This is a genomic window from Sphingomonas sp. GW821-FHT10F09, from assembly GCF_058809195.1.
In genome coordinates, this window is the sequence record NZ_JBXASI010000004.1 from 53658 (window position 1) to 109354 (window position 55697).

Annotated in this window: 54 protein-coding genes (1 of these 54 only partly in view); 29 read left to right on the forward strand and 25 right to left on the reverse strand. The window is 68.8% G+C overall.

All coding sequences use genetic code 11. The features are described 5' to 3' along the window. Positions 1-47: 47 nt before the first annotated feature. Positions 48-341, forward strand: coding sequence for a 4a-hydroxytetrahydrobiopterin dehydratase (locus AC1RTO_RS13055; RefSeq protein ID WP_493161269.1), 294 nt, complete (start codon positions 48-50; stop codon positions 339-341). 29 nt (positions 342-370) lie between these two features. Here the strand turns inward: AC1RTO_RS13055 and AC1RTO_RS13060 are convergent, their stop codons facing one another. Beyond that, entirely contained in the window at positions 371-1171 is an 801-nt protein-coding gene (locus tag AC1RTO_RS13060) for an SDR family oxidoreductase (RefSeq protein ID WP_493161270.1), read from the reverse strand. 62 nt (positions 1172-1233) lie between these two features. On the opposite strand from AC1RTO_RS13060, the gene AC1RTO_RS13065 reads away from it, so the two are divergent. Continuing rightward, positions 1234-1986, forward strand: a complete 753-nt coding sequence (locus AC1RTO_RS13065) for an ATP-binding cassette domain-containing protein (RefSeq protein ID WP_493161271.1) — start codon at positions 1234-1236, stop codon at positions 1984-1986. Next, a complete protein-coding gene (locus tag AC1RTO_RS13070; protein WP_493161272.1) occupies positions 1983-3521 on the forward strand; it encodes an ABC transporter permease/substrate-binding protein in 1539 nt (512 codons plus the stop codon). Before AC1RTO_RS13065 ends, AC1RTO_RS13070 begins: the two co-directional genes overlap by 4 nt. A gap of 30 nt (positions 3522-3551) precedes the next feature. Here the strand turns inward: AC1RTO_RS13070 and purH are convergent, their stop codons facing one another. The 4 genes from purH to AC1RTO_RS13090 form a co-directional block, all read right to left on the reverse strand. Further along, a complete protein-coding gene (purH, locus tag AC1RTO_RS13075; protein ID WP_493161273.1) occupies positions 3552-5114 on the reverse strand; it encodes a bifunctional phosphoribosylaminoimidazolecarboxamide formyltransferase/IMP cyclohydrolase in 1563 nt (520 codons plus the stop codon). A 59-nt stretch (positions 5115-5173) separates the two neighbouring features. Then, positions 5174-6907 (reverse strand): heparinase II/III family protein, encoded by a 1734-nt coding sequence (locus AC1RTO_RS13080; protein ID WP_493161274.1) that lies wholly within the window; start codon positions 6905-6907, stop codon positions 5174-5176. Next, the gene (gene rpe, locus AC1RTO_RS13085; protein ID WP_493161275.1) at positions 6904-7575 is read right to left on the reverse strand and encodes a ribulose-phosphate 3-epimerase; all 672 of its coding nucleotides are present in this window, start codon (positions 7573-7575) and stop codon (positions 6904-6906) included. Before rpe ends, AC1RTO_RS13080 begins: the two co-directional genes overlap by 4 nt. 64 nt (positions 7576-7639) lie before the next feature. Further along, the gene (locus tag AC1RTO_RS13090) at positions 7640-8950 is read right to left on the reverse strand and encodes an RsmB/NOP family class I SAM-dependent RNA methyltransferase (RefSeq protein ID WP_493161276.1); all 1311 of its coding nucleotides are present in this window, start codon (positions 8948-8950) and stop codon (positions 7640-7642) included. Between the two features lie 59 nt (positions 8951-9009). Here AC1RTO_RS13090 and AC1RTO_RS13095 point away from each other — a divergent pair, with 59 nt between their 5' ends. The 3 genes from AC1RTO_RS13095 (at position 9010) to AC1RTO_RS13105 (ending at position 11803) form a co-directional block, all read left to right on the forward strand. Further along, complete coding sequence (locus tag AC1RTO_RS13095) at positions 9010-9171, forward strand: DUF1674 domain-containing protein (protein ID WP_493161277.1); 162 nt, start codon at positions 9010-9012, stop codon at positions 9169-9171. 42 nt (positions 9172-9213) lie between these two features. Further along, on the forward strand, positions 9214-11067 hold the full coding sequence (locus tag AC1RTO_RS13100) for an AsmA family protein (RefSeq protein WP_493161278.1): 1854 nt from the start codon (positions 9214-9216) through the stop codon (positions 11065-11067). A 64-nt stretch (positions 11068-11131) separates the two neighbouring features. Then, entirely contained in the window at positions 11132-11803 is a 672-nt protein-coding gene (locus AC1RTO_RS13105; protein ID WP_493161279.1) for a helix-hairpin-helix domain-containing protein, read from the forward strand. Positions 11804-12200: 397 nt separating this feature from the next. Here the strand turns inward: AC1RTO_RS13105 and AC1RTO_RS13110 are convergent, their stop codons facing one another. Next, a complete protein-coding gene (locus AC1RTO_RS13110) occupies positions 12201-13502 on the reverse strand; it encodes a hemolysin family protein (RefSeq protein WP_493161280.1) in 1302 nt (433 codons plus the stop codon). Positions 13503-13666: 164 nt separating this feature from the next. Here AC1RTO_RS13110 and AC1RTO_RS13115 point away from each other — a divergent pair, with 164 nt between their 5' ends. Continuing rightward, positions 13667-14338 (forward strand): YiaD family glycine zipper/OmpA-like lipoprotein, encoded by a 672-nt coding sequence (locus AC1RTO_RS13115; protein ID WP_293874886.1) that lies wholly within the window; start codon positions 13667-13669, stop codon positions 14336-14338. Positions 14339-14386: 48 nt separating this feature from the next. Here AC1RTO_RS13115 and AC1RTO_RS13120 read toward each other — a convergent pair whose 3' ends face one another. Together AC1RTO_RS13120 and AC1RTO_RS13125 are read right to left on the reverse strand one after the other, a co-directional pair. After that, complete coding sequence (locus AC1RTO_RS13120; RefSeq protein ID WP_493161595.1) at positions 14387-14815, reverse strand: nucleoside deaminase; 429 nt, start codon at positions 14813-14815, stop codon at positions 14387-14389. Positions 14816-14875: 60 nt separating this feature from the next. Beyond that, complete coding sequence (locus AC1RTO_RS13125; protein ID WP_293874889.1) at positions 14876-15085, reverse strand: hypothetical protein; 210 nt, start codon at positions 15083-15085, stop codon at positions 14876-14878. Between the two features lie 170 nt (positions 15086-15255). Between AC1RTO_RS13125 and rpmB the strand changes: the two genes are divergently transcribed. Further along, a complete protein-coding gene (gene rpmB / locus AC1RTO_RS13130) occupies positions 15256-15555 on the forward strand; it encodes a 50S ribosomal protein L28 (protein WP_293874892.1) in 300 nt (99 codons plus the stop codon). Positions 15556-15645: 90 nt separating this feature from the next. Here rpmB and AC1RTO_RS13135 read toward each other — a convergent pair whose 3' ends face one another. Next, positions 15646-16656 (reverse strand): esterase-like activity of phytase family protein, encoded by a 1011-nt coding sequence (locus AC1RTO_RS13135; RefSeq protein WP_493161281.1) that lies wholly within the window; start codon positions 16654-16656, stop codon positions 15646-15648. 163 nt (positions 16657-16819) lie between these two features. Between AC1RTO_RS13135 and AC1RTO_RS13140 the strand changes: the two genes are divergently transcribed. Beyond that, positions 16820-17200, forward strand: a complete 381-nt coding sequence (locus AC1RTO_RS13140; RefSeq protein ID WP_493161282.1) for a glycine zipper 2TM domain-containing protein — start codon at positions 16820-16822, stop codon at positions 17198-17200. A 178-nt stretch (positions 17201-17378) separates the two neighbouring features. Here AC1RTO_RS13140 and phbB read toward each other — a convergent pair whose 3' ends face one another. The 4 genes from phbB to AC1RTO_RS13160 form a co-directional block, all read right to left on the reverse strand. Continuing rightward, positions 17379-18101 carry an acetoacetyl-CoA reductase gene (phbB, locus tag AC1RTO_RS13145; protein ID WP_493161283.1) on the reverse strand — a complete coding sequence of 241 codons (723 nt, stop codon included), beginning with the start codon at positions 18099-18101 and terminating at the stop codon, positions 17379-17381. 73 nt (positions 18102-18174) lie between these two features. Then, a complete protein-coding gene (hemH, locus tag AC1RTO_RS13150; RefSeq protein WP_493161284.1) occupies positions 18175-19200 on the reverse strand; it encodes a ferrochelatase in 1026 nt (341 codons plus the stop codon). Next, positions 19197-21401, reverse strand: coding sequence for a xanthine dehydrogenase family protein molybdopterin-binding subunit (locus tag AC1RTO_RS13155; protein ID WP_493161285.1), 2205 nt, complete (start codon positions 21399-21401; stop codon positions 19197-19199). Before AC1RTO_RS13155 ends, hemH begins: the two co-directional genes overlap by 4 nt. A 347-nt stretch (positions 21402-21748) precedes the next feature. Then, on the reverse strand, positions 21749-23449 hold the full coding sequence (locus tag AC1RTO_RS13160) for a class I adenylate-forming enzyme family protein (protein ID WP_493161286.1): 1701 nt from the start codon (positions 23447-23449) through the stop codon (positions 21749-21751). Positions 23450-23526: 77 nt separating this feature from the next. Here AC1RTO_RS13160 and lgt point away from each other — a divergent pair, with 77 nt between their 5' ends. The 7 genes from lgt (at position 23527) to AC1RTO_RS13195 (ending at position 30053) form a co-directional block, all read left to right on the forward strand. After that, entirely contained in the window at positions 23527-24435 is a 909-nt protein-coding gene (gene lgt, locus AC1RTO_RS13165) for a prolipoprotein diacylglyceryl transferase (RefSeq protein ID WP_493161596.1), read from the forward strand. A 127-nt stretch (positions 24436-24562) separates the two neighbouring features. Beyond that, complete coding sequence (locus AC1RTO_RS13170) at positions 24563-25564, forward strand: class I SAM-dependent methyltransferase (RefSeq protein WP_493161597.1); 1002 nt, start codon at positions 24563-24565, stop codon at positions 25562-25564. Beyond that, on the forward strand, positions 25561-26070 hold the full coding sequence (locus tag AC1RTO_RS13175; protein ID WP_493161287.1) for a GNAT family N-acetyltransferase: 510 nt from the start codon (positions 25561-25563) through the stop codon (positions 26068-26070). Before AC1RTO_RS13170 ends, AC1RTO_RS13175 begins: the two co-directional genes overlap by 4 nt. 11 nt (positions 26071-26081) lie before the next feature. Next, positions 26082-26858 carry a peptidoglycan editing factor PgeF gene (pgeF, locus tag AC1RTO_RS13180; protein ID WP_493161288.1) on the forward strand — a complete coding sequence of 259 codons (777 nt, stop codon included), beginning with the start codon at positions 26082-26084 and terminating at the stop codon, positions 26856-26858. Between the two features lie 265 nt (positions 26859-27123). After that, entirely contained in the window at positions 27124-28437 is a 1314-nt protein-coding gene (locus AC1RTO_RS13185; protein WP_493161289.1) for a cystathionine gamma-synthase family protein, read from the forward strand. Between the two features lie 87 nt (positions 28438-28524). Then, entirely contained in the window at positions 28525-29538 is a 1014-nt protein-coding gene (locus tag AC1RTO_RS13190) for an adenosine deaminase (RefSeq protein WP_493161290.1), read from the forward strand. Beyond that, positions 29538-30053: a phosphoribosyltransferase gene (locus AC1RTO_RS13195; protein ID WP_493161291.1), complete on the forward strand. Its 516-nt coding sequence runs from the start codon at positions 29538-29540 to the stop codon at positions 30051-30053. Before AC1RTO_RS13190 ends, AC1RTO_RS13195 begins: the two co-directional genes overlap by 1 nt. Positions 30054-30094: 41 nt before the next feature. On the opposite strand, the gene murA is transcribed toward AC1RTO_RS13195, so the two are convergent. Next, positions 30095-31378 (reverse strand): UDP-N-acetylglucosamine 1-carboxyvinyltransferase, encoded by a 1284-nt coding sequence (gene murA / locus AC1RTO_RS13200; protein ID WP_493161292.1) that lies wholly within the window; start codon positions 31376-31378, stop codon positions 30095-30097. A 129-nt stretch (positions 31379-31507) separates the two neighbouring features. Here murA and AC1RTO_RS13205 point away from each other — a divergent pair, with 129 nt between their 5' ends. Next, complete coding sequence (locus AC1RTO_RS13205; RefSeq protein WP_493161293.1) at positions 31508-32239, forward strand: Crp/Fnr family transcriptional regulator; 732 nt, start codon at positions 31508-31510, stop codon at positions 32237-32239. A gap of 19 nt (positions 32240-32258) precedes the next feature. On the opposite strand, the gene clpS is transcribed toward AC1RTO_RS13205, so the two are convergent. From clpS to AC1RTO_RS13220, 3 genes are all read right to left on the reverse strand, one after another. Further along, positions 32259-32588 (reverse strand): ATP-dependent Clp protease adapter ClpS, encoded by a 330-nt coding sequence (gene clpS / locus AC1RTO_RS13210; RefSeq protein WP_293875015.1) that lies wholly within the window; start codon positions 32586-32588, stop codon positions 32259-32261. A 140-nt stretch (positions 32589-32728) separates the two neighbouring features. Next, entirely contained in the window at positions 32729-33163 is a 435-nt protein-coding gene (locus AC1RTO_RS13215; protein ID WP_493161294.1) for a phasin family protein, read from the reverse strand. A gap of 363 nt (positions 33164-33526) precedes the next feature. Continuing rightward, entirely contained in the window at positions 33527-35281 is a 1755-nt protein-coding gene (locus tag AC1RTO_RS13220) for a PHA/PHB synthase family protein (protein WP_493161295.1), read from the reverse strand. A 155-nt stretch (positions 35282-35436) separates the two neighbouring features. Between AC1RTO_RS13220 and AC1RTO_RS13225 the strand changes: the two genes are divergently transcribed. Further along, complete coding sequence (locus AC1RTO_RS13225) at positions 35437-36651, forward strand: LL-diaminopimelate aminotransferase (RefSeq protein ID WP_493161296.1); 1215 nt, start codon at positions 35437-35439, stop codon at positions 36649-36651. A gap of 61 nt (positions 36652-36712) precedes the next feature. After that, positions 36713-37144 carry an acyl-CoA thioesterase gene (locus tag AC1RTO_RS13230; protein ID WP_493161297.1) on the forward strand — a complete coding sequence of 144 codons (432 nt, stop codon included), beginning with the start codon at positions 36713-36715 and terminating at the stop codon, positions 37142-37144. Between the two features lie 16 nt (positions 37145-37160). Here the strand turns inward: AC1RTO_RS13230 and AC1RTO_RS13235 are convergent, their stop codons facing one another. Continuing rightward, positions 37161-37637: a winged helix-turn-helix transcriptional regulator gene (locus tag AC1RTO_RS13235; protein ID WP_493161298.1), complete on the reverse strand. Its 477-nt coding sequence runs from the start codon at positions 37635-37637 to the stop codon at positions 37161-37163. 139 nt (positions 37638-37776) lie between these two features. On the opposite strand from AC1RTO_RS13235, the gene AC1RTO_RS13240 reads away from it, so the two are divergent. Together AC1RTO_RS13240 and AC1RTO_RS13245 are read left to right on the forward strand one after the other, a co-directional pair. Further along, positions 37777-38097, forward strand: coding sequence for a CC_3452 family protein (locus AC1RTO_RS13240; RefSeq protein ID WP_493161299.1), 321 nt, complete (start codon positions 37777-37779; stop codon positions 38095-38097). Between the two features lie 117 nt (positions 38098-38214). Beyond that, entirely contained in the window at positions 38215-40317 is a 2103-nt protein-coding gene (locus tag AC1RTO_RS13245) for a RelA/SpoT family protein (protein WP_493161598.1), read from the forward strand. Between the two features lie 1448 nt (positions 40318-41765). On the opposite strand, the gene AC1RTO_RS13250 is transcribed toward AC1RTO_RS13245, so the two are convergent. Both AC1RTO_RS13250 and ykgO read right to left on the reverse strand, forming a co-directional pair. Beyond that, positions 41766-42368: an HAD-IA family hydrolase gene (locus AC1RTO_RS13250; protein ID WP_493161300.1), complete on the reverse strand. Its 603-nt coding sequence runs from the start codon at positions 42366-42368 to the stop codon at positions 41766-41768. 53 nt (positions 42369-42421) lie between these two features. After that, positions 42422-42547 carry a type B 50S ribosomal protein L36 gene (gene ykgO / locus AC1RTO_RS13255; RefSeq protein ID WP_003046794.1) on the reverse strand — a complete coding sequence of 42 codons (126 nt, stop codon included), beginning with the start codon at positions 42545-42547 and terminating at the stop codon, positions 42422-42424. Positions 42548-42687: 140 nt separating this feature from the next. Here ykgO and AC1RTO_RS13260 point away from each other — a divergent pair, with 140 nt between their 5' ends. From AC1RTO_RS13260 to AC1RTO_RS13285, 6 genes are all read left to right on the forward strand, one after another. Then, the gene (locus AC1RTO_RS13260; RefSeq protein ID WP_293874944.1) at positions 42688-43290 is read left to right on the forward strand and encodes a DUF4136 domain-containing protein; all 603 of its coding nucleotides are present in this window, start codon (positions 42688-42690) and stop codon (positions 43288-43290) included. An 11-nt stretch (positions 43291-43301) separates the two neighbouring features. Next, a complete protein-coding gene (locus AC1RTO_RS13265; RefSeq protein WP_493161301.1) occupies positions 43302-44411 on the forward strand; it encodes a M14 family metallopeptidase in 1110 nt (369 codons plus the stop codon). After that, complete coding sequence (locus AC1RTO_RS13270) at positions 44408-44875, forward strand: GNAT family N-acetyltransferase (RefSeq protein ID WP_493161302.1); 468 nt, start codon at positions 44408-44410, stop codon at positions 44873-44875. The genes AC1RTO_RS13265 and AC1RTO_RS13270 overlap by 4 nt, the downstream gene beginning before the upstream one ends. Continuing rightward, a complete protein-coding gene (gene gpmA, locus AC1RTO_RS13275) occupies positions 44875-45561 on the forward strand; it encodes a 2,3-diphosphoglycerate-dependent phosphoglycerate mutase (protein WP_493161303.1) in 687 nt (228 codons plus the stop codon). Before AC1RTO_RS13270 ends, gpmA begins: the two co-directional genes overlap by 1 nt. A gap of 78 nt (positions 45562-45639) precedes the next feature. Continuing rightward, positions 45640-46134 carry a 5-(carboxyamino)imidazole ribonucleotide mutase gene (gene purE, locus AC1RTO_RS13280; protein ID WP_493161304.1) on the forward strand — a complete coding sequence of 165 codons (495 nt, stop codon included), beginning with the start codon at positions 45640-45642 and terminating at the stop codon, positions 46132-46134. Next, a complete protein-coding gene (locus AC1RTO_RS13285; RefSeq protein ID WP_493161599.1) occupies positions 46134-47189 on the forward strand; it encodes a 5-(carboxyamino)imidazole ribonucleotide synthase in 1056 nt (351 codons plus the stop codon). The genes purE and AC1RTO_RS13285 overlap by 1 nt, the downstream gene beginning before the upstream one ends. Positions 47190-47237: 48 nt before the next feature. On the opposite strand, the gene AC1RTO_RS13290 is transcribed toward AC1RTO_RS13285, so the two are convergent. Continuing rightward, positions 47238-47591: a darcynin family protein gene (locus tag AC1RTO_RS13290; protein WP_493161305.1), complete on the reverse strand. Its 354-nt coding sequence runs from the start codon at positions 47589-47591 to the stop codon at positions 47238-47240. Between the two features lie 76 nt (positions 47592-47667). Here AC1RTO_RS13290 and AC1RTO_RS13295 point away from each other — a divergent pair, with 76 nt between their 5' ends. Then, positions 47668-48279, forward strand: coding sequence for a TetR/AcrR family transcriptional regulator (locus AC1RTO_RS13295; protein WP_493161306.1), 612 nt, complete (start codon positions 47668-47670; stop codon positions 48277-48279). A gap of 81 nt (positions 48280-48360) precedes the next feature. Here the strand turns inward: AC1RTO_RS13295 and AC1RTO_RS13300 are convergent, their stop codons facing one another. The 3 genes from AC1RTO_RS13300 to AC1RTO_RS13310 all read right to left on the reverse strand — a co-directional run bounded on the left by AC1RTO_RS13300 (position 48361) and on the right by AC1RTO_RS13310 (position 52214). Beyond that, the gene (locus AC1RTO_RS13300) at positions 48361-48951 is read right to left on the reverse strand and encodes a hypothetical protein (protein WP_493161307.1); all 591 of its coding nucleotides are present in this window, start codon (positions 48949-48951) and stop codon (positions 48361-48363) included. Between the two features lie 112 nt (positions 48952-49063). Then, positions 49064-49363, reverse strand: coding sequence for a hypothetical protein (locus AC1RTO_RS13305; protein WP_293874958.1), 300 nt, complete (start codon positions 49361-49363; stop codon positions 49064-49066). 13 nt (positions 49364-49376) lie between these two features. Further along, positions 49377-52214: a M16 family metallopeptidase gene (locus tag AC1RTO_RS13310; RefSeq protein ID WP_493161308.1), complete on the reverse strand. Its 2838-nt coding sequence runs from the start codon at positions 52212-52214 to the stop codon at positions 49377-49379. 176 nt (positions 52215-52390) lie between these two features. On the opposite strand from AC1RTO_RS13310, the gene clpB reads away from it, so the two are divergent. After that, a complete protein-coding gene (clpB, locus tag AC1RTO_RS13315) occupies positions 52391-54970 on the forward strand; it encodes an ATP-dependent chaperone ClpB (protein WP_493161309.1) in 2580 nt (859 codons plus the stop codon). Positions 54971-55056: 86 nt separating this feature from the next. Here clpB and AC1RTO_RS13320 read toward each other — a convergent pair whose 3' ends face one another. Next, a protein-coding gene (locus tag AC1RTO_RS13320; RefSeq protein WP_493161310.1) for a TonB-dependent receptor crosses the window boundary here: on the reverse strand, positions 55057-55697 show its final stretch. It continues 2599 nt past the right edge of the window; the window shows 641 of its 3240 coding nt (coding positions 2600-3240); its start codon lies off the right edge, out of view; it ends in the stop codon at positions 55057-55059.

Genomic DNA, 55697 nt, shown 5'->3' on the forward strand with positions numbered 1-55697 from the left:
CGTCGCCATACCCCTTCCCCGACCCGTCCAGCAAGGAACACCCGCGAATGATCGAACCCCTCAGCCAAGCCGAACGCGCCGATGCGCTCGATGGCCTGCCGGAATGGGATTTTGACGAGGCCCGCGATGCGATCACCCGCAGCCTCGTATTCGCCGATTTCGTCGAGGCGTTCGGCTTCATGACGCAGGTCGCGCTGATGGCGGAAAAGGCAAACCACCATCCCGAATGGCGCAACGTCTACAATCGCGTCGAAATCCTGCTGACCACGCACGACGCCGGCGGCCTGTCGCACCGCGACGTCGAGATGGCCGAGGCGATCGACGCGATCGTAGACGAATAGGCGTAGACGAACAGGAGTCGGCGGGCGGCCTAACGCAACGACCGCCGCATCCGCTTGCGCAGCACGCCCGGCATCCAGCGCGCGGCGAAGCGCAGGCGTTCGGCGGTCTTGCCGACATAGGTGTGGACGGCATCGCCATGCACCGCCTTCCACGCCGCCTCCGCCACCGCGTCGACCGGGGTCAGTTCGAGGCCCGCGCCGGTGACCGCTTCGCGGATCGAGCGGTTGGTGCCGCCCGCGACGCCGTCGAGCAGCGGCGTCTCGATGAAGCTCGGCAGCAGGCAGCGCACCTTGATCCCCGCCGAAAACCATTCGCCGTCCAGCGCCTCGCTGAGGCCGCGCACTGCGAACTTGGTCGCGGAATAGGTCGCGAGGCCCGACGATCCGTAGATGCCCGAGGCGGACGAGGTGTTGAGCAGCACCGATCCCGGCGTCCTCGCCAGATAGGCATAGCCGATGCGTGCGCCGTTGAGCACGCCGGTGAAGTTGATCGCCACCGTCCGGTCGATCGCGTCGAAATCCGCTTCCGCCAGCGGCCCGCCGGTGCCGATGCCGGCATTGTTGAACAGGACGTCGAGCCGCCCGCCGCTCGATCGGGTGAAGGCGTCGAGCGTCGCGGTCCAGGCGTCGCGGTCGCGGACGTCCATGACGTAGCGTTCCGCCATGCCGGCCGGCAGCAGCGCGGCGGTGGCGGCGAGGCCGGCGGCGTCGACGTCGGCGATCCCGACCCGCCAGCCGCGATCCGCGAACAGCCGGGCGACGGCCCGGCCGATGCCCGATCCACCGCCGGTGATGAAGATCGCCTTCGTGCCGTTGCTGTCCGGGCTCATCCATTCTCTCCTGCCGTCCATTGATTGGACTTTGGCGGAGGCATCCCGCATCGTCGCCGCCGATGCCAGCAGAATCGCTCCGTTTCGACGCCGTCACCAAGGCTTATGGCGAAACGCGGGCGGTGGACGGCGTTGACCTCTCGATCACGGCCGGCAGCTTCGTCGCGCTGGTCGGCGCGTCGGGATCGGGCAAGTCGACGCTGCTCAAGACGATCAACCGGCTGATCGAACCCACCGCCGGCCGGGTACTGCTGGATGGTGAGGATGTCGCCGCCGGACCTGCGCCCGCGCTGCGGCGGCGGATCGGATACGTCTTCCAGAGCATCGGCCTGTTCCCCCACATGACCGTCGCCGAGAATATTGGCATCGGCCCGCGCATCGCCGGCGCCCCCCCCGCCGACGTCGCGCGGCTGCTCGACCTCGTCGCATTGCCGCAGGGGGTCGCGACGCGCATGCCCGACGCGCTGTCGGGCGGGCAGCGGCAGCGCGTCGCCATCGCCCGCGCGCTGGCGCCGGGGGCGAAGCTGTTGCTGCTCGACGAGGCGTTCGGCGCGCTCGACCCGGTGACGCGCGACGCGCTGGGGACGGAGATCCGCGCGCTCCATGACCGGCTTGGCCTCACCACCATCCTCGTCACCCACGACATGGCGGAGGCGCTGCTGCTCGCCGACCGGGTGCTGGTGATGCAGGCGGGACGGATCGTCGCAGATGCGACCCCGGCCGAATTGCTGGGCGGCGGTGGCGGCGAGGCGGCGCAGGCGCTGGTCGCGGTGCCGCGGCAACAGGCCGAGCGGCTGCGGGCGGTCACGGCATGAGCGCCTTCCTCGACGCGCTCGGCCGGGTGCCGCCGTTGCTGGCGCAGCATGTCCTGCTATCCGCCGCGGCGCTGCTGCTGGGGATCTTTATCAGCCTGCCGCTGGCGATCGTCGCCGCGCGACGGCCGCGCGCCGGGAGCGTCATCCTCGGCTTCGCCAGCCTCGTCCAGACGGTGCCGAGCCTCGCACTGCTCGCGCTCTTCTATCCGTTGCTGCTGTGGCTGTCGGCGCTGGTCGGCGGCGGGATACCGGCGCTAGGTTTCCTGCCGTCGCTGATCGCGCTGACGCTCTATGCGCTGCTGCCGATCATCCGCAACGGCGTCGCAGGGCTGACCGGGATCGACCCGGCGGTACGGCAGGCGGCGCAGGCGGTCGGCATGACGCCGGCGCAGATGCTGCGGCTGGTCGAGGCGCCGCTGATCGCGCCGGTGCTGATCGCCGGCATCCGCACCGCGGCGGTGTGGACGATCGGCGCGGCGACGCTGTCGACCACGGTCGGCCAGCCGAGCCTCGGCGATATGATCTTCGCCGGGTTGCAGACGCAGAACTGGGCGCTGGTGCTCGCCGGCTGCGTCGCCGCGGCAGGCCTCGCGCTCGCGGCGGACGCGCTGATCGGGCTGGTCGAGCGCGGCATGGCCCGCCGCCGCCGGCCGTTGTGGATGGGCGCCTGCGTTGCGCTGGTCGCCGGGCTGTTGCTCGCCACCGCGCCGCTCTGGCATCGCGCCGGCGGCGACCGGGTGGTGACGATCGGCGCCAAGAACTTCTCCGAACAATATATCCTCGCCCGGCTGATCGGCGACCGGCTGACCCGCGCCGGCTATACCGTCCGCTATCGCGACGGACTGGGATCGGCGGTGATCTATGGCGCGCTGGGCGGCGGCGACGTCGACGTCTATGTCGATTATGCCGGCACGCTGTGGGCCGGACCGATGCGGCGGACCGACGTACCCGATCCCAAAGCGATGGTCGCCGAGATCGGCCGCTGGGCGCAGGCGACGAGCGGCGTGCGGCTGATCGGGCCGCTGGGATTCGAGAATGCCTATGCCTTCGCGATGCGCGGCGACGATGCGCGGCGGCGGGGAATCGCCAGCCTGGCCGATCTGGTGGCGGCGGCGCCGGGGCTGACGCTGGGCAGCGACCTCGAATTCCTCGAACGGCCGGAATGGGCGGCGGTGCGCAAGGCCTATCCGTTGCGGTTCAAGGCGATGACGCCCTATGCGCCGACCTTCATGTATCGCGCGCTGGCGAGCGGCGAGGCGGATGTGATCTCCGCCTTTTCCTCCGACGGTCGGATCGCGGCCGACCGGCTGACGGTGCTCGCCGATCCGCGCCATGCGATCCCCAGCTACGACGCGCTGCTGCTGGTCGCGCCGGGTCGGGCGAAGGATGCGCGGTTCGCCGCGGCGCTCGCGCCGCTGGTCGGACGCATCCCGGTGAGCGCGATGCGCGAGGCCAATTATCAGGTCGATCGCGATACGGGGAAGCGGACGCCGGAGCAGGCGGCCGGCTGGCTGGCGACGCGCCTGGGGTTGTGACGCGACGCGCCGGCGTCGCGCCCTGCCGGATCAGTGGCGGAAGTGGCGTATGCCGGTGAAGACCATGGCGAGGCCGGCGGCATCGGCGGCGGCGATGACCTCTTCGTCGCGGATCGATCCACCCGGCTGGATCACCGCGGTGGCGCCCGCCTCGACCGCGGCGAGCAGGCCGTCGGCGAAGGGGAAGAAGGCGTCCGACGCGACCGCGGAGCCGATCGTGCGCGGCTGCGTCCAGCCCGCCTTGTCGGCGGCATCCTTGGCCTTCCACGCGGCGATGCGCGCGGATTCGAGGCGGTTCATCTGGCCTGCGCCGACGCCGGCGGTGGCGCCGTCCTTCGCATAGACGATCGCGTTCGACTTGACGTGCTTGGCGATCGTCCAGGCGAAGCGGCAATCGGCCAGTTCCTGCTCGGTCGGCTGGCGCTTCGTCACGACGGTCAGCTCGCCCGGCGTGCCGGCGTCGCGGTCCTGCACCAGCCAGCCGCCGGCGATCGATTTGGCGAACAGGCCGGCGCGCGCCGCGTCGGGCAGGTCGCCGGTGAGCAGCAGGCGCAGGTTCTTCTTGGCGGCGAACAACGCCAGCGCATCGGCGTCGGCGTCGGGCGCGACGACCACCTCGGTGAAGATGCCGGTGATCGCCTTGGCCGTCGCCGCGTCGAGCGGGCGGTTGACCGCGATGATGCCGCCGAACGCCGACACGGTGTCGCAGGCGAACGCCTCGGCATAGGCCTGTGCGAGGGTGGCAGCGGTGGCGACGCCGCAGGGGTTGGCGTGCTTGACGATGACGCAGGTGGGCTCGGCGTCGCGGAATTCGGCGATCAGCTCGAGCGCGGCATCGGCGTCGTTGAGGTTGTTGTAGGACAGTTCCTTGCCCTGCACTTGCCGGGCCTGGCCGATGCCGCGAACACCGTCGTTGGCGGTGTAGAAGGCGGCCGACTGGTGCGGGTTCTCGCCGTAGCGGAGCGATGCGGCGCGGGTCATCGTCACTGGCAGCACCGCCGGGAACGGCTCCGCCTGATCGACCGTGCCGAACCAGCGCGCGATCGCGCCGTCGTAGCTGGCGGTGGCGGCGAACGCCTTGGCGGCGAAGAGCTTGCGCTGGTCGAGCGTCGTCTCGCCCGATGCGAGACTGGCATAATCGGCGGGATCGGTGACGATCGCGACATAGGCGTGGTTCTTGGCGGCGGAGCGGACCATGCTGGGGCCGCCGATGTCGATATTCTCGATCACCGTGTCGCGATCCGCGCCGCGGGCCACGGTCGCCTCGAACGGGTAGAGATTGACGACGACGAGGTCGATCGCACCGATGCCGTGGGCGGTCATCGCGGCGGCATGTTCGGGATCGTCGCGCACCGCGAGCAGACCGCCGTGGACCATCGGGTGCAGCGTCTTGACGCGGCCGTCCATCATCTCGGGGAAACCGGTGAGGTCCGACACGTCGCGGACGGCGAGGCCCGCGTCGCGCAGCGCCTTGGCGGTGCCGCCGGTCGACACCAGCTCGACACCCTTGCCGGCAAGTGCGCGGGCGAGGGCGACCACCCCGGTCTTGTCGGACACGGACAGGAGGGCGCGCGTGATGGTGATCGTCGACATGGGGCTTCCTTAGGGCGTTCGCGCGCGTCCCCTAGCGGCGGAACGGGCGTCCGAACAGGTCAGATCGCCCGTTTCAGCGCCCAGCTGACGTTTGCACCGCCCGCAGGCGCCTCGCCGCCGACGACGAGCTGCTGCGTCGCGATCGGCCGGCCCTCGCCGTCGATCCACAGCGAATCCTCGATCGTCAGCGCGCCGCCGCGGCAGCGGAACTGCCAGAGCGCGCCGCCCGGCAGCCGCAGCAAGGCGGCAAGCCCGTCGGCGGTCGGCGACGCCTGCACCCCCTCGCCCAGATGGAAGCGGACCGCGAATGGCACCACGCCCAACTTGCGGCGGCGCCCCTGCGGCAGCAGCGCATCCTCGCCGCGCAATTCCTTGCCGTCGCCGGTCAGCATCAGCTGGCGGCGGTGGACGAAGCCCCAGCGGCGGACATAGCCGTCGTGGCTCGCCTCGATCCGGCTGGCGACGTCCGATTCCTGCCGTGACAGTTCGACCTCGACGACGCCGCGGCCGAGCGTGCCGTCGGCATGGATCGCGGTGCTGTTCGAATCGCCCACGGTCAGCGTCGAATGCGCGGCGGTGGTGCGCAGCCCCTCGGCAAAGGCGGCGGGCAGCTGCGCGACCGCGGCGCGCGCGCCGCCGCAATTGACCACCAGTCGCGAATCGCCGTCGGAGAATTCGAACGCGAGGGTCGAGGCGCAGCCACCCTCGACCAGCCGCGCGATCGGCGGCGGCGCGGCATCGACGATCAGCACCGCCGCGCCCGCGGCGAGGCGCTGATAGCCCCAGTCGCGCGCCTGACGCAGCGGCCGGGTGCGGATGCCGCTCGCCTCGATCACCGCGGCGATGGCGTCCGGCGTGGCCGGGCCACCGCCCTGCCAGCTCGACAGCAGCCGGTCGCCGTGCATCGTGCCGAGCAGCGCCGGCACCGCCCGCGCCAGCGCGTTCTGCGCGGACGCCGGCAGTTCCTCGCGCCGCGCCGCATAGGTTTCGCGCAGCATCGCCAGCAGCATGATCGTATCGAGCAGCATCGCCGGGCTGCGCGACACCGATCCGCCATCCTCGCTGAGGCCGGAGGCGAGCGCACGCGCCAGCCCCGCCTCGCCGAAGCTGCGACGCGGATCGCCGCCGGGGATCAGCAGGCCGGCGGCGACGACGCCGGACCAGGCGGCGATCCGCTGCGCGCCCGGTGCCGCCTTGTCGGCGCCGCGATCGAGGTGCCGCGCGCCGCGGGCGAGCGTGTTGAGGACGCTGGAGCGATAGACGAGGTCGGTCGACGACAGGATCAGCGGCGCATGCGCGGTCCAGTAGAGCAGCCGCCGTCCCCACAGGTCCGGACGCCAGGCGAGCGCATCGACCTTTTCCGCATAATCGTCGAGCCAGCGCGCCATCAGCTGTTCGGCGATCGGCGCCCCCTGCGCGCGGGTCGCCACGGTCGACAGGTCGCGCAGCCAGGCGAAGCTGTGAACATATTCGGCGAACGGCCGGCCCCATTCGCCGCGCTTGAACGCGAGCGTGTCGACCGGATGCGTCTCGCCACGAAAGCTCAATTCGCCCTTCAGCAGCGCCCGGCCGCGCGCGACGTCGCCGATGACGGGATCGTCGGGCACCGCGATCAGCTTGAGCGGATAGCGACCCTTCAGCCGCATGCTGTGGATCGGCGTACGCCAGGTCAATTTGTGGAAGCGTTCGGACAGGCGCTCGGCGAGGCTGAGCCCCTTGTCGCCGCCGACGCGCATCAGGCGCTTGCCCTCCTCGATGCCGTCGGCCTGCGTATCGGGCGACATGTCGTTCATTCCGCGTGCCGCGTCCCGCGCAGCGCCGCGATGTTCGCGGCATAGGCATCGGGGCCGCCCTTGAACGCCGCGGTGCCGGCGACGAGCGCGTCCGCGCCCGCTTCGATGCAGCGAACGGCATGGTGGGCGTCGACGCCGCCGTCGACCTCCAGATCGATCGCGCGGCCCGAAGCATCGATCATCTTGCGGATCGCCGCGATCTTCTTGAGCTGGCTGTCGATGAATTTCTGGCCGCCGAAGCCGGGGTTGACACTCATCACCAGCACCAGGTCGACCATGTCGATCAGATAATCGAGCATCTTGGCGGGCGTGCCGGGATTGAGCACGACGCCGGCGCGCTTGCCCAGCCCCTTGATATGCTGGACGGTGCGATGGATGTGCGGCCCCGCCTCCGGATGGACGGTGATGCAGTCCGCGCCGGCCTCGGCAAAGGCGTCGAGGTACAGGTCGACCGGCGAGATCATCAGATGCACGTCGAACGGCTTGGCGGTGTGCGGGCGCAGCGCCTTTACCACCGCCGGACCGATCGTGATGTTCGGCACGAAATGGCCGTCCATCACGTCAATATGGATCCAGTCCGCGCCTGCCGCATCGATGGCGCGCACCTCCTCGCCCAGTCTGGCGAAATCGGCGGACAGAATGGACGGGGCGATACGGACCGGTTGCATGACCGATCTCTGTAACCGCGTATGTCTCTATTACAATGCGCTTGGGGCGTGTCGGCCGCCCGACTTACCCTTTACGCTTTAGTCGCACGATGAAGAAGCCGTCGCAGCCGCCCCGGTCGGCGAGCATGCCCGGCAGGGTGCGGACATAGCCGTCGGCATGGACCTGGACGCCGGGCGGCAGCAGCGTCGCATCGGGCGCGTCGATCGCATAATCCGGGCGGTCGGCCAGCAGGCGTGCGAGCTGCGCCTCCCCCTCTGCCGATTCGAGGCTGCACGTCGCGAAGACGAGCGTGCCGCCCGGCTTCACCCAGTCGGCGGCGCGCGCGAACAGGCGGGCCTGCAACAGCGCCATCTCCTCGATGATCGCCGGATGGACGCGGTGGAGCACGTCGGGGTGACGACGGAAAATGCCGGTCGCGCTGCACGGCGCATCGATCAGCAGCGCGTCGGCGGGCGCGTCCGGTGCCCATTTCAGCACGTCGGCGGCGATCACCTCCGCCTTCAGCCGGGTGCGGAACAGATTCTCGCGCAACCGCTTGATGCGGGCGTTGGAGACGTCGACCGCGGCGACCTGCAGGCCGGCGGCGGCGAGCTGGAGCGTCTTGCCGCCCGGCGCGGCGCACAGGTCGATCGCGGTGCCCCCGCCCCCCACCGACGCCCGGTCGGCGAGCAGGCGCGCGGGGATCGAGGCGGCGATATCCTGCACCCACCAGCGCCCCTCGGCGAAGCCCGGCAATTCGGTGACCGAGTCGGCATCGACGATGCGGACATGGCCGGGCATCAGGCTGGTGCCACCGAGTTCGGCGACCCAATGGTCCGTCTCGCCCGCATCGGCGAGCGTGAGGTCGAGCGGCGGCGGCGCGGCGATGGCAAGGCGTGCGCCCTCCGCCATGTCCGCCCCCCAGGCCGCCTCCCACCGCGCCTCGACCTTGGGCGGCAGCGCAGGGAGTTCGGGCAGCAGCACGCCCGACCGGGTGATCGCACCGAAGACGCCATGGACCAGCTTGCGCGGGCCGCCGTCGACCAGCGGCAGCACCGTGGCGATCGCGGCGTGGTGCGGCGTGCCGAGCACCAGCGCCTGCACCAGCGCGATGCGCAGCGCCATCCGCGCCTTGGCATCGTCGGGCAGCGGGCGTTCGGTGACCGAATCGATTAGCGCGTCGAGATCGGGCAGCCGCCGCAGCACCTCCGCGGCGATCGCATGGGCGAGGCCGCGGTCGGGGCCGTAGACGTGGCGGGTGGCGGCGACCAGCGCCTGTTCCAGCGGGTCGCCGCGGCGCAGGACAGCGTCGAGCAGGCGCAGCGCGGCACGGCGCGAGGGGGTGCCGAGGGCGTCGGCGTTATCGGCGGGTGCATCGCGATTGAATCGGGGCAAACTTGTCTAACCTGCTGCGGAGAACGATATGAACGTCTCCCTTAGACCGGAGAGACGCGATGGGCCAACGTCCCGCACATGTGAAGCCGCCCGCCTATCTGTCGCAGAACCTTCCGGTGCCCGCACCAGAGCAGAAGACGAGCGATCAGGAGGACCCGCTGGGCCTCGATCCGACGCGCTACGGCGATTGGGAACTGAAGGGGATCGCGGTCGACTTCTGACCGTTCCGGAACCAAATCGACCGGAAAGGCGTCCAGCCTCGCATGACATCCCGGCCGCGCGTCAGCAGGCGCACCCTGCTGCTGACCCTCGCGCTGGCAGTGCCGGCCATCCTGCTGCTCGTGGTCGCCGCCTTTCCGTTCGGCATGCTGAAGGGCGTGATGGCCGACCGGCTGAGCCAGCGATTCGGTCGCCCCGTGACGATCGCCGGCATGGCGCGGGTCGACCGCTTTGGCTTCACCCCGACGATCGCCGTGACCGGGGTGACGATCCCGCAGGCGGCATGGGCGGGGCGCGGCGATTTCCTGCGGCTGCGCGAGGCACGGGTCAGCTTTCCGGTGTGGCCGCTGCTGACGGGGACGTTCCGCCCGCGTGATATCGAGATCGACGGGTTGCAGCTGGCGCTGGTCCGCGCCGCCGACGGCCGCACCAACTGGTCGCGGCCGGGCGAGCCCGAGAGCGGCGGATCGTCCAACGACCTCAAGGGGCTGACCGTCCGTAACAGCATGATCCATTACGTTGACGCGAAGCGGCAGCGGCAGGCGCGCGTCGCCTTCGCCTCCGACGCGCAGGGGCTGCGCGCGCGGGGGACCGGCACGATCCGCGGCCTGCCGGTGCGGATCGCGCTCGCCGGCGCGCAGGTCGCGCAGCCGACGCCGGGGCCATGGCCGTTTACCGCCGCGATCGACGGCGCGGCGCTGCGGATGCGCGCGCGCGGCCGGATGGAACGGCCGCTCGACACCGATGCGATGACGCTCGACGTCGACGCGCGTGCCGCCGACCTGCGGCTGATCGACGCGGTGATAGAGGCCGGGCTGTTCGGCACCCAGCCGGTGGCGCTCGTCGCGCAGGTTCGGCACGCCGCGCCGCGCTGGATCGTCACCGGGCTGAAGGGGACGATCGGCCAGTCCGACATCGCCGGCCACGTCACCGTCGACAAACAGGACGGCCGCACCAGGCTGGACGGCGCGATCGCGTCGCGACGGTTCGACTTCGACGACCTCTCTTCGGACGAGGGGCTGGCCAAGGGCGCCGCACTGGAACGCGCGATCGGTCCGCGGGTGGTGCCCGACACGCGGATCGACCTGTCGAAGATCGACAAGACCGACGGGCGAATCGCCGTGAAGGTCGCGCGCGTTGTCAGCCGCGGCGGCGGCACCTCGGTGACCGGCGTGCAGGGCGTGCTGACGCTCGATCGCCAGCGGCTGCGGGTCGATCCGCTGACCATCCGGCTTGCGGGTGGGACGGCACGCGGGGCGCTGACCGTGGACCAGCGCGGCGGTGCCGCATCGCCGACGCTGACCGTCGACCTGCGGCTGACCGGCACGCGGGTGGAGGCGCTGGCGGGGGCCGGCGGCGCCTTTACCGGGCGCGTCGCGGCGCGGGCGCGGCTGACCGGGCGCGGCGAGACGATCCGCGCGGCGATCGGTCGCTCCACCGGCCGGATCGGCTTCGTGGTACGGGACGGCGCGCTGCCGGCGCGTTATGCCGCCGCACTTGGCTTCGATGCGGGCCGGGCGCTGCTGGCCGACGACGATGACAGCGCGCGACTGCGGTGCGTGGTGCTGGGCCTCGCGGTCAAAGACGGGCGCGGTGCCGCTGCACCGCTGGTGGTGGACACCAGCGCCAGCCAGTTGCGTGGCAGCGGCAGCGTCAGCTTTCCTGCCGAGCGGATCGATTTCCGCCTGACCGGCGCGCCCAAGGGCAGGAGCCTGCTGCGCCTGCCCGGATCGGCGATCATGACCGGCACGCTGAGCGATCCGGTGCTGACCGTGCCGCCCGAGGTGAAATCAGCGGGCAACATCTTCAAGGCGATCGGGCGCGCGATCACCGGACGACAGGGGCCGGTCGCACACGATGCCGACTGCGCGGGGCTGGCGGCGCGGGCGCTGCGCTGAGCCTTCGGCGCCGGGTTCACGTTTCCGCTCGCCGTGCCGTAGCGTCGCCGCTAGGATCGCGCGCATGAACGATACCGCGACTGCCGGGGGTGCCTCCGGCGCCAGCCTGATCCCGAGCACCACCGACGCCTTCACCTATGCGCATCTGATCGTGATCGCGCTGTTCGCGGTCGCGGTGCTCGTCGCGATCGTCTGGGGCATGCGCCTCAAACGCCAGCGGAAAGCGGCAGAAGAGGCGATCGCCGAACGCAACGTCGAGGTCGAGCAGACGGCGGAAGAGACATCCCTCGCGGCCCCGCCTGTCGCCCGGCCCGCGCCCGAACCGGTGGCGGCACCCCCATCTGCGCCCGCGCCTGCCCCGGCATCCGCTCCGCCGCCCGCCCCCGAACCGGCACCCACCCCCTTTGCCGACGAACCGATCGCGGCGAGCGCGCCGCTCGACGCCAGTCCGGCGAGCGAAGCCGCCTCCGCCCCCGTTGCGGCGGGCGACGACCCCGCCGCCGCATCGGTATCGACGCTGAAGGGGCTCGGGCCGAAGCTGGCGGCGCGGCTGGGCGAACTCGGTATCACCACCGTCGGTCAGGTCGCGGCGCTGGACGACGACGAGGCGCTGCGACTCGACGCGCAACTCGGGCCGTTCGCCGGCCGGCTGACCCGCGACCGCTGGATCGAGCAGGCGCGCTTTCTGGCAGCGGGCGATCAGGCGGGGTTCGAGGCGGTGTTCGGGCGGCTGTAACGCCCCCTGCCCGATCGATCGCGATGACGGCCTGAGGTTCGCGCAAAGGCGCGGAGGGCGCAGAGGCAATGCGCTCACGTCGACGGTAGGCCGTATTTATCAAACCATCGCGGTGACGGGACGACGTCTCCTTGCGCGCCACGTCTCGGCGTCCTCTGCGCCCCCGCGCGAACTCGTTCGGTTTGCGGTTTGACGCTGTCGCCAGTCGCGATCCCGGAGCTGGATCCCCGTCATGACGGACACGATTCGGCATCCACGGTTCCAAGGTCGACAGGTCGCGATGCGCGGCCTGGTGGCCCCCGGAACCAGTCCGGGGTGACGGGTAGCAGCGGCACTGGCGCGTATCCCGCCCATGGCGACCCCACGCCGGCCGAGCCAAGCGACGATCACGCCGTCCTTAAATCTCGCTGACGAGCAGCTTGTCGATACGACGGCCGTCGAGGTCGACCACCTCGAAGCGCCAGCCCTGTTCCTCGAAGCTTTCGCCCTCGCCGGGCAGGTGACGGAAGGCGGCGAGCGCCAGCCCGGCGACGGTCGCATAGTCGCGGTCCTCGGGCAGGTCGATGCCGAGCCGCTCGGCCAGCGCATCCGCCGCCATCGTGCCCGCCACCAGCAGCGACCCGTCGTCGCGCACCACCACCGACGGCGCATCGTCGGGATCGGCGTCGCTGGCGAATTCGCCGGCGATCGCGGCGAGCAGGTCGGCAGGGGTGACGATCCCTTCGAAATGGCCGTATTCGTCGTGGATCAGTGCCATCGGCACCTCGGCCTGACGCAGCGCGATCAGCGCGTCCATCGCGTCGATCCGGTCAATCACGACGGGCGCCTTGCGCATCAGCGTCTTGAGATCGAGCGCCTGGCCGCGGAACAGCGCCGCGGCGATGTCGCGCGCCTGCACGACCCCGATCACCGCGTCGATCGATCCTTCCGCCACCGGCAGGCGGGTGTGCGGCGTCGCGAGCAGCGTGTCGCGGATCCCCTCCGGCCCCAGATTGCAGTCGAGCCAGTCGACCTCGGTCCGCGGCGTCATCACCTCGCGCACCGGCCGGTCGGCGAGCCGGACGACGCCCGAGATGATCGTGCGCTCATGCTCTTCGATCACGCCCGACTTGCTCGCCTCGGCGACGATCAGGTGCAATTCCTCGGCGGTGACCTGATCTTCCGATTCGCGGTTGAGGCCAAGGATGCGGAAGACGAGCGCGCTCGACGAATCGAGCAGCCATACCAGCGGCGCGCAGATCACCGCGATATAGCGCATCGGCACCGCGACCAGCGACGCCACCGTCTCCGGCTTGCGCAGCGCGAACTGCTTGGGGACGAGTTCGCCGATGATGAGCGAGGCATAGGTGGTCAGGCCGATGACCAGCGCGAAGCCTGCGGTTTCCGCGGTTTCCGGCGACAGGCCGAGCGTTTGCAGGCGCGCGGCGGTGGGGCTGCCGAGGCTCGATCCCGAATAGGCGCCCGCGAGGATGCCGATCAGGGTGATGCCGATCTGCACCGAGGACAGGAATTTGCCGGGATCCGCCGCCAGCTTCAGCGCCGCCGCCGGCCCCTTGCGTCCCGATCGCGCCAGCGCCTCGAGCCGCGCCTTGCGCGACGAGACGATCGCCAGCTCGCTCATCGCGAACACGCCGTTCAACGCGACGAGCGCGAGGATGATGAGGACGTCGATCCAGGGAAAGGGCGGAAGCGGTGCCATCGGCGAACGCGTCTTTGCCGCACAAGTGACGCGACCACAACTGTCTCCGTCACGGCGAAACGCAATGATACGTCAGCCGCGGTTCAGATCGCAGGCGGAACAAGCCGCTTCGGACCTGAGTTTAACCTCCAAACGACCATGCCAAAGACCATGAAAGGGATGTCATGAAATCCAGATTTGCCGCCGCCGCCGCGCTCGCCGCGCTGGTCACCACCAGCGCCTGCACCACCGATCCGGAGACGGGCGAACGCCGCATCTCCAAGACCGCGATCGGCGGCATCGGCGGTGCGCTGGGCGGCTATCTGCTCGGCGACCTCGTCGGCGGACGCCGCGACCGGACTGAGAAGATCCTCGGCGCCGGCATCGGCGGCCTCGCCGGCGCGGGGATCGGCGCGTACATGGACAAGCAGGAGCGCGACCTGCGCGCCCGCACCGCCGGCACCGACGTGCAGGTGACGCGCGAGGGCGACAATCTGGTGCTCAACATCCCGTCTGGCATCACCTTCGCCTATGACAGCGCCGACGTGCAGCCGCAGTTCAAGCGGACGCTCGACCAGGTCGCCGACACGCTGGCGCAGTATAACCAGACCTATATCGACGTATACGGCCACACCGATTCGACCGGCTCGGACGCGTACAACCAGACGCTGTCGGAGCGGCGCGCCACCTCGGTCGCCGACTATCTCGCCGGCCGCGGCGTGCAGCCGGCGCGCATCGGCACCCGCGGCTTCGGCGAATCGCAGCCGATCGCCTCGAACGACACCGATGCCGGCCGCGCCGCGAATCGCCGCGTCGAGGTGAAGATCGTGCCGATCTCCCAGAGCGACCTGCGCTGATCGCCTGACCGTCGAACCGCCTGTCCCGCGTCCGGGACAGGCGGTTCGTCAGCGGCGCTCCCGGAAGAAATCGCGTAGCAACGCCGCGGCCTCCGCCTCGCCGATTCCGCCATACACCTCCGGCCGATGGTGCAGCGTCGGCTGGCCGAACAACCGCGGGCCATGCTCCACCGCACCGCCCTTGGGATCGCTCGCCCCATAATAGAGCCGCGCGATCCGCGCATGCGCGATCGCGCCAGCGCACATCGCGCATGGCTCCAGCGTCACCCACAGGGCGCAATCCTCCAGCCGGTCGCGCCCCAGCGCCGCCGCGGCTTCGCGGATCACGCGCATCTCGGCATGGGCGGTGGGGTCGCACAGGGCGCGCGGCGCATTGCCCGCGACCGCGATCACCTCGCCGGCACGAACCAGTGCGGCACCGACCGGCACTTCGCCGGTCCGCGCCGCACTCGCCGCGGCATCGAGCGCGCGGCGCATCGGGATCGGCAGGGGGAACATCGCCGCCCCTCCTGCCGACGCCGCCGGATCAGGTAAAGCCTATTGGGCGTTGCCCGGCTTTTCGACGTTCACCGTGGGGACGGCGACCGTCTTGTTCTCCGTGCCCACGCTAACGCGCGCGACATCCGCCTTGAACTGCGGTGCCTGCACCACGGCAGAGCGGGTCTGGTCGATGTTGATGAGACCGAAATACATCAACGCGACCACGACGAGCGCGATGATCCCGATCAGTGCGAGCAACGTGCGCATGCCGACATCCCCTTGGCTTTGACCTTTACGATGGCGTAACAACGCCGCGGCACCGACTTCCGTTGCATGATCCGATCCGGACCGGCCGGCGTCGGGGAAAGGTTGACGGAAGGGTGGAGAGCCGCTAGTGGCGCCGACTTTCCGGGCAACCGAATTCAGGATCAAAAACCATGTCGCGCATCTGCGAGCTGACCGGCAAGGGCCGGCAGGTGGGGAACAACGTTTCCCACGCCAACAACAAGACCAAGCGTACGTTCCTGCCGAACCTGCAGAACGTCACGCTGATCTCCGATTCGCTCGAGAAGAGCGTGCGCCTGCGCGTCTCGACGCACGGCCTGCGTTCGGTCGAGCATAACGGCGGCCTCGACAACTGGCTGGTGAAGACGAGCGAGGACAAGCTCTCGCTGCGCTGCCGCCGCCTGAAGCGCGAGATCGCCAAGAAGCTGTCGACGACCGCAGCCGCCGCCTGACGCGATTCCGGGGCGCCACCGGCGCCCCGCGCGATGGCCATGGTGCGAAGGCCCGCTGCTCCGACGAGCGGCGGGCTTTTGGCGTGTGCCCTACCGGTCGAGCCGGAACTTGAGCAGCAACGTACGTTGCAGCAGCGACTGGTTGTCGTCCGACACCATCCAGACGATCGTCGCGCCCTTCTCCTGCGTCGTCGCCAGCCCTTCGAAATTGTCGTGGATCAGCGGCGAATCGAGCGTCGCCAGCAACGTGCCGCGCAGTTGCGCGCCCGGCCGGATCGCGGCGGCGGGGATTCGCGACAGGCGGTTGCTGAACCGGTAGGGCAGGCGAAAGGCGCGATCGAGCACCAGCAGGTCGCCGTCGGGCAGAGCGGTGACGTCCGCCGGATCGAATCGCGGTGCGGGCAGATAGGCGAACGGCAGCGACCGGGTGGCGATCGGATCGCCGGGGAAGATCAGCGCCTCGCGACTCTGCAGCCGCTCCGCCTCCGATCCGCGCCAGCGCCGGGTCGCTACGTGGCGTTCCTCCCCGATCACGACGAATCGCCCGTCGGGCAACCGCGCCATCGATTCGGGGCCACCGTTGGCCGGCCATGAGGCCATGCCCGCCGGCTGCCGCTGCGCCTCCGCGCGCGCGAAGCCGGGGGCATAGCGCCAGATCGCGTTATAGCGTTCGAAGCCGACCCAGATCCGGCCCGTCACCGGATCGACCGCCATCGATTCGCTGTCGCGGTCGCGCTTCTCCCAGCCGATCCCCGGCCCGGCCGGCAGGTTGCGGAAGCGGATGCGCCGCGGCGCCCAGTCGGCGCTCATCGTGAAGCTCACGACGTTGCCGCCGTCGCTCAGCATCGTGAAGCGATTGCCGTCCGGCTGCGGCACAACGGCCAGCGCCGAATAGCCGCCGAACGCGGGATCGACGCTGCGCAGGCGCACGCCGCCCAGATAGGTGAGCGCGCCGAGGCGGACATGGCGCGGGTCGGCAGGGTCGAGGTCGACGCGGGTCGCGACCAGTTGCGGCCGGTTGCCGAGCAGCGCCAGCCGCTCCCCGCCGGTCCAGCCGGGGACGAGCAGCAGCACCGCCAGGATCACGAACACGATAGGCATGTCCGCCTCCATAGGGGGCGTGCCGGGCAGCGATAGCCTGAACGGCGGATAACGAGCGCATTCAGGCTCGGCTCAATGCGAATCGGCCAGAAGAGGGACATCGACGACGGGCAGGCCCTCCACCGGACCGCCACCAGTCGGAAGACTTTACGGGAGAAGACCCATGCTGAAGACCCTGAGCCTCGCCGCCGCCGCCCTCACGATGACCGCCGGCGCCCTCGTCCCCGTGACGCCTGCCGTGGCGCAGCGCGGCTATTACGGCGATCGCGGCTATGACCGTGGCTATCGCGACGACCGGGGCTATCGTGGTGACCGCGTCTATCGCGGCGACCGCGGCTATTATCAGGATCGCGGCAATCGCGGCGGCCGCCGTTGCAACAACGGCAGCACCGGCACCATCGTCGGCGCGATCGCCGGCGGCCTGCTCGGCCGCACCATCGACACCCGCGGCGACCGCTCGCTCGGCACCCTCGGCGGCGCCGTCGCCGGTGGCCTCGCCGGCCGCGCGCTCGAACGCTCGGATCGTCCCGGTTACTGCCGCTAAGCGGCAGTGCGCAGCCCTCGTGTAGCGTTTGAGGGCGGAGGGGGTCGGCTCGTCAGAGCCGGCCCCCTCATGTTGTAGCGGGGCGCGGGGCACGCCCGCGAAGCCGTCGGCGGACGGGTTCGGAACGTCGCCGACCCGCCGGCCGTGCCGGTTCTCGTGCGCGCCGCGCCGCGAACCGTCAGTACATATGCTGGCCGCCGTTGATGCTCAGCGTCGATCCGGTGACGAAGCCGGCCTCGTCCGAACACAGGAAGGCGACGCCGCGCGCGATCTCGCTCGCCTGGCCCAGCCGGCCGACCGGGATCTTGGCGACGATCTTCTCGAGTACGTCGGAAGGGACCGCGGCGACCATGTCGGTGTCGATATAGCCCGGCGCGATCGCGTTGACGGTGACGCCGGTGCGCGCACCCTCCTGCGCCAGCGCCTTGGTGAAGCCGTGGATGCCCGATTTCGCCGCCGCGTAATTGACCTGGCCGTACTGTCCGGCCTGACCGTTGATCGAGCCGATATTGACGATCCGCCCCCATTTGCGTTCCCGCATGCCCGGGAACACCGCCTTGGCCATGTTGAAGCAACCGCCCAGATTGGTGTCGATCACTTCCTTCCACTGCTGATAGGTCAGCTTGAGGATGGTGCCGTCGCGGGTGATGCCGGCATTGTTGACGATGATGTCGACCGGCCCCAGCTCCGCCGCGACCTTGGCGCAGCCTTCCTGACACGCATCGTAATCCGCGACGTCCCATTTGTAGGCGGGAATGCCGGTGCGCTCGGTGAATTCGCGGGCGCGTTCGTCGTTGCCGGCGTAATTGGCGGCGACGGCGATGCCCGCCTCCTGCAGGGCGAGACTGATCGCCTCGCCGATCCCACGCGTGCCACCCGTGACGATCGCTACTCTGGCCATCAGTATCTCTCCCGTTCCGTTGCCGCGAAGCTAGGGCAGACGCCCCGGAAGTGGCAATGGCCGTAGCGTAATTTTACATGTCCTGATCGACCCAGCCGCGCAATTCGCGCGCCAGCAGCGTCTTCAGCATCGCGATGCCGGGCGCGCCGTCGTTGAGGCAGGGCAGATAGGCGAAATCGGTGCCGCCCGCCGCGACGAAGCTTTCGCGCCCGCGGATCGCCAGCTCCTCCAGCGTCTCGAGACAGTCGGCGGAAAAGCCCGGCGCGATCACCGCGACCTTGCGCACGCCCCTCGCCGGCAGCGCTTCCAGCGTCTCGTCGGTCGCCGGGCCGAGCCATTTCGCCGGGCCGAACCGCGACTGGAAGGCGACCAGTAGGTCGCGCCCGGCCAGGGTCGGCGCCAGCGCCTCCCCGAGCAGCCGCGCGGTCTTCTGGCAATGGCAATGATAGGGATCGCCCAGTTCCAGCGTCCGCTTCGGCATGCCGTGGAAACTGGCGACGATCGCATCGGGCGTGAAATCCAGCCCGGCGAGTTGCATCTCCACCTGCTCTTTGAGCGCACCGATATAGGCGGGATCGTCGTGATAGGGCGGCAGGGTCCGGATCGCGGGCTGCCAGCGCAGGCCGGCGAGGGCCGCGAACGCCTTGTCGTTGGCGGTCGCGGTCGTCGCGGCGCAATATTGGGGATAGAGCGGCGCGATCAGGATGCGCTCGCAGCCCGCATCCTTCATCGCGATCAGCCGGTCGGCGATCGGCGGGTTGCCGTAGCGCATCGCATAATCGACCAGCACGTCCGGCCCGAACGCGCCCTGCAGCGCCTGCGACTGGCGGCGGGTGATCGCGGCGAGCGGCGAGCCCTCCTCGCTCCACACCAGTCCATAGGCATGCGCCGACTTCTTCGGCCGCGTGTTGAGGATGATGCCGCGCAGGATCGGCTGCCACGCGATCGCCGGAATCTCGACCACGCGCTTGTCCGACAGGAACTCGCCCAGATAGCGTTTCACCGAGCGCGCATCGGGGGCGTCCGGGGTGCCGAGGTTGGTCAGCAGGACGCCGATTTTGCGTGGCGGAATCGGGGGATGGTCGGCGGGAAGGATCATATTGCCGGCCTTAGCGGCAGGTGACGCATCCGCATACCGGTCGCCGCGTGCAGCGCGTTGGCAATGGCGGGCGCCACCGCGGGCACGCCCAGTTCGCCGACGCCGCCCGGCGCTTCGTCGGAGGCGACGAATTCGACGATGATGTCGGGGGTGTCGGCGAGGCGCGGCAGCGCGAGTCCGGCGAAACCGCGCACGTCGGTGCGCCCCGCGGTCAGCCCGGTCGATGCGCCGAGCGCCTGCGCCAGACCGAAGATCAGCCCGCCCTCGATCTGTTGCAGCACCAGGTCGGGGTTGATCGTCCGCCCGCAATCGACCGCGGCGACGAGGCGCTCGACCCGCGGGCGGCCGCCCTCGCCCATTTCGGCCTCGGCGAGCACCGCGATATGGCTGCCGCGAAAGCTGTGGCAGGCGATGCCCTGCCCACTGCCAGGCTGGCCGCCGCCCCAGCCGCCGAGCGCCGCGACCGTGGTCAGGCAGCGCGCCAGCCGCGCGTCGCCGCCGAGCATGCCGATCCGGTAGGACAAGGGCTCGGTGCCGGCGACGCGGGCCAGTTCGTCGAGGAAGGATTCGGTGAAGAAGGCGGTGTAGCCATGCGCGCCGCCGCGCATATGCCCGGTGGGCACGCCGATGGCCGCGGCATGGTGGTGGATCGCGAGCGCCGGGATGCGATAGGGCGGCAGCGCACCGGCGACCGGATAGGGATCGCCGCCGCCGAGCGCGAGCCCGGCGGCGTCGGGCAGCAGCCGGCGCGCCAGCTCGTGCCCCGTGGCGGGCGCGGCGATCGCCATGTGCCAGGCGGCGATGGCGCCGTTGCCCGACAGGCGCGCGCGCATCCTCGCCTTGGCGGGAGGGCGGAAAAGGTCGTGCGCGACGTCCTCGCCGCGCGACCGGACGAGGCTGACCGGGCGCTTCAGCCGCATCGCCAGCACCGCCGCCTGCTCCGCCACCAGCGGGTCGAGCGTCGCGCCGAATCCGCCGCCGCCCAGCGTCGGGTGGACGACGACCGCGCCTTCGTTCAGCCCCGCCGCCCGCGCCGCGGCGGCGCGCGCGGCGGCGGGCGCCGCAGTCGGCAGCCAGAGTTCGAGCCGGCCGTCGCGCCACGCGGCGACCGCGCTCGCGGTTTCCAGCGGCGCATGCACGCCGAGGCCCGCGCCATAGTCGGCGGTGACGACGCCGCCGCCGTCGAGCAGCGTCCCGATCTCGCCGGTCGCCGCGATCCGTTCGCCCTTCGTCGCCAGCGCGGCGTCGAGGCTGTGCGCGATCGCGGCGCTGTCGACCACCGGACCGGTCGTGGCGAAGCGCGGCGCCATCGCGTCGAGCGCGCGGTTCGCCGCCCACCAGGTGGTCGCGACCGCCGCCACCCAGCGTGGGGTCTCGACCACCGCGAGTACGCCGCGGACGCGATCGGCGGCGGCGCGGTCGACCCGGATCGGGCGGCTGTCGCCGATCGGCCCCTGCCGGATCGCGGCATGAACCATGTCGGGCAGGCGGATATCGCCGGCGAACCCCGCCGATCCGTCGACCTTGGCCGGCGTGTCGAGCCGCGGCAGCGACCGGCCGGTGAGCTTGCCCGCGCCCTGCACCCCGATCGCCAGCGGGTCGGGGACCGATTCGCCGGCGGCGTCGGCGGCGAGCGCGGCGAAGCGCAGCCGCTGGCTGGCATGGACGACGAACCCCGCATCGACCGCGCAATCGGTCCATGCAACGCCCCATCGCCGCGCCGCCGCCTTGCACAGCAGCGCGCGCGCGGCGGCACCGGCGGTGCGGCACCCCTCCTCGAACATCCGCACGGATGTGGAGCCGCCGGTGACGATCAGCCCGGTGCGTTCGGCGAAGCTCTGGCGCAGGCCGTCGGGCAGGCGCGCGAAGCCGCCTTCGAACAGTTCCTCAAGCGCGAGCGGGTTGGCGTAGAGCGGGTTCAGCGGCGCCGCCTCCACGCCGACGGTGCGCCAGTCCGCGCCCAGTTCGTCCGCGACGATCTGCGCGAGCGCAGTGTAGATACCCTGTCCGTGTTCGAGCTGTGGCACCGCGACGGTGACATGGCCATCGCTGCCGATCTTCAGCCACGCCCCGAACGGCGTTTCTCCCGGCGCGGCGGCGAGGTTCGGCTGATACCGCCGCGGCCACACACCCCAAGCGACGATCAGCCCGATTCCGGCGCCGCCGCCGATCAGCACGTTCCTGCGGGTGGGCCTCTCCATCGCCCGCGGCTGTATCGGCTGCACGAACGGGTGGAAAGGGCGCGGCAGGCTGGTGCGCGCGAAGACGCGACAAGAAGGGTTTTGCGCGCGGAGGCGCAGAGGACGCGGAGGGTAGCGGTCCGGCGATACGTTCCCACCCACGCCACGTCATCCCGGCGAACGCCGGAATCGATGCTTCGATGCGGTCGGACGATACGGGCAACGCTGCCGTCAGCATATCCATGGATCCCGGCATGCACCGGGATGACGGACATGGGGCGGATCAGCGTATTCTTGCCCCAGACCCTCTCTGCGTCCTCCGCGCCTCTGCGCGCCCAATCCCTCGCGTCGACCGAACCTCGCCCGGATCAGGCCACCGCACGATAGGCGCTCCGCAGCGCGACCTTGTCGATCTTCTCCGTCCCCAGCCGCGGCAGCGCGACGTCGGACACCCAGATGCGGGTCGGCACCTTGAAGGCGGCGATATGGTCGCCGAGGAACGCCTGCAACGCCGCCTCACCCAGTACCGCGCCGTCGCGGGCATGGACGACCGCGCCGGGGACCTCGCCGAACCGCTCGTCGGCGAGGCCGAACACCGCCGCCTCCGCCACCGCCGGATGCGTGTAGAGCGCCGCCTCGACCTCCTGGCACGAGATGTTCTCGCCGCCGCGGATGATGATGTCCTTCTTGCGGTCGACGATGAACAGATAGCCGTCCTCGTCGAGGTAGCCGATGTCACCGGTACGGAAATAGCCGTCGGCGGTCATGCACGCCGCGGTCGCCTCCGGCCGGTTCCAATAGCCGAGGAAGTTGCAGATCGTGCGGATGCACACCTCGCCGCGCTGCCCCTGCGCCACCGGGCTACCGGCATCGTCGAGGATGGCGAGGTCGACCAGCGGCGCCGAGGGGCGCCCGGCGCTGTTCGGCTTGGCGAGATAGTTGCTGCGCCAGTTACCAGTGCCGACCGCATTGGTTTCGGTCAGGCCATAGCCGATCAGCGGCGCCCCCCCTCCCTTCGGCCCACCCATCTCGGCATCGATCCGGCGGACATGCTCGACCGGGCGCGGCGCGCCGCCCGCGGCGAAGTCGGTGACGCTCGACAGATCGTAGTCGCCGCGGTCGGGATGCGTCAGGATCTCGAAGCTCATCAGCGGCACGCCGACGAAATAGCTGATCCGCTCCTGCTCGATCAGCCGCATCGCCTCGCGCGCATCCCATTTCGGCATCAGCACCAGCTTGCGGCCCATCGCGAAGCTCTGCAGCATCACCGGAATCTCCGCGGTGACGTGGAACAGCGGCAGCGTGAGCAGCGTCGAAGGCTGGTCGGTCGGCGGGTTGCCGTCCTGCGTGGCGATGCCCAGCATCATCAGCGCCTGCGCCAGATAGTTGAAGATGCCCTGCACGATGCCGCGGTGATCGGCGAGCGCCCCCTTCGACTGGCCGGTCGAGCCCGAGGTGAACAGGATCGTCGCATGGTCGGTCGCGCCGATCGCGGGCAAGGTGCCGCCGCCATCCGCGCCCGCGGTCAGCCCCGCCAGCGCGGCGTCGAGCGGCAGCGTGTCGTCGATCGTCAGCACCGGCGCGGTCGCCTGCGCCACCTGGCCCAGCCGCTTGGCACGCGGCGGATCGGCGAAGACGAGGGTGCAGTCCACCTCCCGAATCGCCGCGTCGAGCTCCTCCGCCTGCCACCAGCCGTTGAGCAGCGTCGCGACCCCACCCGCCATGACGATGCCCATGTAGAGCACGATCCACGACGGCGAATTGCGCATCGCGATGCCGATCCGGTCGCCCCGGTTGACCCCGTGCGCAGCGACCAGCGCCTGCGCGACGCGGGTCGCGGTGGCATGGACCTGTGCGAAGGTCAGCCGCTCGTCCCCGGCGACGAGGAAGGTCTTGGCGCCATGTTCCTGACAATAATGGGCGAAGTAATAAGGCAGCGACGGCGGCGCGGCGGCGATGACCGGATAGCTGCGGCCGTCGCGCATCGTCGATCCCAGCGCCAGCATGCCACCCGCGCCGGTCAGCGCGGCCATGGTCGCGTCCATGCGCTCGTCGAGGGGCGTCCGCATATCTCTCTCCGCTTGGTCTTGTGCCTTTGGCCCACTATGCAGACCGCGAACCCCGGGGGAAAGCCTTGATCCTGTCCATGCTCGCCGCCGCCGCCCCCACCGTCGTCCAGAATGCGCTGGGCACGGGCGGCAGCCATATCCGCTTCGCCGATCTCGGGTTGCATCCCGACATCTTCTCGATCGGCTTCTTCACGCTGCGCTGGTACAGCCTCGCCTATATCGCCGGCATCCTGGTCGGCTGGTGGTATCTGCTGAAGCTGCTCGCACAGCCGGGCGCGCCGATGGCGCGGCGCCATGCCGACGACCTCGTCTTCTACGCGACGCTGGGCATCATCCTGGGCGGGCGGATCGGCTATGTGCTGTTCTACGCGCCCGACATGTTCCTGCATCCGCTGCGCATCTTCCGCCTGTGGGACGGGGGGATGAGCTTCCACGGCGGCGTCATCGGCACCTCGATCGGGCTGATCCTGTTCGCCCGCAAGCACCGGCTCGACTGGCTGCGGGTGCATGACTACATCGCCTGCGTGGTGCCGTTCGGCCTGTTCTTCGGCCGGCTCGCCAATTTCGTGAACGGCGAATTGTGGGGCAAGCCCGCCGACGTGCCATGGGCGATCGTGTTCGAACGCACCGTGCCGTTCGACGTGCCGGAGCCGGCGCGTCACCCCAGCCAGCTGTACGAGGCGGGACTCGAGGGGATCGTCCTGTTCGCGATCCTGTGGTTCGCCTTTTGGCGGACCAGGACGCGCTACCAGCCGGGCCGGCTCGTCGGGCTGTTCGTCCTGGGCTATGGCGTCGCGCGGTTCATCGTCGAATTCTTCCGCGAACCCGATGCGCAGTTCCGCGGCACCTTCATCGAGGCGACCGGCATCCACATGGGCCAGTGGCTGTGCGTGCCGATGATCGCGGGCGGCCTGTACCTGATCCTCACCGCCCCCGGCCGCCGCACGCGGGTGGAGCCGATCGCGGGATCGCAGAGCGTCGCGTAGCGATCCCCGTCTGCGCGGGCGCGCCGCTTACCCCCTTGCGCGCCCCCCGCCCCGCCGTCATTCCGGCAGGGTGACCGAAGCCTCCCTTCCCGACCGTCTCGCCCGCGCCATCACGCTCGCCGGGCCGATGCCGGTGTCGCAGTTCATGGCCGCCGCCAATGCGCATTATTATGCGACGCGCGACCCGTTGGGCGCCGCCGGCGACTTCACCACCGCGCCGGAAATCAGCCAGATGTTCGGCGAACTGGTCGGCCTGTGGTGCGCGGACCTGTGGGACCGCGCCGGGCGGCCCGCCGTCGCCTGGGTCGAGCTGGGGCCGGGCCGCGGGACGCTCGCCGCCGATGCCTTGCGCGCGATGGCCAAGGCGGGGCTGACGCCGCCGGTCCATTTCGTCGAGACCAGCCCGCTGCTGCGCGCCGCGCAGGCGGAGCGCGTGCCCGATGCGACCTGGCACGACACGGTCGACACGCTGCCCGCCGACACCGCGCTGATCGTCGTCGCCAACGAATTCTTCGACGCGCTGCCGATCCGCCAGCTGATCCGCCGCGGCGCGGGTGACGGCGGGGGCGGCTGGCACGAACGGCTCGTCGCCTGTCAGGACACATTGTTCCTGCCGATCGCGGGCAAGCCGGTGCCGGTCGAACTGCTGCCCGAACCGCTCCGCGACGCGCCCGCCGGATCGGTGCTCGAGATTTCGCCCGCGAGCGTCGGCGTGATGGCGTCGCTCGCCCGGCGGATCGCCGCGCAGGGCGGTGCTTTGCTCGCGGTCGATTATGGCTACGAGGGCCCCGCGCTTGCCGAGACGTTGCAGGCGGTACGCAGCCATGCCTTCGCGAATCCGTTCGAGGCGCCGGGCGACACCGACCTGTCCGCGCACGTCGATTTCACCACGCTCGCCGCCGCGGCGCAGGCCGCGGGCGTGGTCGCCTGGGGGCCGGTGACGCAACGCGACCTGCTCGGCCAGCTGGGCATCGACGGCCGCGCCAGCGCGCTCGCCCGCCACGCGCCCGACCGGGCGACGGCGATCCTCGCCGACCGGTCGCGGCTGATGGAGGACATGGGAACGCTGTTCAAGGCGCTCGCCGTCACGCATCGCGACTGGCCCGTCCCGGCGGCGTTCGGCGCATGACCGCGACGCTACGCACCCCGACGGTCGCCGATGCGGAGACGATCGCCGCGCTGATGGCGACGTGTTTCACCGCGACCTTCGGCCATCTCTACGCCCCCGCCGACCTCGCCGCCTTCCTCGACGGGCTGACGCTGGAACGCTGGCGGGCGGAGCTCGCCGACCCCGCCTTCGCCTTCCTGCTGGCGGAGGAGGGGGACGTCGCGGTCGGTTTCGCGAAGCTGGGACCGCATGCGCTGCCGGTCGAGCCCGCCGGGCCGATGATCGAACTCCGCCAATTGTACCTCGTCGCCGGCCAGCAGGGCAGCGGCCTTGCCGCGCGGATGATGGACCGGGTGATCGCCATCGCCCGCGAACGGGGCGCGGCGGAGCTGTTCCTTTCGGTCTATGTCGACAACGTTCGCGCGCGCCGCTTCTACGAACGCTACGGGTTCGAGGAGATCGGGCTCTACACCTTCATGGTCGGCAACCATGCCGACGAGGATCATCTGATGCGGCTCACCCTGTGACGATGGATAACATGACGAGGGATGACACGACGGTAGAGGTCATCCGGGCGCGCCACCTGTCGGGGGTGGCGCATGGCTTCCTCGGCCGGCGCGGCGGCCTGTCGGTCGGGGCGACCGCGGGGCTCAACGTCGGGCTGGGATCCCTGGACGATCCCGCCGCCGTCGCCGGAAACCGCCGCCTCGCCGCCGCCACGGTGGCGCCGGGCGCGACGCTGACGACTTTGTATCAGGTTCATTCCGCCGACGTGGTGACGGTCGCGGCGCCCTGGGCCGAAGCCGACCGGCCGCAGGCGGATGCGATGGTCACCGATCGCCCCGGCGTGCTGCTCGGCATTCTCACCGCCGATTGCGCGCCGGTACTGTTCGCCGACCGCGAGGCCGGCGTCGTCGGCGCGGCGCATGCCGGGTGGAAGGGCGCGATCGGCGGCGTCACCGACGCGACGATCGCGGCGATGATCGCGCTCGGCGCGCGCCGCGAGCGCATCGTCGCCGCAATCGGTCCGTGCATCGCCCGCACCTCCTACGAGGTCGACGACGGCTTCCTGCGTACCTTCGCCGCCGCCGATCCGGCGAACGAGCGCTTCTTCGCGCCCGCGCGCGTCGGCCATCACCAGTTCGACCTCGAAGCCTATGTCGCCCATCGCCTCGCCGCCGCCGGCCTGACCCGGATCGAGGCGCTCGGCCTCGACACCTATGCCCATGAGGACCGCTTCTTCAGCTTCCGCCGCGCCACGCACCGGGCGGAGGCGGATTATGGCCGCCAGATCAGCCTGATCGCCGCCGGTTAGCACCCGTTGGACGACGGCGGCGGCAAACCCCTGATCGGCTTCGGAAAACGGCTGTCCCCTGTCCTACGCTGCCCGCCGGCTCTATCGGGTGACGACCGTGACGGGGCGGCGGATCGGTACAGGAATGGAAACGATAGGGCCGGATCGTTTTCGTCAAGGTGTTCATGTTGTCCATGTCGGCGACCGTTTCACCCGCTCCGCCCGCCGCATGGATCGTTTCATTCGATACGATCCAGGTCTATGCTCCTGTCATAAGGAGAGTTGCATGCCCGACGAAGCAGAGATGACCGGCGTAGCCAGCGGCACCCCCGCCCCCCAGGTGGAGCGGATCGGCGATCGCAAGCTGAAGCCCAGCACGATGATGATGGGCCATGGCTTCGACCCGGCGCTGTCCGAAGGCGCGTTGAAGCCGCCGATCTTCCTCACCTCGACCTTCGTCTTCCCCAATGCCGCCGCGGGCAAGCGCCATTTCGAGGGCGTCACCGGCAAGCGGCCGGGCGGCGCCGACGGCCTCGTCTATTCGCGCTTCAACGGCCCCAACCAGGAAATCCTCGAGGACCGGCTCGGCATTTGGGAAGAGGCGGAGGACGCGCTCGCCTTCTCCAGCGGCATGTCCGCGATCGCGACGCTGTTCCTGGCGATGACCAAGCCCGGTGACACAATCGTCCATTCCGGCCCGCTCTATGCGGCGACCGAGACGCTGATCGGCCGCATCCTCGGCAAGTTCGGGGTCAAGTGGCTCGATTTCCCCGCCGGCGCGACCCGCGCGGAGATCGACGCGGTACTGACCGAGGCGAAGACCGGCCATGTCGCGCTGATCTACCTCGAAAGCCCCGCCAACCCGACCAACGCGCTGGTCGATATCGAGGCGGTCGCCGCCAGCCGCGACGCGATCTTCGCCGATGCCGCCGAAAAGCCGCCGATCGCGATCGACAACACCTTCCTCGGGCCGCTGTGGCAACAGCCGCTGCGCCACGGTGCCGACATCGTCGTCTATTCGCTCACCAAATATGCCGGCGGCCACAGCGATCTGGTCGCGGGTGGCGTGCTGGGGACGAAGGCGCACATCAACACGATCCGATCGATGCGCAACACGATCGGCACGATCTGCGATCCGCACACCGCATGGATGCTGCTCCGCAGCCTCGAGACGCTGGAACTGCGGATGAGCCGCGCCGGCGAGAATGCGGTCAAGGTCTGCAACTTCCTGCGCCATCACCCCAAGGTCGAACGCGTCGGCTATCTGGGTTTCCTGCCCGACACACCCGGCATGGAGCGGCAGGCGGACATCTACGCCCGTCATTGCACCGGTGCCGGCTCGACCTTCTCGCTGATCGTCAAGGGCGGCGAGGCGGAGGCGTTCCGCTTCCTCGACGCCTTGCGCATCGCCAAGCTGGCGGTGTCGCTGGGCGGCACCGAGACGCTCGCCAGCCACCCGGCGGCGATGACGCATCTGTCGGTGCCCGAGGAGCGCAAGGCAGCGCTCGGCATCACCGACAATCTGGTCCGCATCTCGATCGGCGTTGAGGACGCCGACGACCTGATCGCCGACTTCGACCAGGCGCTCAACGCGATCTGACCCATGCCCCTCCCCTCCCGTTCGAGGGAGGGGAGCCGGCCGCCATCGCGCCCTTGCCCCCATGCGGCAATGCCGCGATGATGCGGCATGTCCGATCTTTCGACCTTCATCGCCGGCCTGCCCAAGGCGGAACTGCACCTGCATATCGAGGGGAGCCTTGAACCCGAACTGATGTTCGCGCTGGCCGAACGCAACGGCGTCGCCATCCCCTTCGCCAGCGTCGAGGAGGTCCGCGCCGCCTATGCGTTCAACAACCTGCAGGACTTCCTCGACATCTATTACCAGGGCGCCAACGTCCTGCTGACGCGGGAGGATTTCCGCGATCTCGCCGTCGCCTACTTTGATCGCGCCGCCGCCGACGGGGTGCGGCACGCCGAGATCATGTTCGATCCGCAGACGCACACCGCACGCGGAATCGCGTTCGAGACCGTCATCACCGGCCTGCTCGACGGGATCGCCGATGCCGGGGCGCGCCACGGGATGAGCGTGCGGCTGATCCTCAGCTTCCTGCGCCACCTCGACGAGGCGGACGCCTTCGCGACGTTCGAAGCGGCGCAACCGTGGCTCGCGCATATCACCGCGGTCGGCCTCGATTCGTCCGAACTCGGCCATCCGCCGGAGAAATTCGCCCGCGTCTTCGCCGCCGCGCGCGCCGCCGGGCTGCGGCTGGTCTCGCATGCCGGCGAGGAGGGGCCGCCCGAATATGTCCATCAGGCGCTCGACCTGCTCGGCATCGACCGGCTCGACCATGGCAACCGCAGTCTGGAGGATCCGGTGCTTACCGCCCGGCTGGCGCGCACCGGCATGACGCTGACCGTCTGCCCGCTGTCCAATCTCAAGCTCTGCGTGGTTGATGCCATGACCGACCATCCGATCGACCGCATGCTGCGCGAAGGGCTGCGCGCGACGATCAATTCCGACGATCCCGCCTATTTCGGCGGCTATGTCGCGGACAATTACCGCGCCGCCGCCGAGGCGCGCGGGCTGGACCGCGACGATCTCGCGCTGCTGGCGCGCAACAGCTTCCTCGGGTCGTTCCTGCCCGACGATGCGGTGGCGGCGCATCTCGCCGCGCTCGATGCCTATGTGGAAGCGCAGTGATGCCGGTGTTCACCCCGATCAGCCACGACGATTTCGTCGCCGACGTCCATGCGCTCGCCGTGGGCATCGCGGCCAGCGGCTGGACGCCCGATTTCATCATCGGCATCGGCCGCGGCGGTCTCGCCCCCGCGGTCTACCTCAGCCATGCGACCGGGCTGCCGATGCTGTCGGTCGATTATTCGAGCAAGGTCGACGATTTCGCCGAAGCGCCGCTGTTCCGCCTCGCCGGGCGGACGCGCGCCGGCGAGAAGCTGCTGTTCGTCGACGACATCAACGATTCCGGCCGCACGATCAAACATATCCGCAGCGTCCTCGCCGCGGCGGGGGCGACGGCGGCGGTGATGCGCTTCGCGACGCTGATCGACAACGTCAGCTCCGCCGAGCGCGTCGACTATCACGCGCGGACGATCGACCGCCGCACCACCAAGGACTGGTTCGTCTTTCCGTGGGAAGCGGTCGCACCGGCCGCGGCGATCGCGGAGGACGCCGCCGAGGTGCCGGACCGGATCGCCTGACAGCTGTTGCTGCGGCGGCGCCCCGGTCCCGACCCGGCCGGTCAGCCGTCGCTGGCGCGCTCGATGTCGGCGCCGACCGCGGACAGTTTCTCTTCCAGCCGCTCATAGCCGCGGTCGAGGTGATAGACGCGCGCGACCGCGGTTTCGCCCTCCGCCGCCAGTCCCGCTAGGATCAGGCTCATCGAGGCGCGCAGGTCGGTCGCCATCACCGGCGCGCCGACCAGCCGGTCGACGCCCTTGACGAGGGCGGTGCGGCCGTGGACCTGGATGTCCGCGCCCATCCGCGCCAGTTCCGGCACATGCATGTAGCGGTTCTCGAAGATCGTCTCGGTCAGCACGCTGGTGCCGGTCGCCATGCACAGCATCGCCATGAACTGCGCCTGCATGTCGGTGGCGAAGCCGGGATAGGGCGAGGTCGAGATATCGACCGGCCCCAGCGGCCCGTTCGCCTCTACCTTGACGCCGTCCTTCGTCGTCTCGACGGTGACGCCGGCCGACCGCAGCGCATCGATCGTCGCCTGCATGTCGGCGGCGTTCGCGCCGACCAGCTCCAGCGCGCCGCCGGTGATCGCCGCCGCGCAGGCATAGCTGCCCGCCTCGATCCGGTCGGGCATCACCGCATAGGTGGCGCCGTGCAGGCGATCGACGCCCTCGATCTCCAGCGTGTCGGTGCCGATCCCCGCGATGCGCGCGCCCATCGCGACGAGGCAGTTGCACAGGTCGACGATCTCCGGCTCGCGCGCCGCATTCTCGATCACGCTGCCGCCGCGGGCGAGCACCGCCGCCATCACGACATTCTCGGTCGCGCCGACCGACACCACCGGGAAGCGATAGCGCCCGCCCGACAGCCGTCCGCCGGGCGCGACCGCCTTGACGTAGCCCGCCGCCATTTCCAGCTCCGCGCCGATCGCCTCGAGCGCCTTCAGGTGCAGGTCGATCGGGCGGTTGCCGATCGCGCAGCCACCGGGCAGCGACACCGTCGCCTCGCCCGCGCGCGCCAGCACCGGGCCGAGCACCAGGATCGAGGCGCGCATCTTGCGTACGATATCGTACGGAGCCTCGGTCGAGGTCAGCTTGCCCGCGCGGATCGTCATCACCCGGCCGAAATCCTCGGGCCGCGTGCCCTCGATCGCGGTCGAGGCGCCGAGCTGGTTGAGCAGGTGGCCGAAGCCGTCGACATCGGCCAGACGCGGCAGATTCCGTAGCGTCAGCGGCTCGTCGGTGAGCAAGGCGCAGGGCATCAGCGTCAGTGCGGCGTTCTTGGCGCCGGAGATCGGCAGGCGGCCCGACAGGCGGTTGCCGCCACGGATGATGATACGGTCCATCAGACGCGTCTAACGCGCTGGGGCAACGGTGCAAGGCGACAATCGAACGAGCGCGATTGATCGATTTTAATGCAGTCGTTTCGGGTGTTTGCTTACTCGCCCTCGACAAGTTTTGGGGAATGCGACCGCGTGGCCAGTTATCTCGCCGAACGTCTCGGCGAATTGATCGACCTCTCGGCGAACGAGCAGGCGGCGTTGGAGGGGCTGGAACAGCGCGAGCGGACATTGCGCCGCGGTGCCGTCCTCCTGCGTGAACACGACAAATTGACCGAATTGTACGTGCTGAAACGCGGCACGATGATGAGCTACGTCATCCTCCCCGACGGCAGCCGGCAGATCCTGCGCTTCCTGTTCCGTGGCGACCTGATCGCGATGGCCGGGCTGGTCTATCGCAGCTCGCCCGAAACGGTGATCGCGCTGACCGAATGCGCGGTGGCCCTGGTCGACCGCATGGCGGTGGCGGAGCTCGTCGTCGGGCATCCCCGCCTGTCCGCGCTGCTGGTCGCCGCGGGCCAGATCGAGCGGGTCGCGCTGACCGACCGGCTCGCGGGATTGGGCCGCACCTCCGCCAAGGCGCGCGTCGCCGCACTGCTGATTGAGATCCGCAACCGGCTGCGGGTGCTGGACCCGACGATCGGCGCCGCCTTCACGCTGGGATTGACGCAGGAGGAGATCGGCGATGCCACCGGGCTGACCGCCGTGCACGTCAACCGCATGTTGCGGCAACTCGAACAGGACGGGCTGATCGCGCGCAACGGCGGGCGCTTCACGATGCTCGACGAGGCGGGACTGGCGCGGACCGCACATCATGTCGATCGCCGTGCGGGGCTCGACCTCGGCTGGCTGCCCGACCCGCGCTAGGCGGGACCGGCCGAACCGTTCAGGCCTTTTCCAGCGTGCATTGCAGCGGATGCTGGTTCTGGCGCGCGAAGTCGATGACCTGCCCGACCTTGGTTTCGGCGACCTCGTAGGAAAAGACGCCGCATACCCCGACGCCCTTCTGGTGGACGTGCAGCATCACCCGCGTCGCTTCCTCCATGTTCATGCGGAAGAAGCGCTGGAGGCATAAAACGACGAATTCCATCGGCGTATAGTCGTCGTTGAGCATTAACACCCGATACGGCGTCGGCTGCTTGGTCTTCGAGCGCGTCTTGGTGGCGAGGCCGGTACCGGTTCCCTCGTCCGTCCCATCGTCGCGGCGTTCGGCCATGGTGATCGGTTCAGCTGTCATGTGGATCGCCAAAATATGGCATGCGGGGCGGCGGGGGCAAGGGGGACGAGGCGCCGATGACACGAAAAGGGCGACCACATCGCGGCGGCCGCCCCCATCGTCCGGTCGATGCGTCGAAATTACGCCGCGATCTTCAGCTTCTCGGCGGCGAGCGCCGCGCGGTTCGACAGCGGCTGCACCACTTCGCCGGCGAGCTTCAGCATCGCTTCGGTGTTGCGCGAGGTCTGTTGGACCATCGCGTCGAACGCCGCGCGAACATAGTCCGACTGCAGCTTCATCAGCTCGGTCGGCGACTTGACGCTGCTCATCGTCTTGGCGGCGGTGGTCGCCTCCTCGAACGACTTCTTGGCGAAAGCAGCGGCTTCCTGGCCGATCGCCTCGATGCCGCGGGCGGCGATCTTCGACGATTCGACCAGCGCCTCGATGTTGCCCTTGCCGAACTCATTGGCCTCTTCGAATAGCTTCTGGCTCTTCTCGACCGCACCCTTGGCGCGCTCGGTCGCGTCGTTGAACACGGTCTGGGTCTTGGCGGTGACGTTCTCGATCGTTTCCATGATGACTTCCTTCGCTGCGGGTGGGGTAACGGGTGCGGGTGCCTCTACGGGCGGAGCCGCGATCACGGGCGTGGGCAGCGTCGCCACCGGCACCGGCGCGGGCGCTGGCGATACGGGGACGGGCTGTTTCACGGGGGCCGGCTTGCTGCCGGTCGGCTTGGATGACGGGGGAGTGGGGTCCGGACGCCGGGGCGCCTGACGCTGCGGCCTGGCGGCGCCATCTCGACGCGCGCGCGCGTTCTTCACCGGCGGCTTGGGGACATTATCGTCCAATGATCCTACTCCCGCAATTATGCTGCAACGCAGCAATAGACGGAGCAACGTTAGGGATCAAGCCACATTGTGCAGTGCAACATAATGTAATCAGCGGGCACGGACATAGTCGCCTGGCGCCTCTCCCAATGCGGGCAGCGCGCCTTCGCCGGGAAGACGCGCGCCCTCGGCCGCCACCTCGTCGCCACCGCGATCCCGCAGCCAGACGATCCAGTCGGGCCACCAGCTGCCCCGGGTCTCGGTCGCGCCTGCGACGAAGTCGGCGAGGCTCTGCGCACCCGATTCGTTGGTCCAGTATTGATATTTGCCCGCGGCGGGCGGGTTGACGACGCCGGCGATATGGCCCGACCCGGCGAGCACGAAACGGAGCGGCCCCCGGAACAGATGCGTGATCTTCCAGACGCTGTCCGCCGGCGCGATATGATCCTCGCGCCCCGCCTGGACATACGCCGGCGTCGTGACGCGGGTCAGGTCCAGCGCCTCGCCCGCGACCGACATCGCACCCGGCTGGACCAGCAGATTGTCGCGATACAGCTCGGTCAGGTACGATAGATGCCATTTCGACGGCAGGTTGGTGGTATCGCCGTTCCAGTGGAGCAGGTCGAACGGGGTATAGTCCGACCCCAGCAGATAATTGTTGGTGACGTAGTTCCAGATCAGGTCGCGGCCGCGCAGCAGGTTGAACGTCGCCGCCATGTACCGCCCGTCGAGGAAGCCCTGCGGCGACAGCGTGCCGATCAGCGCCAGTTGTTCCTCGGTGACGAAATTCTGCAATTCGCCGGCCTGCGCGAAATCGACCTGCGCGGTGAAGAAAGTGGCGCTGGCGACTTTGTCCGCCTCGTCGCGCGCGGCGAGCAGCGCCAGCGTCGCCGCCAGCGTCGTGCCGGCGACGCAATAGCCGATCGTGTGGACCGACGGCACGTCTAGCAACGTGCGGATCGTATCGACCGCCTCGACCTGCGCGGCGACGTAATCGTCCCAGATCACGTCCTTCATCGACGCATCCGCAGACTTCCACGACACCATGAACACGGTGATGCCCTGCTCTACCGCCCAGCGGATGAAGCTCTTCTCCGGCGTCAGATCGAGGATGTAGAAGCGGTTGATCCAGGGCGGGAAGATCACCAGCGGCGTCGCCAGCACCCGTTCGGTCGTCGGCGTGTACTGGATCAGTTCGTACAAAGCTGTGCGCTTGACCACCTTGCCCGGGGTCATCGCCAGATTGCGCCCGACCTCGAACGCGCCCTCGCTGGTATGGGTCAGCTGCCCCTTGCCGATGTCGGCGAGCATGTTGCGCAGGCCGTCGAGCAGGTTCTGCCCCCTGGTCTCGATCGTCTTCTCGACCACCTCCGGATTGGTCATCGGAAAGTTCGACGGGCTCATCGCATCGACCAGCCCGCGCGCGGCGAAGCGCAATTGCTCCTTCTGCTTCTCGGGCACGCCGTCGAGCGCATCGACGCCGCGCAGCATATGATCGGCGATCAGATTGTAGCTGCGGCGGATCCAGTCGAAATACGGGTCGTCGCGCCACGCCGCCGCTTTGAACCGCTTGTCGCGGGCGTCCCCCTCGGACTGCGGCGGCGGCGGCACCGCCGCGGCGGGATCGACGAAGCGCTGCCAGAGGGCGAGATTGTCCTTCCAGTAATCCTGCGTCTGGCGGAGCAGCGCGGGGCTGGCGAAGGGCGGGGCCGAATCGGGCGCCTGCCCCGCCTGCATCAGGCCGAGCCCCTGCTCCATCATCATCTGCTGGGCCCGGCCCATCACCCAGGTCCAGTGCTGCAGGTCGGCGAGATCGGGCACGCCGGTCGCGGTGCGGGCGGTCTGGTCGTCGTCTGGATCGGCCATGGCATCCTCTTCCTGCCCGCTACCGTAGCGGCGACGAGGGCCCGTGGGAACCGAATTAGCACAGACGGTGCGCGGCACGGCGCCGGTCCGGCGGTTTGAAGTGGTGAAAGGGGCGTGGCGGGCGTAGGGTGCGCGGGTCCATTACAAGGTGACCCATGTCCGACGACTTCTACCGCATCAAGCGCCTGCCGCCCTATGTCATCGCCGAAGTGAACGGCATGCGGGCCGCGGCGCGTGCGGCGGGCGAGGACATCATCGACCTCGGCATGGGCAATCCCGATCTGCCACCGCCTGCACATGTCCTCGACAAGCTGATTGAGGTGACGCGCAAGCCCGACGCACACGGCTATTCGCAGTCGAAGGGCATTCCCGGCCTCCGCCGCGCGCAGGCGAACTATTATGGCCGCCGCTTCGGCGTCGATCTCGATCCCGAGACCGAAGTCGTGGTGACGATGGGGTCGAAGGAGGGGCTGGCCAGCCTCGCCACCGCGATCACCGCGCCGGGCGACGTCGTGCTCGCGCCCAACCCCTCCTACCCGATCCACACCTTCGGCTTCATCATCGCAGGCGCGACGATCCGCGCGGTGCCGACGACCCCGGACGAGGCCTATTTCGAGAGCCTCGAGCGCGCGATGGCGTTCACCGTGCCGCGCCCGTCGGTGCTGGTGGTCAACTATCCGTCCAACCCGACTGCGGAGGCGGTCGACCTCGCCTTCTACGAGCGGCTGGTGGCGTGGGCGAAGGAGAACAAGGTCTGGATCATCTCGGACCTCGCCTATTCCGAGCTCTATTATGACGGCAATCCGACGCCCTCGATTCTGCAGGTGAAGGGCGCGAAGGACGTCGCAATCGAGTTCACCTCGCTCAGCAAGACGTACAGCATGGCCGGCTGGCGGATCGGCTTCGCGGTCGGCAACAAGACGCTGATCGCGGCGATGACGCGGGTGAAGTCGTATCTCGATTACGGCGCCTTCACCCCGATCCAGGCGGCCGCCTGCGCCGCGCTGAACGGCCCGCAGGACATCGTCGAGACCAACCGCCAATTGTACCACAAGCGCCGCGACGTGCTGGTCGAGAGCTTCGCGCGCGCCGGCTGGGACATCCCCTCCCCGCGCGCGAGCATGTTCGCCTGGGCGCCGCTGCCGCCCGCGGTCGTGCATCTCGGCAGCCTCGAATTCTCCAAGCAATTGCTGACCCACGCCCAGGTCGCGGTCGCGCCGGGCGTCGGCTATGGCGAGAATGGCGAAGGCTTCGTCCGCATCGCGCTGGTCGAGAATGAGCAACGGCTGCGGCAGGCAGCGCGCAACGTGAAGCGCTACCTCCAGACGATGGGCGTCAACACGCCCGGCCAGTCGCAAAAGGCAGGCTGATGCGCCTCGTCCACCTCGCCCGCGCGCGCGCCGTGTCATGCGCCCGCGCGGCAACGCCCGCATGACCCGGCAGGACACGCGGGAGGGCTTCGCCTTCTCGACGCGCTTCCGCGTCCGCTACGCCGAGATCGACGGGCAGAAGGTCGTCTTCAACTCGCGCTATCTCGAATATGCCGACGTTGCGGCGACCGAGTTCTGGGAATGGACGGGGATCGAGGCGGCGCTGGGCGACGTCTGGCGGCACACCGAATTCCACGTCCGCAAGGCGGAGGTCGACTATCTCAGGCCCTTCGTCTGGGGCGATACCGTCGCCGCGCACGTGCGCATCGCGCGGATCGGCAGGTCAAGCCTGACGATAGCGATGGATCTGGCGCATGGCGACACCGGGGTGGTGCATGCGCGGATAGTGATGGTAATGGTAAACGTCCACCTGCCGACCGGCCGTCCGGTGCCGATCGGCGGCGACGTGCGGGCTTTTCTGGAAACGCTGTAGCGCGCGCCGACGGGCGTCAGTCGCCGACGCCGACGTCCTCGGGCAGCGCCCAAATCAGGTCGCCCTTCCCCAGCACGCGGCCGTCGTGCGCCTGCACCGCGACCGGCGCGATCGGCCGGCGGTCGCGCGTGTCGACCAGGATCGGAAACGCCGGCACGCCCAGTTCCCAGCGCTCGCCCCATTGCCGCAGCGCGATCATCGTCGGCAGCAGGGCATGGCCCTTCTCCGTCAGCGTATAGCGAATCTTGCGGCGGTCGTCGGGCATCGGCTGGCGTTGCAGGATGCCATGGTCGACCAGCCGCGCCAGCCGGTTGGCGAGGATGTTGCGCGCGATGCCGAGTTCGGCCTGATATTCCTCGAAATGATGCAGGCCGTTGAACGAGGCGCGCAGGATCAGGAACGCCCAGCGCTCACCCATCGCCTCCAGCGCCGCCGGCAGGCTGCATTCGCGTAACGTTTCCCGCAATTTGGGCGTATCCGCCGGTTTCGCCATCATGATCCTCTTGAATACGCGATCGTACCGCAAAACCGTCGCCGGGCGGAATGGTTTGTCGATTTTCAGTTGCAACCTGCAACCTATAGCGGTAGGCGGCCTCATCGCAATCACAAAAAGGTTCGGGAGGACCGCCGCCATGAAGATGATCGCCACGCTTGCCCCGGTCGCTGCCGTCCTCGTCGCCACGCTGGCCGGCGCCCCCGCCGCCGCCGCGCCGACCGACGTCTATGCCGCCGTTCCCGCCGCTCCCTCGACCAAGTCGAGCTTCATCACACGCTCGACCGCATGGCGGCTACAGAACGGCACCTTCGTCGCCGGCCAGGCGCCCGAGCGCCCCGCCGTCCTGTGCGAACTCGTCGTGCGTCAGGTCGGCGCGCTGACCAGCTTCTCGGTCGGCGGCAAGGCCTATGACGCCGAGCAGCTCGCCAAGTGCAACGCCAGGGCGAAGAAGGCCTGACGCGACCGTCCGCTTCGGCCCGAAACGAACGTATACCCCTGACCGCGGACGAGGAATCGTCCGCGGGAACGCAACAATATGTTGCAAAGCGGTACGACCGTCCCCCATGTGGGCGCTGTGCTACGGCAATATGAACTGGTCGACCGCGTGCTCGACTACGATCCGGACGCCGACGAGGCGCTGCTCAACCGCGCCTATGTCTTTTCGATGCAGGCGCATGGCAGCCAGAAGCGCGCCAGCGGCGATCCCTATTTCAGCCACCCGATCGAGGTCGCGGGCATCCTCACCGACCTGAGGCTGGACGACGAGACGATCGCCACCGCGATCCTGCACGACACGATCGAGGATACGGTCGCGACGCCGGAAGAGATCACGCGGCTGTTCGGCACCAACGTCGCGCGACTGGTCGACGGCGTCACCAAACTGTCCAAGATCGAGGCGCAAAGCGAGAATGAGCGCGCCGCCGAGAATCTGCGCAAGTTCCTGCTCGCCATGTCGGACGACATCCGCGTGCTGCTGGTCAAGCTCGCCGACCGGCTCCACAACATGCGCACGCTCCATCACATCCCCAAGCCCGAGAAGCGGCGGCGGATCGCGAAGGAGACGATGGATATCTACGCCCCGCTCGCCGAGCGGATCGGCATGTACGAGTTCATGAAGGAGATGCAGACGCTCGCCTTCGAACAGCTCGAACCCGAGGCGTATGAATCGATCAGCAAGCGACTGGAACTGCTCAAGACCGGCGGTGGCGACCGGATCGCGCGGATCGGATCGGGGCTGACGCTGCTGCTCGGCCGCGCCGGGATCGAGGCCGAGGTCCATGGCCGCGAGAAGCACCCCTATTCGATCTGGCGCAAGATGAGCGAGCGCCACATCAGCTTCGAACAGCTCAGCGACATCATGGCGTTCCGCGCGATCGTGCCGACGATCGAGGATTGCTACCGGACGCTGGGCGTCATCCACCGCCGCTGGCCGATGGTGCCGGGGCGGTTCAAGGATTATATCTCGACGCCGAAGCGCAACGGCTACCGGTCGCTCCACACCAGCGTCATCCACGCCGACAATGCGCGGATCGAGATCCAGATCCGTACTCCCGACATGCATGCCGAGGCCGAATTCGGGCTGGCGGCGCACTGGGCGTACAAGGAAAAGAAGGTCCGCGCCGACAGCCAGCACAGCTGGATCGCCGACCTAGTCGAGATCCTCGAAACCGCGGGCAGCCCCGAGGAGCTGCTGGAACACACGCGGATGGCGATGTACCAGGATCGCATCTTCGCCTTCACGCCGAAGGGCGAGCTGATCCAGCTGCCCAAGGGCGCGACCCCGATCGACTTCGCCTATGCGGTCCACACCGACCTCGGCGACCAGGCGGTCGGCGCCAAGATCAACGGCCGCGTCGTGCCGCTGTCGACCGTCATCGAGAATGGCGACCAGGTGCAGGTGCTGCGGTCCAAGGGACAGGTTCCGCAGCCCGGCTGGCTCAACTTCGCGATCACCGGCAAGGCGCTGGCGGGCATCCGCCGCCACCTGCGTCACAAGGAGCGCGACGAGCTGATCGCGCTCGGCCGCAAGCTGTACGACGATATCGTCCAGCGGCTGCCCGCGACGATCGGCGGCGATGCGCTCGACCATGCGCTGCAACGGCTCAAACTGTCCGACGAGGCCGCGCTGATGGCGGCGATCGCGCGGCGCAGCATTTCCGACGCGGCGGTGATGGAGGCGCTGATGCCGGGATCGGCGGGGGCGGACGTCGGGCTGCTGGCGCCGCAATCCACCGCCATCTCGATCAAGGGGCTGACCCCGGGCGTCGCCTTCGACCTCGCCGAATGCTGCCACCCGGTGCCGGGCGACCGGATCGTCGGCCTGCGCCGCCCCGATGCGGGGATCGAGGTGCATGCGATCGACTGTTCGGTGCTCGCCGAACTGGCGGAGCGCGGCGCCAACGAAACCGACTGGGTCGACGTCGACTGGGGCGACAAGAGCGACGGCGCGGTCGCCCGCATCGCGGTGCAGGTGAAGAACGAACCCGGCGCGCTCGGCATCGTCTCGACGATCATCGGCGCCCATCGCGCCAACATCATCGCGCTACGGCTCGATACGCGCGATTCGATGTTCCACACCAACGTCATCGACGTCGAGGTCCACGACATCCACCAGCTGATGCGCCTCATCGCCGCCCTGCGCGCCGCGGACGCGGTCAATGCGGTGGACCGGGTCTAGCGACGCGGTTTGGCGGTACTGATGGGGCGCCCGTAACAGGGGGTCAGCGATCCACGCCCGTCATCCTGCCAAACGCCGGACCCCATCCCCGTCAGCCCCGCGAACGTCGGGAGCCATGAGCAAGGTAACAACACCCCATCCCCGGCCGGGGGTCGTGGATGGAGTGACAGCACCCACTCTCGTCCTCCCCGCGCGGGCGGGGATCCAGACTGGCGAACCTCGCGGCTCGATCGACAACGTCAGCGCCTATGGATCCCCGCCTCCGCGGGATGACGATCAGGGATGATGGTCGCGCAGAGGCGCGGAGGACGCGGAGGGGATGCGTTGCGGCCCGCTCCTGCACACGGCCGACGGGAGCGTGACGGGGCGCCCCCCCCCCACTCCCGTCATCCCGGCGAACGCCGGGAGCCATGAGTAAGGTAACAACAGCCCATCCCCGACGGGGAGTCATGGGTGGGGTGACACCACCCTACCCCGTCATCCCCGCGCAGGCGGGGATCCAGACTGGCGAACCTCGCGGCTCGATCGTCAACGTCAGCGCCTATGGATCCCCGCCTCCGCGGGGATGACGATCAAGGATGATGGTCGCGCAGAGGCGCGGAGGACGCGGAGGGGGTGCGTTGCGGCTCGCCCCTGCATGCGGCCAACAGACGCGTCACGGGGCGCCCCCCCCCTCCCGTCATCCCGGCGAACGCCGGGAGCCTTGAGTAAGGCAACAACAACCCCATCCCCGGCCGGGAGTTGTGGATTGAGTGACAGCACCCTACCCTCGTCATCCTCGCGCAGGCGGGGATCCAGACTGGCGAACCTCGCGGCTCGATCGTCAACGTCAGCGTCTATGGATCCCCGCCTCCGCGGGGATGACGATCGAGGATGATGGTCGCGCAGAGGCGCGGAGGGCGGGGAGGGGATGCGTTGCGGCCCGCTCCTCCACACGGCCAACAGGCACGTGACGGGGCGCGCCCCACCCCCGTCATCCCGGCGAAGGCCGGGGGCCATGAGTAAGGCAACAACACCCCATTCCCGACGGGGAGTCATGGATGGGGTGACAGCACCCCACCCCGTCATCCCCGCGCAGGCGGGGATCCAGACTGGCGAACCTCGCGGCTCGATCGTCAACGTCAGCGCCTATGGATACCCGCCTCTGCGGGGATGACGATCAGGGATGAGGGTCGCGCAGAGGCGCGGAGGACGCGGAGGGGATGCGTTGCGGCCCGCCCCTGCATACGGCCAACAAGCGCGTCACGGGGCGCGCCCCCCCCACTCCCGTCATCAGGGCGAACGTCGGGACCATGGATGGGTGACGGTATGAGGTACGGGGCGAGCGCCACCAGTGGCGTACCGCAACCATGGGTCCCGGCGTTCGCCGGGATGACGGAAAGAACCGGGATGATGGAGAGAACCGGAATGACGGAGAGAACCGGGATGACGGGAACCGGCGAAACCTCTTACGCGAGCAGCCCCAGCCCCAGCCCCCGCAGTTCGCCGCGCAAGGTCGGCTCGTCCACGAAATGCAGCGCGATCAGGCCGACATCCCTCGCGCCGGCGACGTTGGCGGCATTGTCGTCGATGAACACCGTCCGCGCTGCCTCCAGTCCGAACCGGTCGAGCGCGAGGCGGTAGATGGCGAGATCGGGCTTCACCAGCTTTTCGGCGCCCGACACGACGACGTCGCGGAACCGGTCGAACATCGCCGATTCGCGCGCGCGGAACGGCGGCCAGAATTCGTGGCTGAAGTTGGTGATCGCGAACAGCGGCACGTCCGCCGCCTCCAGTTCGTCGACCAGCGCGTGCATGCCCGCGATCGGCGCGCCGATGCTCTCCAGGAACCGGGGTCCCCAGGCGGCGATCAGGTCGGCATGCTGCGGATACAGCGCGACGAGCTCCGCCGAGGTATCGGCGAAGTCGCGTCCGGCATCGTGCTGGAAATGCCATTCGTGCGTGACGACGTCGCGCAGGAACGCATCGAGCGCCCGATCGTCAGCGATCAGGCGCCGGTAGAGGATCCGCGGATCCCAGTCGTACAAGACCCGGCCGACGTCGAAGATCACGGCCGTCGGAACGGCCGCGGACGATCCGACGGCGGCAGGTGTCGCCAAGTGGCTTAGCCCTGGCGCGCCTTGAACCGGCGGTTGGTCTTGTTGATGACGTAGGTACGGCCGCGGCGACGGATCACGCGGTTGTCGCGATGACGGTCCTTGAGCGACTTCAGGCTATTGCGGATCTTCATGATCGATTCGCTTCTTTTCGAAATTGACGGTGTCGGTGAAAGCGCGAGCGCCTAAGACCCGAGGTCGCAATAGTCAAGCAACGCGGGGCGCGTTAGAGCGTTTCCGCAGCGCAACGTATCGCATAAGGTGAACATCCGTCATGACCATCCGTCCGTTCCTGGCCCTCGGCATCGGTGCCGCGGCACTTGCCGGTTGCGCGACCACCGCGCCGCTGCCGCCGACGGAGGTCATCCGCTACCACCTCGGCGAACCGCTCGCGCGCGGCACGGTCGCGGTCGAGCCGCTGTCGGGCGGCGCGCCGGCCAGCCTGGAGTTCAAGACCTATGCCGCCGCGGTGCAGGGCGAATTGCTCAAGGCCGGCTATAGCGTGCCCGCGCAGGGCGCGACGCCCGATTTCGTCGCCACCGTCGGCTTCGCCCGCACCAGCCAGGAAGGGCCGCCGCGCCGGTCGCCGATCAGCATCGGCATCGGCGGCGGCGGGTTCAGCGGCGGACGCAGCGGCGGCGGCGTCGGGCTGGGCGGCGGGGTCGGCTTTCCGATCGGCGGCGGACGGCCGACGCAATTGCTGGTCGCCGAACTGTCGGTGACGATCAAGCGCCGCGCCGACCAGTCGCCGGTCTGGGAAGGCCGCGCGCAGGGCGTCAGCGACATCAAGGGCGCCGACCAGCAGGCGGGCAAGCTCGCCCATGCGCTGTTCACCGGCTTCCCCGGTCAGTCCGGCCGCACCATCACCGTCAGGTAATCGGGACTTTCATGACCATCAGCATCAACGCCGCCTTCGACGGCGGCAACATCCGCGTCGTCGGGATCGAGGGCGACCGGGTCGACCTCGAGATCGTGCAGGATCACGCCTCCGACTTCTTCCAATGGTTCTATTTCCGCGTCGCCGGCGCGCACGGGCGGCGGCTGACCTTCCGCATCCTCAACGCCGGCCAGTCGGCCTATCCGTTCGGCTGGCCCGGCTACAAAACGCGGGCCAGCACCGACCGGCAGACGTGGCGGATGATCGACACGCGCTACGACGGCGGCGTGCTGTCGTTCGATTATGCCATCGAGGGCGAGCTGGCGTGGTTCGCCTATTTCGCGCCCTATACGATGGAGATGCATGCCGACCTGATCGCGCGGATCGCCGCGCGGCCGGGGGTGACGCATCGCGAACTCGGCGTCTCGCTCGACGGGCAGGCGATCGACTATCTCCGCATCGGCAGCGGTCCCAAGCCGGTGTGGCTCTACGCGCGCCAGCATCCGGGCGAATCGATGGCCGAATGGTGGATGGAGGGCGCGCTCGACTGGCTGACCAGCGATGCCGCCGCACCGCTGCTCGCCAAGGCGACGGTGCATGTCGTCCCCAACATGAACCCCGACGGCACGCGGCGCGGGCATCTGCGCACCAATGCGGCGGGGGTGAACCTCAACCGCGAATGGCACGCGCCCTCCGCCATGCGCAGCCCCGAAGTGTTGTGCGTGCGCGATGCGATGGACGAGACCGGCGTCGCCTTCGCGATCGACGTGCATGGCGACGAGGCGATCCCGGCGAACTTCATCGCCGGGTTCGAGGGCATCCCCAACTGGACCGAGGATCACGGCGCGAAATTCTATGCTTTCGGCGAGCGGCTCGCCGCGCATACGCCCGATTTCCAGGTCGAGAAGGGCTATGAGAAATCGAGCGCGGGCAACGCCAACCTGTCGATGTCGACCAACCAGCTCGCGCAGCGGTTCGGCGCAGTATCGGTGACGCTGGAAATGCCGTTCAAGGACCATGATCCCAACCCGGATCCCGCATTCGGCTGGTCGCCGGAGCGCTGCAAGGCATTGGGCGTATCGTGTCTCGAGGTGCTGAGCGGGATGATCGACACGATATGATCGACGTCCGGCGTGACGATCCGCGCGCGCCGGCGGCGGCGGCGCTGATCGCGGAGCATCTGGCCTTTGCTTCGGCGGACAGCGACGCTGCGTTTCGCTTCGCGCTCGGTGCGGAGAAGCTCGCCACGCCCGACACCGCCTTCTTCACCGCCTGGGATGGCGAGGCGCTGGCGGGAATGGGCGCGGTCAAGCGGCTGGACGACGGTCATGCCGAGTTGAAGTCGATGCGAACCGCCGTCGCGCATCGCCGCAAGGGCGTCGCGGCGGCGGTGCTCGCGGCGCTGATCGCCTATGCGCGGCAGCAGGGCATCGCCCGCTTGAGTCTCGAAACCGGCACGGGCGATCGCTTCATCCCCGCCCACACGCTCTATCGCCGCTTCGGCTTCGTGGACTGCGGCGCCTTTGCCGACTATCCCGCCGACAGTACGCAAAACCGCTACATGACCCTGACACTGGAGTCCTGATGCCTCGTCTCGTCCTGATCCGCCACGGCCAGTCCAGCTGGAACCTCGAGAACCGCTTCACCGGCTGGTGGGACGTCGACGTCACCGAAAAGGGTGCGGCGGAGGCGCGGGCCGCGGGCGAGCTGATGGCGGCCAGGGGCCTCGATTTCGACATGACCTTCACCTCGCTGCAGACCCGCGCGATCAAGACGCTCAATCTGGCGCTGGAGGCGATGGGGCGATTGTGGCTGCCGACCGAGAAGGACTGGCGGCTGAACGAGCGGCATTATGGCGGGCTGACCGGGCTCGACAAGGCGGAGACGGCGGCGAAGCATGGCGACGCGCAGGTGCATATCTGGCGCCGCAGCTTCGACATCCCGCCGCCGGTGCTGGAGGCGGGCAGCGCCTACGACCTGTCGCAGGACCGCCGCTATGCCGGCATCGCGATTCCGGCGACGGAGAGCCTCAAGGACACGATCGACCGCGTCCTGCCCTATTACGAGGAACGGATCGCGCCGCTGCTGCGCGAGGGCCAGCGCGTGCTGATCTCCGCGCACGGCAATTCGCTGCGTGCGCTGGTCAAGCATCTGTCGAACATCCCGGACGACCAGATCACCGGGCTGGAGATTCCGACCGGGCAGCCGATCGTCTACGAACTCGACGATTCGCTGAACGCGACGGATCGCTACTATCTGAGCGAGCGCTAGAACCGGAAAGCAACCGGCCAAAACCACGGGGCGGCGTGGCCCGTTGCCCTCTTCCCCCTCCCCCGCTAGGTGCGCGCGATGGAACATCCGCTGGTCGGCATCATCATGGGTTCGACGTCCGATTGGGAGACGATGCAGGGCGCGGCGGACGTGCTCGCCGAGCTCGGCGTCGCGCATGAAACCCGGGTCGTCTCCGCGCATCGCACGCCCGACCGGCTGTACGATTATGCGAAGGGTGCGGCGGGTCGCGGGCTGAAGGTGGTGATCGCCGGTGCCGGCGGCGCCGCGCATCTGCCGGGGATGGCGGCGGCGATGACGCATCTCCCGGTGCTCGGCGTGCCGGTGCAGAGCAAGGCGCTGAACGGTCAGGATTCGCTGCTGTCGATCGTGCAGATGCCCGCGGGCATCCCGGTCGGCACGCTGGCGATCGGCAAGGCCGGCGCGATCAACGCCGGGCTGCTCGCCGCAGCGATCCTCGCCACCGGCGACGAAGCGCTGTCGCAGCGGTTGCAGGCATGGCGGCAGAAGCAGACCGACGCGGTCGCGATCGATCCCCGCGGCGATCCGGCATGATGCTGAAGCCCGGCAGCACGATCGGCATCCTCGGCGGCGGGCAATTGGGCCGCATGCTCGGCGTGGCGGCGGCGCAGCTGGGCTATCGCACGCACGTGCTCGCACCCGATCGCGAAAGCGTCGCGGCGCAGACCGCCTCCAGCCTGACGCGGGCGGATTACCACAACCGCATCGTCCTCGCCGATTTCGCCGCGTCCTGCGACGTGGTGACCTATGAATTCGAGAATATCGCGCTGGCGCCGGTCGAATGGCTGGCAGAGCGCGTGCCGGTCTATCCGCACCCCCGTGCGCTCGCGGCGGCGCAGGAGCGGATCGCCGAGAAGCGCTTCGTCGAGCGCGTCGGCGGCCGCCCGGCACGCTGGGCCGCGGTCGACAGTCGGGAGAGCCTGGAGGCGGCGCTGGCGCATGTCGGCACCCCCGCGGTGCTCAAGACCGCACGCTTCGGCTATGACGGCAAGGGGCAGGTGCGGCTGCACACCCCCGCCGATGCCGACGCGGCGTGGGAGGCGATCGGCGGGCCGGCGGTGCTCGAGGCGTTCGTCGACTTCACCCACGAATTCTCGATCCTGATCGCGCGCGGGCAGGATGGCGCGACCGTCCGCTACGATCCGCCGCACAACGTGCATGTCGATGCGATCCTACGCACCTCCACGGTCCCCGCGCCGCGCGCCATCCTCGACCAGGCGGAGGAGGCGACCGCGCTCGCCTGCCGGATCGCTGCCGAACTCGATTATGTCGGCGTGCTCGCGTGCGAATTCTTCGTCACCGCCGAGGGTCCGGTGTTCAACGAAATGGCCCCGCGAGTCCACAATTCGGGCCATTGGACGATCGAGGGTGCGGAAACCTCGCAGTTCGAAAACCACGTCCGCGCGATCTGCGGCCTGCCGCTCGGCAGCACCGCGCTGACCGGACGGACGGTCGGCCTCGAAAACCTGATCGGCGAGGATGCCTGGGCGCCGGCGCTGCGCGAGCCGGGCGCGCATCTGCACCTCTACGGCAAGGGCACCGCCCGGCCGGGCCGCAAGATGGGGCATATCACCCGCATCCTGCGGTGATCCGGCGTCGGGCGGCACCGCGCCGATGCGCGGATCACCGCCATCGCATCAGGCGGTGATCGCCGGGCGGTCGTAGTTTTTGGCATAGGCGTTCTCGACGCCCGTCAGGATCTCGACGATCGCGAAATACCGGTCCCAGAACGCCGTTTCGCGCAGGTCTTCGACGAGCAGTTGATAGGCATGGTGATCCCTGGCGTCCCACATCCAGACGTCGGTGACGCGGGTGGAATAGAATTCGAGGTCGAAGAACCGCAACGCGACGTTCGCCGCGTGCTTTCTCAGGACAGGCGTGAACTGTTCCGCCAGCAGTTCGAAGCGGCGGTCGACGGAAAATCCGAGCCATTCGGGCGAGGTCTTGACCAGCATGAAGACGGTCAGGGCTGGTTCGAAAGGAGTGGTCATGGTGCGTCCTTGCATCGTTGATCGACGCCCCTAAAATGCGAGCGAAACCTCACGATTGGCTACTCGCGTTCGCCCGATGACGACACCGGCTTCCCAACAGCGCCCAACGCCCCGGAAAGCGCCGCGTCAGGCGCGATCCGCCGAAACCGTGGGAGTGATCGTCGAAGCCACGGCTCGCATTCTAGAAGAGGTGGGACTCGGCCGGTTCACCACCAATGCCGTCGCGGAGCGGGCCGGGGTGAGCATCGGATCGCTCTACCAGTATTTCCCCGGCAAGGAGGCGCTGATCGGCGCCGTGATCGTCAGGGAGACGTCGCGTCTGGTCGCCGACTGGGAAACGGCGATCACGGCCCCGACCGGTCGAGAGGCGCTCGATGGACTGATCGCATCCGCGGTGTCCCATCAACTCAGGCGGCCGGCGCTCGCGCGATTGCTCGACCTCGAAGAGGCACGGTTGCCGTTCGACCCGGAAACCCGGCGGGTCCTCGACCGGCTGCGCACGATCCTGCTCGACGTTCTGGCTCGTGAGGATATCGGTCGGCAGCGCGATCCCGACGTGGCCGCGCAGGATGTGCTGGCGATCATCAGGGGCATGGTCGATGCCGCCGGCGAACGCGGCGAGACGGACCAGCCCGGCCTCGCCCGACGCGTCTGCCGGGCCGTCTACGGCTATCTCGACGGGGTCTGACGAACGCCCTCCCCCGTGGCGGAGGAGACGGGCTGCTGCAGGGCGTATCGCCGCATCGTGCCGGGAAGCAACCGGCCCCTGTTATTTGGCGAGGACCCCGGCCGTCTTCATCGCGGTCAGCCGCGCATCCTGCTTTTCCAGCACGGGAACCCCGAGCATCTCCCGGAGGGCATCCGGCACCAGTTCGCGGTTATACGGCTCCATCGTTGGTCCGGTTTCGCGCCTGTTCAGATACTGGGTGCCGTAAATCTGCTTCTGTCCGATAGCCTGTAGATAGCGGTCCAACGTTGCGGCGGCGATCCAGGCAGCGTCCTTGTTGCCCTTGGCTGCCGACGCCAAGGCCAGTGTATGCGCGAGCAGATAATCGTCGGGCCTATTGCCGTGCTGAAACATAAAAGCGGCTTGATACAGGTCGTTGGCGGTCCTGACCTTTCCTTCCTTGAGAAGGACGTTCGTCCGCTCACGACGGATACGATCGTCTTCGATCATCCGGGTAACGAAGGTTCGATCCTTGAACTGCTCGGGTTTTATATTCTCGCGGACACGCTGATCCGCCTCGAACAGGCGCGTGATCTCGGCATTGTCCTGCGCCGGAGCGGCCTGTCCATGCGCCGGGACGGAAGCGAACACCGTGGATCCCAACACCAGCAAGGCAGTCAGCAACTTCGTCACATATCCCTCCCGATAAATATCCAGCGGGAGAAGCCCCGCTGCATCGCAACGCAAACGGCCCGCCCTCCTCGCGGAGCACGGGCCGAAACGCGTCGCGATGATCGCAACCGGATCAACCGGTACGCTTGCCCGAGAGCGGGAAGCTGCCGAACGCGCCCGCGCCGACCGTGCCGGTCAGCGTGTCGCCCTCTGCCGTCGCTTCGCAATCGAGCGTCATCGGCATCGGGACGGTCATCTGGAGCTTCCAGGACAGCGTGTTGCCCGACACGGTGCCTTCCACGTCGCCCGAACCCATCGCACCGGCGGCGGTGCCGGTGAAGGTGTCGCCGGCGCTCTGCACGGTCAGCGTCAGATTCTGGTCGCCGAGCGGCGATTTCACGGTGCAGTCCCAGCTGCCATCGACGTCTGCCATCACTACTCTCCTCTTATTTCGCTGCGGGTGCGGGACCGGCGGGAACGCCGGCGACCGCGCTTGCGGGGACGACCTCGACCGGCAGGCCGAGGGTGTCAAGCTGCGGCTTCACCTTGGCCGCGTCGCCGACGACGACCCAGGTGATCCGCCTGGGGTCCAACGCCGACTGGATCGCGCTGTTCAACTGCGGCAGCGTATATCCGCGATACCGGCCGGTCAGCGTCGTCTGGTAATCGTCGGGCCGCTTGTACAGATCGTTGCTCTGCATCGCCGCGAGCACCGCGTCCGAGGTTTCGTAGGTGCCGGGCAGTGCGTTGATCGCACCGTTGATCGCCCGCCGGAATTCGACGTCGGTCATCGGCTCCTTGCCGAGGAAGGCGACGACGTCCTCGCGGGCCGAGGCCAGCGACGGGCCGGTCTTGTCCGCCTGCACCGGCGCCGACAGGACGAAGGGCGCGGCCTGTTCGGCGGTCTGGAAGCCGCCGCGCGCGCCATAGGACCAATGCTTGTTCTCGCGCAGGTCCATGTTGAGCCGGCCGAGGAAGCTGCCGCCGAGCGCGTCGTTGGCGGTGCTGAGCGGCAACAGGTCCTGCGTGCCCTTCAGCGTCGTCGGGATCACGCCGACGATCACCGACTGCGGGCTGTCGGGACGGTCGATCAGCTTGATCGCCGGGGCGGCCGGGCGTTGCGGAGCGGCGAAGTTCTTGACCCCCGCCGCACCGGTCGCGGTCCAGTCGCCGAGCGCCGCATCGAGCGCCGCGGTGACCTCCGCGAGCGGACGGTCGCTGGTGACGAACACCTTGGCCTTGTCCGGCCGCAGCCATGCCGATCGGAACGCGACCAGATCCGCGCGGGTCAGCGCCGCCACCGCGCGCGGATCGCCACCGCCCTGCGCCTTGGCATAGGGGTAATCGGGACCATAGGTCACCAACGGCACGACGCGCCCGACCAGCCCCATCGGGTTGGTCAGTTCCTGCTGGATGCCGGCCAGCGCCTGCGTCTTGACGCGCGCCAGTTCCGTCTCGTCGAAGGCGGGATTGCGCGCGATATCGGCGAACAGGCCGAGCGCGGGCGCCAGATTGGCGCTCGGCACCTGCAGCGACAGGGTGGTGCGATCAAGGCTGCTGCCGGTGCCGATCGACGCGCCGAGCCGCTCCTTCGCCTCGGCGAGCTGGATCGAATCGAGCTTCGCGGTCCCCTCGTCGAGCATCGCCAGCGTCAGCGCCTGCGTACCGAGCTTGCCGGGAACGTCGGCGGCGACGCCCGCGTCGAAGCTGAGCACCGCCTGCGTGATCGGCACCGCGGTCCGCTGCGCATAGACGACCTCGATCCCGTTCTTCAGCCGGGTGCGCTGCACCGCGGGGAAGGTCAGCCCGGTCAGCGCGCCGACCGCGGGCAGCGGCCCACGCGTGCCCTTCACCGGGGTGTCCGGCGCGGCCTTCACCGGCGCCGCGGGCGGCACCACCGCCTCGGCATAGTCGCCGCGCGGCCCCTGTTCGACGGTCAGCGCATAAGCGGGGCGGCTCAGCCACTTGTCGGCCGCCGCCTTGACGCTGGCCGGGGTCTGCGCGGCCATGCGGGCGAGCCGCGTCTTGTAATAATCGGGGTCGTCGTAGAACAGCGCGCCCTGCGCGAGCGCGACCGCCTTGCCGCCGAAGCCACCAACCGATTCGAGCCCGCCGATCGTGCCGGACACCCGGCTGGTGACGACGCGATTGACCTCGTCCGCGGTCGGGCCGGTCTTCAGGAAATCGGCGAGGATCGCATCGATCCGCCGTTCGACCAGCCTGGGGTCGACGCCCGGCTTGACGATCGCGCGGATGCCGAAATTGCTGACCTGCGCGCCGCCACCGGCATAGGCCGAGACGTTGACCGCCAGTTTCTCCTGCTTGACCAGAATGTTGTCGAGTCGGCTGGAGGCGAGGCCGCCGAGCGCCGACGCCGCGACCTCGAGCGCCGCGGCATCGGGATCGTTGCCCCCGGGAATGGCCCAGTTGCGCGACACCATGACCGCGGCGACGCGATCCTTGATCGTTTCCGCTTTGGGCGCGGGCAGCGTCGGCACGGGCGCGGGGCGCGTGACGCTCTTCGGGCCCGCCTTGATCGCGCCGAAATACTTTTCGACCAGCGGTTTCGCGGTGGCGGCGTCGATGTCGCCGGCGAGCACCAGCACCGCATTGTTGGGACCGTAATGGCCGGTGAACCAGTCCTTCACCGTCTGCAGCGAGGCGGCGTCGAGATCGGCCATCGATCCGATCGTGTCATGGCCATATGGGTGATCGGCGGGGAACAGCCCCTCGGTGACCTTGTAGCGGACGAGGCCATAGGGCTGGTTGTCGCCCTGCCGCTTTTCGTTCTGGACGACGCCGCGCTGCTCGTCGAGCTTCCCTTGCGTGATCGCACCGAGCAGATAGCCCATGCGGTCGCTTTCGAGGAACAGCGCCCGTTCGAGCGCGCCGGTCGGCACCGTCTCGAAATAATTGGTGCGGTCGAGGTTGGTCGTGCCGTTGAAGTCGGTGGCACCGACCTGCTTCAGCGGTTCGAAGAAGTCGTCGGGCGCATTCTCCGACCCGTTGAACATCAGATGTTCGAACAGATGTGCGAAGCCGGTCGAGCCCTTCGGCTCGTGCTTGGCGCCGACGTCGTACCAGACGCTGACCGCGACGACGGGCGCCTTGCGATCGGTATGGACGATGACGCGCAGGCCGTTGGGCAGCGTGAACTGCTGGTAGGGAATGTTGACCTGCTTCACCAACGCCGCGACCGGTGCCGGCTTCGGATTGGTCTGGGCATGCAGCGGCGCGACGAGCGCGATCGATGCGACGCCGGCAAGCGCGAGTAGCTTCGTCATAGGTGGTGCGGGTCCCCGGTCAGACTTGAACGACTGTACTGCTCGAGCATAACGGTGATGCTGGGGCTGGCAAGCGCGCTGCCGGGCTTTTTCTGTGACCGATCACCGTGTCGCGGCGGGTTCTTGTGTTGCACAATGGCAACACTACATTCGACGCAATTGGAACAGGGGCTGACATGAACCTCGAGAAATTCACCGACCGCGCCAAGGGCTTCCTGCAATCGGCGCAGACCGTCGCGATCCGCATGAACCATCAGCGGATCGCGCCGGAGCATATCCTCAAGGCGCTGCTGGAAGACGATCAGGGCATGGCCGCGGGGTTGATCCAGGCGGCAGGCGGCGACGCCAAACGCGCCGTCGCCGACACCGATGCGGCGCTCGCCAAAATTCCGGCCGTGTCGGGATCGGGCGCGCAGCAGACGCCCGGCCTCGACAACGACACCGTCCGCCTGCTCGACCAGGCCGAGCAGATCGCGACCAAGGCGGGCGACAGCTTCGTCACCGTCGAACGGCTGCTGCTGGCGCTCGCGCTTTCGTCGACCACCGCCGCGGGGCGGGCGCTGCAGAGCGCGCACGTCACCGCAGAGGGGCTGAACGCCGCGATCAACGACCTGCGTGGCGGGCGCTCCGCCGACACCGCATCGGCGGAGGACCGCTACGATGCGCTCAGGAAGTTCGCGCGCGACCTGACCCAGGCGGCGCGCGACGGCAAGCTCGACCCGGTCATCGGGCGCGACGAGGAGATTCGCCGCACGATCCAGATCCTTGCCCGCCGCACCAAGAACAACCCCGCGCTGATCGGCGAGCCCGGCGTCGGCAAGACCGCGATCGCCGAGGGGCTGGCGCTACGCATCGCCAATGGCGACGTGCCGGACACGCTGAAGGGCCGCACGCTGATGTCGCTCGACATGGGCGCGCTGATCGCGGGCGCGAAATACCGCGGCGAGTTCGAGGAACGGCTGAAGGGCGTGCTCGACGAGGTGAAGGCCGCCGAGGGCGATATCGTCCTGTTCATCGACGAGATGCACCAACTGATCGGCGCCGGCAAATCCGAAGGCGCGATGGACGCCGGCAATCTGCTCAAGCCCGCGCTGGCACGGGGCGAACTGCATTGCGTCGGCGCGACCACGCTCGACGAATATCGCAAATATGTCGAGAAGGACCCGGCGTTGCAGCGGCGCTTCCAGCCGGTGTTCGTCGGCGAGCCGACCGTCGAGGACACGATCAGCATCCTGCGCGGGCTGAAGGAGAAATACGAGCTGCACCACGGCGTGCGGATCACCGACGGCGCCTTGGTGTCGGCGGCGACGCTGTCCAACCGCTACATCACCGACCGCTTCCTGCCCGACAAGGCGATCGACCTGATGGACGAGGCCGCCAGCCGCATCCGCATGGAGGTGGAGAGCAAGCCCGAGGAGATCGAGACGCTCGACCGCCGCATCCTGCGCCTGAAGATCGAGCGCGAGGGGCTGCGCCGCGAAACCGACGAGGCATCGCGCGACCGGTTCGCGACGCTGGAGGGGGAGCTCGCCAATCTCGAACAGCAATCGGCGGAACTGACCCAGCGCTGGCAGGCGGAGAAGGACAAGATCGCGGGCGAGGCGAAGCTGAAGGAACAGCTCGACGGCGCCCGGCTCGAGCTGGAGCAGGCGCAGCGCGCGGGCGACCTCGCCAAGGCGGGTGAGCTCTCCTACGGCCGTATCCCCGCGCTCGAAAAGCAGCTCGCCGAGGCGCAGAGCGTCACCAAGGGCGCGATGCTGCGCGAAGAGGTGACCGCCGACGACATCGCCGGCGTGGTCAGCCGCTGGACCGGCATTCCGGTCGAGCGGATGCTCGCCGGCGAGCGCGACAAGCTGCTGCGGATGGAAGAGGCGATCGGCAAGCGCGTCATCGGCCAGGCCGATGCGGTGCGCGCCGTCTCCACCGCGGTGCGGCGTGCCCGCGCCGGGCTACAGGACCCGAACCGGCCGCTCGGCAGCTTCCTGTTCCTCGGGCCCACCGGCGTCGGCAAGACCGAACTGACCAAGGCGCTCGCCGAATTCCTGTTCGACGATCCCGCCGCGATGGTCCGCATCGACATGAGCGAATTCATGGAGAAGCATGCGGTGTCGCGGCTGATCGGCGCCCCTCCCGGCTATGTCGGGTACGAGGAGGGCGGCGTGCTGACCGAAGCCGTGCGGCGGCGCCCCTATCAGGTGGTGCTGTTCGACGAGGTCGAGAAGGCGCATGGCGACGTGTTCAACGTGCTGTTGCAGGTGCTCGACGACGGTCGCCTGACCGATGGTCAGGGTCGCACGGTCGACTTCAGCAACACGCTCATCATCCTCACCTCGAACCTCGGCTCGCAATATCTCGCCAACCTGGAGGAAGGGCAGGACGTCGAGGCGGTCGAGCCGCAGGTGATGGAGATCGTCCGCGCGCATTTCCGCCCCGAATTCCTCAACCGGCTCGACGAGGTGATCCTTTTTCACAGGCTGGGCCAGGGACATATGGCACCCATCGTCAACATCCAGGTCGCCCGCGTCAACACGCTGCTAAGCGATCGCAAGGTGACGCTGGACCTCACCGAGGCGGCGCGGGCGTGGCTCGGCCGGGTTGGCTATGACCCGGTCTATGGCGCACGGCCGCTCAAGCGCGCGGTGCAGCGCTATCTGCAGGACCCGCTGGCAGACCTGATCCTGCGCGGCGATGTGAAGGACGGCGCGACGGTGCGGGTGGATGAGGGGGATGGAAGGCTGGCGTTGGCGGTGGAGTGAGTGTCGTCGCGTTCGATCTTCAGCGCGCAACAGAAAAGGAGCGACCTCGCGGCCGCTCCTTTCTTTTGTTCGAAGCATAATGACGTTTAGAAATTCACACCGAACTGGACACGGACGAAACGCGGCGTCTGATAGGTAAGCGGTAGTCGATAGTTCGGCGACGGCGCGCCAGCACCGGTCGTTCCAACTTCCTGACGGTCGAACACGGCCTTGTCGTTCAGCAGATTAAAGATCGACAGGCGGAGCTGAGCGTCAAACGCATCGGTCGGGATCTTGAGAGCCACGTCGAGGTTCACAGTCGTCTGCCAATCGTTTTCGAACACGCTGCCACGCGGAGTCAAACGACCCGTGATACCTCCGGTGTTGGTGTTCACGTTGTACGGGCCCTGCGTCAGGATATTACCGGCGGTGTCGGTGACGCAATAGAAACCCGCTGCGCCGTACGCTCCCGCGCTACCACCATCAACACTGTTCGGTACGCGGCCAATACATCCGTACTTACGTGGCGACGTCGCCTGCACATTCAAGCCAAGGTTGACCAGATCATTGATCTGGTAGCTACCGTACAACTTGATGTTATGGGCATTGTGCGTTGGCAGGTAGCCGTAGGCACCGTTCACCAGCGCCGGATAATCGAAATTGGTGGTCAGACCAGAGTCGGTCTGCCCGTTGTCCGAACGGACACCGCCCTCGATGTTACCAACATTCTTTGAGAATGTGTAGTTCG

What these genes read in the sequence shown, in the direction of transcription:
- AC1RTO_RS13055 (WP_493161269.1), top strand. Translation starts at nt 48, where the DNA reads ATGATCGAACCCCTCAGCCAAGCCGAACGCGCCGATGCGCTCGATGGC.
- AC1RTO_RS13060 (WP_493161270.1), bottom strand. Translation starts at nt 1,171, where the DNA reads ATGAGCCCGGACAGCAACGGCACGAAGGCGATCTTCATCACCGGCGGT.
- AC1RTO_RS13065 (WP_493161271.1), top strand. Translation starts at nt 1,234, where the DNA reads ATGCCAGCAGAATCGCTCCGTTTCGACGCCGTCACCAAGGCTTATGGC.
- AC1RTO_RS13070 (WP_493161272.1), top strand. Translation starts at nt 1,983, where the DNA reads ATGAGCGCCTTCCTCGACGCGCTCGGCCGGGTGCCGCCGTTGCTGGCG.
- purH (WP_493161273.1), bottom strand. Translation starts at nt 5,114, where the DNA reads ATGTCGACGATCACCATCACGCGCGCCCTCCTGTCCGTGTCCGACAAG.
- AC1RTO_RS13080 (WP_493161274.1), bottom strand. Translation starts at nt 6,907, where the DNA reads ATGAACGACATGTCGCCCGATACGCAGGCCGACGGCATCGAGGAGGGC.
- rpe (WP_493161275.1), bottom strand. Translation starts at nt 7,575, where the DNA reads ATGCAACCGGTCCGTATCGCCCCGTCCATTCTGTCCGCCGATTTCGCC.
- AC1RTO_RS13095 (WP_493161277.1), top strand. Translation starts at nt 9,010, where the DNA reads ATGGGCCAACGTCCCGCACATGTGAAGCCGCCCGCCTATCTGTCGCAG.
- AC1RTO_RS13100 (WP_493161278.1), top strand. Translation starts at nt 9,214, where the DNA reads ATGACATCCCGGCCGCGCGTCAGCAGGCGCACCCTGCTGCTGACCCTC.
- AC1RTO_RS13105 (WP_493161279.1), top strand. Translation starts at nt 11,132, where the DNA reads ATGAACGATACCGCGACTGCCGGGGGTGCCTCCGGCGCCAGCCTGATC.
- AC1RTO_RS13110 (WP_493161280.1), bottom strand. Translation starts at nt 13,502, where the DNA reads ATGGCACCGCTTCCGCCCTTTCCCTGGATCGACGTCCTCATCATCCTC.
- AC1RTO_RS13115 (WP_293874886.1), top strand. Translation starts at nt 13,667, where the DNA reads ATGAAATCCAGATTTGCCGCCGCCGCCGCGCTCGCCGCGCTGGTCACC.
- AC1RTO_RS13120 (WP_493161595.1), bottom strand. Translation starts at nt 14,815, where the DNA reads ATGCGCCGCGCGCTCGATGCCGCGGCGAGTGCGGCGCGGACCGGCGAA.
- AC1RTO_RS13125 (WP_293874889.1), bottom strand. Translation starts at nt 15,085, where the DNA reads ATGCGCACGTTGCTCGCACTGATCGGGATCATCGCGCTCGTCGTGGTC.
- rpmB (WP_293874892.1), top strand. Translation starts at nt 15,256, where the DNA reads ATGTCGCGCATCTGCGAGCTGACCGGCAAGGGCCGGCAGGTGGGGAAC.
- AC1RTO_RS13135 (WP_493161281.1), bottom strand. Translation starts at nt 16,656, where the DNA reads ATGCCTATCGTGTTCGTGATCCTGGCGGTGCTGCTGCTCGTCCCCGGC.
- AC1RTO_RS13140 (WP_493161282.1), top strand. Translation starts at nt 16,820, where the DNA reads ATGCTGAAGACCCTGAGCCTCGCCGCCGCCGCCCTCACGATGACCGCC.
- phbB (WP_493161283.1), bottom strand. Translation starts at nt 18,101, where the DNA reads ATGGCCAGAGTAGCGATCGTCACGGGTGGCACGCGTGGGATCGGCGAG.
- hemH (WP_493161284.1), bottom strand. Translation starts at nt 19,200, where the DNA reads ATGATCCTTCCCGCCGACCATCCCCCGATTCCGCCACGCAAAATCGGC.
- AC1RTO_RS13155 (WP_493161285.1), bottom strand. Translation starts at nt 21,401, where the DNA reads ATGGAGAGGCCCACCCGCAGGAACGTGCTGATCGGCGGCGGCGCCGGA.
- AC1RTO_RS13160 (WP_493161286.1), bottom strand. Translation starts at nt 23,449, where the DNA reads ATGCGGACGCCCCTCGACGAGCGCATGGACGCGACCATGGCCGCGCTG.
- lgt (WP_493161596.1), top strand. Translation starts at nt 23,527, where the DNA reads ATGCTCGCCGCCGCCGCCCCCACCGTCGTCCAGAATGCGCTGGGCACG.
- AC1RTO_RS13170 (WP_493161597.1), top strand. Translation starts at nt 24,563, where the DNA reads ATGCCGGTGTCGCAGTTCATGGCCGCCGCCAATGCGCATTATTATGCG.
- AC1RTO_RS13175 (WP_493161287.1), top strand. Translation starts at nt 25,561, where the DNA reads ATGACCGCGACGCTACGCACCCCGACGGTCGCCGATGCGGAGACGATC.
- pgeF (WP_493161288.1), top strand. Translation starts at nt 26,082, where the DNA reads ATGACGAGGGATGACACGACGGTAGAGGTCATCCGGGCGCGCCACCTG.
- AC1RTO_RS13185 (WP_493161289.1), top strand. Translation starts at nt 27,124, where the DNA reads ATGCCCGACGAAGCAGAGATGACCGGCGTAGCCAGCGGCACCCCCGCC.
- AC1RTO_RS13190 (WP_493161290.1), top strand. Translation starts at nt 28,525, where the DNA reads ATGTCCGATCTTTCGACCTTCATCGCCGGCCTGCCCAAGGCGGAACTG.
- AC1RTO_RS13195 (WP_493161291.1), top strand. Translation starts at nt 29,538, where the DNA reads ATGCCGGTGTTCACCCCGATCAGCCACGACGATTTCGTCGCCGACGTC.
- murA (WP_493161292.1), bottom strand. Translation starts at nt 31,378, where the DNA reads ATGGACCGTATCATCATCCGTGGCGGCAACCGCCTGTCGGGCCGCCTG.
- clpS (WP_293875015.1), bottom strand. Translation starts at nt 32,588, where the DNA reads ATGGCCGAACGCCGCGACGATGGGACGGACGAGGGAACCGGTACCGGC.
- AC1RTO_RS13215 (WP_493161294.1), bottom strand. Translation starts at nt 33,163, where the DNA reads ATGGAAACGATCGAGAACGTCACCGCCAAGACCCAGACCGTGTTCAAC.
- AC1RTO_RS13220 (WP_493161295.1), bottom strand. Translation starts at nt 35,281, where the DNA reads ATGGCCGATCCAGACGACGACCAGACCGCCCGCACCGCGACCGGCGTG.
- AC1RTO_RS13225 (WP_493161296.1), top strand. Translation starts at nt 35,437, where the DNA reads ATGTCCGACGACTTCTACCGCATCAAGCGCCTGCCGCCCTATGTCATC.
- AC1RTO_RS13230 (WP_493161297.1), top strand. Translation starts at nt 36,713, where the DNA reads ATGACCCGGCAGGACACGCGGGAGGGCTTCGCCTTCTCGACGCGCTTC.
- AC1RTO_RS13235 (WP_493161298.1), bottom strand. Translation starts at nt 37,637, where the DNA reads ATGGCGAAACCGGCGGATACGCCCAAATTGCGGGAAACGTTACGCGAA.
- AC1RTO_RS13240 (WP_493161299.1), top strand. Translation starts at nt 37,777, where the DNA reads ATGAAGATGATCGCCACGCTTGCCCCGGTCGCTGCCGTCCTCGTCGCC.
- ykgO (WP_003046794.1), bottom strand. Translation starts at nt 42,547, where the DNA reads ATGAAGATCCGCAATAGCCTGAAGTCGCTCAAGGACCGTCATCGCGAC.
- AC1RTO_RS13260 (WP_293874944.1), top strand. Translation starts at nt 42,688, where the DNA reads ATGACCATCCGTCCGTTCCTGGCCCTCGGCATCGGTGCCGCGGCACTT.
- AC1RTO_RS13265 (WP_493161301.1), top strand. Translation starts at nt 43,302, where the DNA reads ATGACCATCAGCATCAACGCCGCCTTCGACGGCGGCAACATCCGCGTC.
- AC1RTO_RS13270 (WP_493161302.1), top strand. Translation starts at nt 44,408, where the DNA reads ATGATCGACGTCCGGCGTGACGATCCGCGCGCGCCGGCGGCGGCGGCG.
- gpmA (WP_493161303.1), top strand. Translation starts at nt 44,875, where the DNA reads ATGCCTCGTCTCGTCCTGATCCGCCACGGCCAGTCCAGCTGGAACCTC.
- purE (WP_493161304.1), top strand. Translation starts at nt 45,640, where the DNA reads ATGGAACATCCGCTGGTCGGCATCATCATGGGTTCGACGTCCGATTGG.
- AC1RTO_RS13285 (WP_493161599.1), top strand. Translation starts at nt 46,134, where the DNA reads ATGCTGAAGCCCGGCAGCACGATCGGCATCCTCGGCGGCGGGCAATTG.
- AC1RTO_RS13290 (WP_493161305.1), bottom strand. Translation starts at nt 47,591, where the DNA reads ATGACCACTCCTTTCGAACCAGCCCTGACCGTCTTCATGCTGGTCAAG.
- AC1RTO_RS13295 (WP_493161306.1), top strand. Translation starts at nt 47,668, where the DNA reads ATGACGACACCGGCTTCCCAACAGCGCCCAACGCCCCGGAAAGCGCCG.
- AC1RTO_RS13305 (WP_293874958.1), bottom strand. Translation starts at nt 49,363, where the DNA reads ATGGCAGACGTCGATGGCAGCTGGGACTGCACCGTGAAATCGCCGCTC.
- AC1RTO_RS13310 (WP_493161308.1), bottom strand. Translation starts at nt 52,214, where the DNA reads ATGACGAAGCTACTCGCGCTTGCCGGCGTCGCATCGATCGCGCTCGTC.
- clpB (WP_493161309.1), top strand. Translation starts at nt 52,391, where the DNA reads ATGAACCTCGAGAAATTCACCGACCGCGCCAAGGGCTTCCTGCAATCG.